A 56675-nucleotide genomic window follows, 5' to 3' on the forward strand; every position below is an offset into this window, starting at 1 on the left:
GCCCTTTCACATGTCCGGGATCAGACGGCCGGCTCCGGCTCCTCGGCCGCCGGCTCCTCCTCCGGCTCGACCGGGGTCTTCACCGAGTCCAGGAGCAGCTGCGCCACGTCCACGACGGTGACGGACTCCTTGGCCTTGCCCTCGTTCTTCTTGCCGTTCACGGAGTCCGTGAGCATGACGAGGCAGAACGGGCAGGCGGTGGAGACGATGTCCGGGTTGAGGGACAGGGCCTCGTCGACGCGCTCGTTGTTGATGCGCTTGCCGATCCGCTCCTCCATCCACATCCGGGCACCACCGGCGCCGCAGCAGAAGCCGCGCTCCTTGTGGCGGTGCATCTCCTGCTGGCGCAGGCCGGGGACGGCGGACATGATCTCGCGCGGCGGCGTGTAGACCTTGTTGTGCCGGCCCAGGTAGCAGGGGTCGTGGTAGGTGATGAGGCCCTCGACCGGGGTCACCGGGATCAGCTTGCCCTCGTCGATGAGGTGCTGGAGCAGCTGGGTGTGGTGGATGACCTCGTACTCGCCGCCGAGCTGCGGGTACTCGTTGGCGATGGTGTTGAAGCAGTGCGGGCAGGTCGAGACGATCTTCTTGGCCGACTTCGGCTTCTTCGTCGACTCGTCCTCGTCGTCCTCGCCGAAGGCCATGTTCAGCATGGCGACGTTCTCGGCGCCCAGCTGCTGGAACAGCGGCTCGTTGCCCAGGCGGCGCGGGGAGTCACCGGTGCACTTCTCCTCGCCGCCCATGATCGCGAACTTGACGCCCGCGATGTGGAGCAGCTCGGCGAAGGCCTTGGTGGTCTTCTTGGCGCGGTCCTCCAGGGCGCCGGCGCAGCCGACCCAGTAGAGGTAGTCGACCTCGGTGAGGTCCTCGACGTCCTTGCCGACGATCGGGACCTCGAAGTCGACCTCCTTGGTCCACTCGACGCGCTGCTTCTTGGCGAGACCCCAGGGGTTGCCCTTCTTCTCCAGGTTCTTGAGCATCGTGCCCGCCTCGGACGGGAACGCGGACTCGATCATCACCTGGTAGCGGCGCATGTCGACGATGTGGTCGATGTGCTCGATGTCGACCGGGCACTGCTCGACGCAGGCGCCGCAGGTGGTGCAGGACCACAGGACGTCGGGGTCGATGACGCCGTTCTCCTCGGCGGTGCCGATGAGGGGGCGCTCGGCCTCGGCGAGGGCGGCGGCGGGGACGTCCTTGAGCTGCTCCTCGGTGGCCTTCTCGTCGCCCTCCATGGTCTTGCCGCCGCCCGCGAGCAGGTACGGCGCCTTGGCGTGGGCGTGGTCCCGGAGGGACATGATGAGGAGCTTGGGGGAGAGCGGCTTGCCGGTGTTCCAGGCGGGGCACTGCGACTGGCAGCGGCCGCACTCGGTGCAGGTGGAGAAGTCGAGGATGCCCTTCCAGGAGAACTGCTCGACCTGGGAGACACCGAAGACGGCGTCCTCGGCCGGGTCCTCCCAGTCGATCTCCTTGCCGCCGGTGGTCATCGGCTGGAGCGCGCCCAGGGCGGTGGAGCCGTCGGCGTTGCGCTTGAACCAGATGTTCGGGAAGCCGAGGAAGCGGTGCCAGGCGACGCCCATGTTGGTGTTGAGCGAGACCGTGATCATCCAGGTGAAGGACGTGACGATCTTGAGCGCCGCGAAGCCGTAGGTGAGGTACTGGATCGTGCTCAGGTCCAGGCCGTCCAGGAGCGCGATCAGCGGGTACGAGGCGAAGAAGCCCGGCTCCCAGCTGGTCACGTGGTGCTGGACGCCTTCGAGGGCGCGGAGCGTCATGATGCAGACGCCGACGATCAGGATGACGGCCTCGACGAAGTACGCCTGGCCGGTCTTGGAGCCGGCGAAGCGGGACTTGCGGCCGGCCTTGGTCGGCTTGCTCAGCTGGCGGATGACGATGAGGGTCACGATGCCGAGGACCGTCATCAGGCCGAGGAACTCGGTGAAGATCTCGTACGGCAGCCAGTCGCCGATGATCGGGATGAGCCAGTCGGCCTGGAAGAGCTGGCCGAAGGCGTTGACGATCGTGAGGAGCAGCGAGAAGAAGCCCACCGCGACGAACCAGTGCGCGAAGCCGACGATGCCCCAGCGGTTCATCCTGGTGTGGCCGAGGAACTCCTTGACCAGGGTGATCGTGCGCTGCTTGGGGTCACCGGTACGTGTACCGGCGGGCACCGGCTGACCGAGCCGCACGAAGCGGTAGATCTGCACGGTGGCGCGGCCGAACAGCGCGACGGCCACCACCGTGATGGCGATCGACACGATGATCGCGGCGAGTTGCATGACGGGCTCCTCGGGCGGGCCTACTAAGCGGTAACTTATTGAGTTCCTGCTGAGATTACCCGGTCACGGCGCCGCGCTGTAGCGGCGCTCGCGGTGATATGTGTCGCTCAGGCAAACCTTGCCCTCTCAGGCGAACCTTGCCGCGCGACGCCTGCGTACAGCTGGAAGCGTACGCGCAAGGATCAGCAGATCCATCCCCAGCCAGTGGTGGTCCACATAGTGGAGATCGAGCAGCTCGCGCTCCTCCCACGGCAGGTCCGAGCGGCCGCTGATCTGCCACGGTCCGGTCACCCCCGGGCGTACGGAGAGCCGGCGGCGGCCCTCGCCCGCGCACTCGCGGTGGGCCGGGGTCAGCGGGCAGGGTCCGACGAGCGACATCCGGCCCGCGACCACGTGCAGGAGCAGCGGAAGCGCGGCCAGCGGGCTCTTCGTGCGGAAGGTCAGCATCGTGAAGGGCCGCCCCCCGAGACCGGCCACCGTCCGGCGGCGCAGCACCGCCCCGCTGCCGCCGAGGGAGACGGAGAGGGCGGTCCCGGCGATCAGGGGCGCGAGGGCGAGGAGCAGGACGAGCCCGCCCGCCACGTCGAACGCGCGCTTCGCCGTCATGCGCTCACACCCTTCGGCGGGGATCCTGGGATCGGGAATCCCGGACATGTCCTGAGTATGTCCGGACCCTCTCATGCGAACCTGGTCAAACGGGGGAACGGCACGCCCTTTGAGCGGCCTGGCCGACGAAGAGTTGAGTCGCCCCCACTCAGGTCTGTTGACGCGGTCGACCTCCTCGTGCATCCTTGAGTCAGTTCCACTCAAGTCAGTCAGCTGGAGGAATCGAAATGGCACGTGCGGTCGGCATCGACCTGGGCACGACTAACTCCGTCGTCAGCGTTCTGGAAGGCGGCGAGCCCACCGTCATCACCAACGCCGAGGGCGCCAGGACCACGCCGTCCGTCGTCGCCTTCGCGAAGAACGGCGAGGTGCTCGTCGGCGAGGTGGCCAAGCGTCAGGCCGTCACCAACGTCGACAGGACCATCCGGTCGGTCAAGCGCCACATGGGCACCGACTGGCACATCGAGATCGACGGCAAGAACTTCAACCCGCAGCAGATGAGCGCCTTCATCCTGCAGAAGCTCAAGCGTGACGCCGAGGCGTACCTGGGCGAGAAGGTCGTCGACGCGGTCATCACCGTCCCGGCGTACTTCAACGACTCCGAGCGTCAGGCCACCAAGGAGGCCGGTGAGATCGCGGGCCTCAACGTCCTGCGCATCGTCAACGAGCCGACCGCGGCCGCCCTGGCCTACGGCCTCGACAAGGACGACCAGACGATCCTCGTCTTCGACCTCGGTGGCGGCACCTTCGACGTGTCCCTTCTGGAGATCGGCGACGGCGTCGTCGAGGTGAAGGCCACCAACGGTGACAACCACCTCGGTGGTGACGACTGGGACCAGCGCGTCGTCGACTACCTGGTGACGCAGTTCCAGAACGGTCACGGCGTGGACCTGGCCAAGGACAAGATGGCTCTCCAGCGTCTCCGCGAGGCCGCGGAGAAGGCGAAGATCGAGCTGTCGTCCTCGACCGAGACCTCGATCAACCTGCCCTACATCACGGCCTCCGCCGAGGGCCCGCTGCACCTGGACGAGAAGCTCACGCGCGCCCAGTTCCAGCAGCTCACCTCCGACCTGCTCGACCGCTGCAAGGTGCCGTTCCACAACGTCATCAAGGACGCGGGCATCAACCTCTCCGAGATCGACCACGTCGTTCTCGTCGGTGGCTCGACCCGTATGCCGGCCGTCGCCGAGCTCGTCAAGGAGCTGACCGGTGGCCAGGAGGCCAACAAGGGCGTCAACCCGGACGAGGTCGTCGCCATCGGCGCCGCGCTCCAGGCCGGTGTCCTCAAGGGTGAGGTCAAGGACGTCCTGCTCCTCGACGTGACCCCGCTGTCCCTCGGCATCGAGACCAAGGGCGGCATCATGACCAAGCTCATCGAGCGCAACACCACGATCCCGACCAAGCGGTCCGAGATCTTCACGACGGCCGAGGACAACCAGCCGTCCGTGCAGATCCAGGTCTACCAGGGCGAGCGCGAGATCGCGGCGTACAACAAGAAGCTCGGCATGTTCGAGCTGACCGGTCTGCCGCCGGCCCCGCGTGGCGTCCCGCAGATCGAGGTCGCCTTCGACATCGACGCCAACGGCATCATGCACGTGACCGCGAAGGACCTGGGCACGGGCAAGGAGCAGAAGATGACCGTCACCGGCGGCTCCTCGCTGCCGAAGGACGAGGTCGACCGGATGCGCCAGGAGGCCGAGCAGTACGCGGACGAGGACCACCGCCGCCGCGAGGCCGCCGAGGCCCGCAACCAGGGTGAGCAGCTCGTCTACCAGACGGAGAAGTTCATCAAGGACAACGAGGACAAGGTCCCCGGTGACGTCAAGGCCGAGGTCGAGGCCGCGCTCGTCGAGCTGAAGGAGAAGCTCAAGGGCGAGGACACCGCCGAGATCCGCACCGCCACCGAGAAGGTCGCGGCCGTCTCGCAGAAGCTCGGCCAGGCGCTGTACGCCGACGCCCAGGCCGCCCAGGCCGCCGGCGGCGACGCGGGCCAGGCCCAGGCGCAGGACGACGACGTCGTCGACGCCGAGATCGTCGACGAGGACAAGCCGAAGGGCGGCCAGGCGTGACCGAGGAGACCCCGGGCTTCGAGGAGAAGCCCGACGTCCCCTCCGGCGCCACCGCTGACGACGCCGCCGAGGCCGTCGAGAACTCCACCGAGGAGGACCCGACGGCCCCGGCCGGGGACGCTACGGACGTAGCCCTGCTGGCGCAGCTGGACCAGGCCCGCACCGCGCTCACCGAGCGCACGGCCGACCTCCAGCGGCTCCAGGCCGAGTACCAGAACTACCGCCGCCGCGTGGAGCGGGACCGGGTCACGGTCAAGGAGATCGCCGTCGCGAGCCTCCTGTCCGAGCTCCTGCCCGTGCTCGACGACGTCGGCCGGGCCCGGGACCACGGCGAGCTCGTGGGCGGGTTCAAGTCGGTGGCCGAATCGCTGGAGACCGTCGTCGCCAAGATGGGTCTGCAGCAGTTCGGCAAGGAGGGCGAGCCCTTCGACCCGACGATCCACGAGGCCCTGATGCACTCGTACGCGCCGGACGTCACCGAGACGACCTGCGTGGCGATCCTGCAGCCCGGGTATCGGATCGGCGAGCGGACCATCCGGCCCGCCCGCGTGGCCGTCGCCGAGCCCCAGCCGGGGGCGCAGGGCAAGGCCGAGGAGTCGGAGGACTCCGGCACGTCCGAGAAGGACAGCGAGTAACAGCCGTACCCGTACGCGGGAGGAGGGACGTCGATGAACACGAAGGACTTCGTCGAGAAGGACTACTACAAGGTTCTCGGCGTCCCCAAGGACGCCACCGAGGCCGAGATCAAGAAGGCGTACCGGAAGCTCGCACGCGAGAACCATCCGGACGCCAACAAGGGTGACGCGAGCGCCGAGGCGCGCTTCAAGGAGATCTCCGAGGCGAACGACGTCATCGGCGACCCCAAGAAGCGCAAGGAGTACGACGACGCCCGCGCCCTCTTCGGGAACGGCGCCGTCTTTAATCGGGGGGGCCGGGCCGGCGGTCCCGGCGGCGGCTCGTTCAACTTCGACCTGGGCGACCTCTTCGGCGGCGCCCAGGGCGGGGCGGGTGGCGGCTTCGGGGGCGGCGGCATCGGGGACGTCTTCGGCGGCCTCTTCAACCGCGGCGGGGGTGCGGGCACCCGCACCCAGCCGCGGCGCGGCCAGGACATCGAGTCCGAGGTGACGCTCAGCTTCACCGAGGCCATCGAGGGCGCGACCGTACCGCTGCGGATGTCCAGCCAGCAGCCCTGCACCGCGTGCTCGGGCACCGGCGACAAGAACGGCACCCCCCGGGTGTGCCCGACCTGTGTCGGCACCGGGCAGGTCTCGCGCGGCGGCAGCGGCTCCTTCTCGCTCACCGACCCCTGCGTGGACTGCAAGGGCCGCGGCCTGATCGCCGAGAACCCCTGCGAGGTCTGCAAGGGCAGCGGGCGCGCCAAGTCCTCCCGCACCATGCAGGTCCGCATCCCCGCGGGCGTCAGCGACAACCAGAAGATCCGTCTCCGCGGCAAGGGAGCGCCGGGCGAGCGCGGCGGGCAGAACGGCGACCTGTACGTCGTCGTGCACGTCGACGACCACCCGGTCTTCGGCCGCAAGGACGACAACCTCACCGTCACGGTGCCGGTCTCCTTCTCGGAGGCGGCGCTCGGCGGCGAGATCAAGGTGCCGACCCTCGGCGGCCCCGCGGTCACGCTCAAGCTGCCCGCGGGCACCCCGAACGGCCGGACCATGCGCGCCCGGGGCAAGGGCGCGGTCCGCAAGGACGGCACGCGCGGCGACCTCCTCGTGACGGTCGAGGTGGCGGTGCCGAAGGAGCTGGACGACAAGGCACGCGAGGCCCTGGAGACCTTCCGCGAGGCGACCGCCTCCGAGGACCCGCGGGCCGAGCTGTTCCAGGCCGCGAAGGGAGCGTGACCCGGTGAGACGCAATCCGTACGAGCTGACCGACGAGAGCCCCGTGTACGTCATCTCGGTGGCGGCCCAGCTCTCCGGTCTGCACCCGCAGACCCTCCGGCAGTACGACCGGCTCGGTCTGGTCTCCCCGGACCGCACGGCGGGCCGCGGACGGCGCTACTCGGCCCGTGACATCGAGCTGCTCCGCCAGGTGCAGCAGCTGTCGCAGGACGAGGGCATCAACCTGGCCGGAATCAAGCGGATCATCGAACTGGAGAACCAGGTCGCGGCGCTCCAGGCACGGGTGTCCGAGCTGTCGGCGGCGGTCGAGGGCGCGGCGGCGACGCTGCGCCAGCGCGAGGCCCAGGTGCACGCCTCGTACCGCCGGGACCTGGTGCCGTACACCGACGTGCAGCAGGCGAGCGCCCTCGTGGTGTGGCGCCCGAAGCGCGGCGAGTAGCTCCCCGTACGAAGCGCGGAGGCCCCCTTCACCGAGCGTGGAGGGGGCCTTCGCCGTGTCCCGGACCGGTCAGCTGTCCCGTTCGAGGATCCCGGACTGGGCGATCAGATAGCCGAGCTGGGCCCGGCTCCCGCTGCCGAGGGCGGCGGCGAGCTTGGCGATGTGCGCCCGGCAGGTCCGCACGTTCATGCCGAGCCGGCGGGCGATGGCCTCGTCGACGTGCCCCTCGACGAGGAGCTTGGCGATGGAGCGCTGGACGCCGCCGATGCCGTCGGTCTTGATGTCGTACGGGATCTCCTCCCGTATCGGCACGGCCAGCTGCCAGAACTGGTCGAAGACGCCGCCGAGGTAGGCGACCAGGCCGGGGTGGCGCAGCTCCAGGGCGACCTGGCGGTCGCTGCGGGCCGGGATGAAGGCGACCTCGCGGTCGACGATGATCAGCCGGTCGATGATCTCTTCGAGGGTGCGGACCTGGACCTCGGGGCCGACGTGCTCCAGATAGGTGAGCGTGAGCTCGGTGTGGCGTGCGGTGTGCTGGTAGAGCGTGCGCATGCTGATGCCGCGCCCGAGGAGCGGGGAGACGCGGTCCAGGGCCTCGCTGAGGGCCTGGGCGGGGCGGCCGCCGCCCGGCTGGACGGTGAGGAGTTCGCTGCGGCAGTCGGCCACGACGCGGTCGAGGGTCGAGTTGATGCGGTCGATGCCCTCGAGCACGGTGATGGCGTGTGTGGTGGGCGAGTCGTGGGCGCTGATGGCCATGAACGGCTCGAACGCGTCCGACAGGGCGACGGTGCGCCGCCGGCGGTCGAGTATCTCCCGTTCGATCGGCTGGAGCAGCTGGGCGAGCGCCGCGGAGGGGGGAACCGGGCGGAGCCACTGGGCGTCGTCGGGATCGGGGTGGAGCAGCGAGAGGTCGAGCAGGCACGGTGCCTCGACCGCCTCTGACCGGGGTATTCGCCCGGTCCGCAGCGCGGCCGCGTACAGCTCGGAGCCCGCTTCGCACAGTTCGGCGTGCGAATGAGGGTGACCTGTTTCGTCCGCTTGTTTCCGCATATGTACACCCCCAGGCTCCTGCATCTCAGGAACATGATGCCTGGGTTTGGTGGTGCAGGCGCAGAGAGTAAGCCATCGTCTTACTCGCGGGGGTTGGAAGTAGACGTTGCCTTCAAGTGAGGTTGCTCGGTGATGATGAAGAAGCTCATACGCGCGGCGGCCGGAGTCGCCTTCATCGCGGCCGCCACAGTGGGCGCGGTGGGAGTGGTTCCGGATCCGGGCTGGCACTCGGAGCCCGCCCATGTGCAGGCCGCTCCGCTCGACCCGGGCTGGCACTTCGCGGCCCCCACGCTCGTCGATGACCCGGGCTGGAGCGTGGCCCCCGCGCAGGACCCCGGCTGGAGCTAGTCGGGCGCATGAATGTTCCCGATGACCCCAGGTTCCGCCGGGAGATGGCCTCGGCCTATCGCTCCGGCTGGCACTTCGTCGATCTCGCCACGGCCATCCCCCACCGTGGTGACTCGCTGAAGGTCACGCTCTTCGGAGAGCCGATCGTCGTCGCCCGCGAACAGGACGAAGACGTCCGTGCGTACCGCTGTCTGCGCCGTCCCCGCGGCGCTCCGCAGCCCATCCGCTGTGCCATCCGGTACGGCATGATCTTCGTCAACCTCGATCAGCGGGACCACCAGCTGATCGAACCAGAGGCCATCACCGCCACCCCCCGCAGTGCCTGAGCGATTCCCCCGTCGTTGTAGATCGCTCCGGCACTTCCCCCACACAGCGGCGCCATCGCGGACCTGAAACGCGATGGCGCCGCTGTGCGTCCGCGTGTCCGCCGTCAGGCGCGGCCCATCGCCCGGGTGAGGGCGATCTCGATGACGACCCGGTCCGGGTTCGGGGCCGGCGTGCGCCCGTACCGCTCGGCGTAGCGCTCGACGGCGTCCGCGACGGTCTCCGCCTCCGTACGGATGCGGGCGACGCCCTCCAGGGTGGCCCAGCGCCCCTTGTCGACCTGGCAGACCGCGACCCGCGCGCCGTCCGCGCCCGCCGCCAGGACGTTGGCGACCTTCCGGCTGTTCTTGTTGGTGATCACGCGCGCGTACCCGCCCTCGGGGTCGTACGTGACGCCGACCGCGACGACGTGCGGCGTGCCGTCCGGACGCGGGGTGGTCAGGGTGCACATGTGGTACTCGCGCCAGAAGCTCAGGTACGAGTCGGAGGGGTTCCTGGGGTCTGTGGCCATGCCCGGAAACTACCTGTGACGGGACTCCCTCCGATACCTTGAGCGGAATGGACTCAACTTTGTGTACGTTGGAAGGGTCATAGAGAGAGACGGACCCACGACGTTCGAGGAGGAGCACCGCACGTGGACGCCGAACTGACCAACAGGAGCCGGGACGCGATCAACGCGGCGAGCAGCCGCGCCGTGTCCCAGGGACACGCCGACCTGACCCCCGCCCACCTACTCCTTGCCCTCCTGGCCGGTCAGGACAACGAGAACATCACCGACCTGCTGGCCGCCGTCGGCGCCGACCAGGCCGTCGTCCGCGGCGGCGCGGAGCGGCTGCTCGCCGCCCTGCCCAGCGTCACCGGGTCCACGGTCGCGCCCCCGCAGCCCAACCGCGAGTTCCTCGCCGTCATCGCCGACGCCGACAAGCGCGCCAAGGAGCTCGGCGACGACTACCTGTCCACCGAGCACCTTCTCGCCGCGATCGCCGCCAAGGGCGGCCAGGCCGGTGAGATCCTCGACGCGCAGGGCGCGAGCGCATCGAAGCTGCTCGACGCGTTCGAGAAGAGCAGGGGAGGACGCCGGGTGACCACACCCGACCCGGAGGGGCAGTACAAGGCGCTGGAGAAGTTCGGCACGGACTTCACCGCCGCCGCGCGCGAGGGCAAGCTGGACCCGGTCATCGGCCGCGACCACGAGATCCGCCGCGTGGTCCAGGTGCTGTCCCGCCGCACCAAGAACAACCCGGTCCTCATCGGTGAGCCCGGCGTCGGCAAGACCGCCGTCGTCGAGGGCCTCGCCCAGCGGATCGTGAAGGGCGACGTCCCGGAGTCCCTGAAGAACAAGCGGCTCGTCTCGCTCGACCTCGGCGCGATGGTCGCCGGCGCGAAGTACCGCGGCGAGTTCGAGGAGCGCCTGAAGACCGTCCTCTCCGAGATCAAGGCGAGCGACGGCCAGATCATCACCTTCATCGACGAGCTGCACACCGTCGTCGGCGCGGGCGCAGGCGGCGACTCCGCCATGGACGCCGGCAACATGCTCAAGCCGATGCTGGCCCGCGGCGAGCTCCGCATGGTCGGCGCGACCACCCTCGACGAGTACCGCGAGCGGATCGAGAAGGACCCCGCCCTGGAGCGCCGCTTCCAGCAGGTCCTGGTCGCCGAGCCGACCGTCGAGGACACCATCGCGATCCTCCGCGGCCTCAAGGGCCGGTACGAGGCCCACCACAAGGTGCAGATCAACGACTCCGCGCTGGTGGCCGCCGCGACCCTCTCCGACCGGTACATCACCTCCCGCTTCCTCCCCGACAAGGCCATCGACCTCGTCGACGAGGCCGCGTCCCGGCTCCGCATGGAGATCGACTCCTCGCCCGTCGAGATCGACGAGCTCCAGCGCTCCGTGGACCGGCTCCGCATGGAGGAGCTGGCCCTCAAGAACGAGACGGACGCGGCGAGCAAGCAGCGCCTGGAGAAGCTCCGCCGCGACCTCGCCGACCGCGAGGAGGAGCTGCGCGGCCTGACCGCCCGCTGGGAGAAGGAGAAGCAGTCCCTCAACCGGGTCGGCGAGCTGAAGGAGCGCCTCGACGAGACCCGCGGCCGCGCCGAGCGCGCCCAGCGGGACGGCGACTTCGACACCGCCTCCAAGCTGCTGTACGGGGAGATCCCGGGCCTGGAGCGGGAGCTGGCGGAGGCCTCCGAGGCCGAGGCCCAGCAGGAGTCCGCCAAGGACACCATGGTCAAGGAGGAGGTCGGCCCCGACGACATCGCGGACGTGGTCGGCTCCTGGACCGGCATCCCCGCCGGCCGCCTCCTGGAGGGCGAGACGCAGAAGCTGCTCCGCATGGAGGGCGAGCTCGGCAAGCGGCTGATCGGCCAGTCGGAGGCCGTGCAGGCCGTCTCCGACGCGGTGCGCCGCACCCGCGCCGGGATCGCCGACCCCGACCGGCCCACCGGCTCCTTCCTCTTCCTCGGCCCGACGGGCGTCGGCAAGACCGAGCTGGCGAAGGCGCTCGCGGACTTCCTCTTCGACGACGAGCGGGCCATGATCCGCATCGACATGTCGGAGTACGGCGAGAAGCACTCCGTCGCCCGTCTGGTCGGCGCGCCTCCCGGTTACGTCGGCTACGAGGAGGGCGGCCAGCTCACGGAGGCGGTCCGCCGCCGCCCGTACAGCGTGGTCCTGCTCGACGAGGTGGAGAAGGCGCACCCGGAGGTCTTCGACGTCCTGCTCCAGGTCCTGGACGACGGACGCCTGACCGACGGGCAGGGCCGGACGGTGGACTTCCGCAACACCATCCTGATCCTCACCTCGAACCTCGGCAGCCAGTTCCTCGTCGAGCCTCTGACCTCGGAGGACGTGAAGAAGCAGCAGGTCCTGGAGGTCGTGCGGGCGAGCTTCAAGCCCGAGTTCCTCAACCGTCTCGACGACCTGGTCGTCTTCTCGGCGCTCGACCGGGCCGAGCTGGGCCGGATCGCGCAGCTCCAGATCGACCGGCTCGCGAAGCGGCTCGCCGAGCGGCGCCTCACCCTGGACGTCACCCCGGCGGCCCTGGAGTGGCTCGCCGAGGAGGGCAACGACCCGGCGTACGGCGCGCGGCCGCTGCGCCGCCTGATCCAGACGGCGATCGGCGACCGGCTCGCGAAGGAGATCCTCGCGGGCGAGGTCGTGGACGGCGACACGGTCCGGGTGGACCGCTTCGAGGACGGCCTGATCGTGGGGGCCGCTACACGTTGAAGGCGGTGAGGTGTACGAGGGCGGTGGTGCCCTCGTACACCACCTTCACGCTCACGTAGATCGACGAGCCGTAGTCCGTGTCCCGGCAGAGGTCCCCCTCGCAGGTGGCGGGGGCCTCGCCCTCCGGATAGCCGGCCTCCAGCCAGCCGGCGGCCCCGGCGCGCGGCATGCGGAAGTCCACGGTGACGAGGGATTCCTGCCAGTGCGCCTCGGTGCACCGGGCGTCCTCGGCGTCCACCGGAAGCCGGCCGTGCGCGAACTCCATCGCCGCGGCGCAGTCCACCGGATGCGGTTTCCCGGCCTCGCTGAACGAGTAGGCACCCCAGACCACCAGCGAGACCGGCAGACCGCAGAACACCGTCAGCGCCACGACGAGCCAGATCCACCACCGGGATTTCTTCTTCGTTTCCCCCATGGGCACGAGATCATGTCAGCTGGCAGCGGATCTTGCCGCTTCCGGACCGGCGGGGCTTGCCACGTACCGCCCGGCATGGGGGAGGATGGCGAGCATCCGTACGAAGGGAAATAACGGTGAGCATCGACCCGTCCTCGATTCCGAATTTCGGGGGCCAGCCCCAGCCTCAGGCCGCAGGACCGGCGGGCCCCGTCGTCCCCGACCAGGACCTCGTCAAGCAGCTCCTCGAGCAGATGGAACTCAAGTACGTCGTCGACGACGAGGGTGACCTCGCGGCGCCGTGGGAGGAGTTCCGCACGTACTTCATGTTCCGCGGCGAGGGCGAGCAGCAGGTCTTCTCGGTGCGGACGTTCTACGACCGCCCGCACGCCGCCGACGACCGCGCGAAGATCCTCGACGCGATCGACGACTGGAACCGCCGCACCCTGTGGCCCAAGGTCTACACGCACCTGCACGAGGAGGAGGACGGCTCCGCCACCCTCCGCCTCATCGGCGAGGCGCAGATGCTGATCGGCACCGGCGTCGCCCTGGAGCACTTCGTGTCCTCCACGGTCAGCTGGGTCCGCGCCTCCATCGAGTTCGACAAGTGGATCGTCGAGCAGTTCGGCCTGGAGTCCCCCGAGGAGAAGGCCACGGGCGACGACGAGGCCTGAGTCCTCCCCGTACCCCTGCCGCTCAGATCGCCATGCGGGCGAGCGTCAGGGCGTACGCCCCGTAGCAGCACGAGAGCCCGGCCAGGGCCGCGACCACCAGGATCGCGGCTCTCGGCCGGGCTTTCGTCAGTGCCGCCGCGAGCGGGAGCAGCAGCGGGAAGGCCGGCAGCAGGAAGCGCGGTTTGGACTCGAAGAAGCCCGAGCCGCCGACGGCGATGACGACGAGCACCGCCGTGTAGGCGAGGACGGGCAGCGGCAGCCGCTCCCCGCACACGAGGAGCGCGAAGAGCAGCACCCCGGCGCCGGTGATGAGCAGCGCCATCGCGAACCCGAACTGGGTCGGGCCGCCCAGCATGTCCCGTACGAAGACGAGCGCGCCCTTCCCGAAGTCGAAGCGGGACGTCCAGCCCTTCTGCACGGCGAAGTAGCCGCCGAGCGGATCGCCGCGGCGGACGCCGACCCACAGGACGTACGAGAGCCAGCCCGCCGGCGCGAGCAGGCCGGCCGCCGCCACGCGCGGCCCGGGCCGGCCCCGGGTCCGCCACAGCTCGCAGCCGACGGCGGCCAGGACGGCGGCGGCGACCGCGACCCCGTTCGGCCGGGTGAGCCCGGCGAGGCTCGCGAGGGCGGCCGCCCACAGCCAGCGCCGGGTGAGCAGCGCGTACAGCGCCCAGGCGGCGAACGCGGTCATCACCGGCTCCGTGTACGCCATGGTCAGCACGACCGAGTGCGGCAGCAGGCCCCACAGCAGGACGAGCACGGTGGCGGTCCCGCGCCCGCGCAGCCGCTCCCCGACCAGGTAGACGCCCCAGGCGGCGGCCCCGGCGGCGAGCCAGGACAGCAGCAGCCCGGCGGTGCCCCCGGTGACCGGCAGCACGGTGGTGACGGCCCGGACGAGCGCCGGGTAGAGCGGGAAGAAGGCCAGGTCGTTCAGGACCATCCCGTGGGCGCCGTGGAGGACGCGCCCGTAGCCGTGGGCGGCGATCCCGGCGTACCACTCGGAGTCCCAGGAGGTCGCGAGGAGCGCCCGGGGCGAGCGGCCGGAGTGCCGGGCCCACAGGGTGAGGACGAGCAGACCGGTGAGCCGGGCGGCGGCGAAGAGCCCGAGCGCGGGGGCCGCCCGGCGCAGTGCGCTCCGGGGGGGCCTGCGGTCGCGGGGGCCGCCGCGGACCGCGGCCGGGGCCGCCGGGCGGTCGAGGGTCTCGGCGGACAGGGTGTACCTCCGTGCGCGCGAATCCGGTCAGGGCACGGTTCATCGGTCTACCCGACCATCGGCCCGGCGCTGCGGAGACGCGCGCGGCGGAGGCCCGCCCGGGTGGAAAGTGGCGGCCGGGCGCGGGGGGCGGGCGTGTCGCCGTGACAGGAGTGACGGGATTGATTTCGCGCCACATTTTCAATTTAGATTGACCGTGGGACTCCCGGGCAGCAGGCTGATCACGTCCAAACGGCTTAAGGGGGCGGCGCATCGCCGCCCAACGCATCCAGGGGGATTCACTTTATGCGTAAGTCCATCGCTACCGCTCTCGCCACCGCCACCCTCGCGATCGGCGGCTCTCTGGCCGGCGCGGCGCCCGCCGGCGCGGCGACGACGCAGGGACCGGACGTCGCGGCGGCCGCGGAGAACAGCACCGCGGCACGCGCCATCTGCTACTCCGCCCACGTCCAGGGCGTGGGCTGGCAGGGGGCCGTCTGCGACGGCTCCGTGGCCGGCACGACCGGTCAGGCCCGCAACCTCGAAGCGCTCACGATCGCCACGGGTGGCACGGGTGGCCTGTGTGCCCGCGCCCACGTGCGCAACGTCGGCTGGCAGTCCTGGTCCTGCGCCGCGGACGGCACCGCCGTCGCCATCGGCACCACGGGCCGGAACCTCCCGATCGAGGCCGTGGAGATCCAGATCGGCACCGGCGAGGTCTGGGGCAACGCCCACGTGGCCGGTGTGGGCTGGCAGGGCGGCGTGTCGAGCTGGTACATCCAGGTCGGCACCACCGGCCAGGCCCGCGCGATGGAGGCCATCGCACTCGCCGTCTGATCCGTCTGATCGGTCCGACTTTCGACCGGGGGCGGGGCGGGGCGGGGTTGGTGCCCGGCTCCGCCCCTGCCCCGGGCCGCACCGTCGCCTCGCGCTCCGCACTGCGCCATACTTCCCCGACAACACGGGGCCATGCGCGGGAGGACGGACGACAGTGGACGGCACGGAAGGCCAGGAGGCCCGGCTTCTCGCCGCGCGTCTGGAGTACCTCTTCGAGAACGTCCAGCCGCTGGGCCGGCGTCACACGCTGCAGGAGGTCGTGGACGGCATCAAGAACGCCGACGACTCCGACGGGATCTCCCTGAGCGTGGGCCGGCTCTCGATGCTCATGAACGGCAAGGCGAGCAACCCGACCATCGGGACCCTGCGGGCCATCGCCCAGTTCTTCGGCGTTCCCGTCGCCTACTTCATCGACGACGACGTGGCCGAGCAGACGGTCGCGCAACTGGCTCTGCTGGGCGCGATGCGCCGTAACGACGTCCGCGCCGTGGCGATGCGGGCGGCGGCCGTGGCCACCTCCTCCGCACAGGGACTCGACCTCGTACGGAGCCTGGTCGAGCAGGCCGCCCGCGCGGCGCGCACGGCCAAGGCGGAAGCCGACGAACCGGATCCGCACACCGGCTGACCTCCTGTCAGCCGGACCTCCCCGCTGACTGATCTTCCTCCGGCCGGACACCCCCCACACCTATACTGCGCACGGGTGCGGGGGGCGCCCCCGCGGCCGCACCTCGCCGTGGTCAGGGGGAGGTTGCGCGATGCGTCATGACGCATGGTCGGAATTCAGCAGGCGATGTCGTCGGATCCTGAACGGCCTTCGGACAGACCGGCCGCAGACCGTCGAAGAACTGTGCCGGACCATCTCCGAGCAGCGCGGCCGAGGCCTGACGCTCTCTCCGCTGCCCCCGGGCGCGGGTGGATCCGGCGGTGTGTGCGGCCTGTTGGTGAGCCTCGGGGACGCGGACCACATCTTCTACGAGTCGTCCACGAACGCGCTCCACCAGAAGCACATCATCCTCCACGAGCTCGCCCACCTGCTCCTCGGGCACGGGAGCACGGCCGACGACACGGCGTCCCTGGGCGTCGAGCGGCTCTTCCCCGGCCTCGACCCCGCCATGGTCCGCCGGCTGCTCGCCCGGGGCCGGACCGACTACTCCCAGGTGCAGGAGCGCGAGGCGGAGCTCCTCGCCACGATGATCCACAACCGCACCACAGGACCGGCCGCCGACGCGTACGGCACCGCGCTGTCCGAGATGGCGCGCATCCTCGGGTCCGGGACGCGCGCATGACCGTGATCCGTCCCTTCGACGCGGTCCTGCTCGGCCCCCTGTGGATCGTGACCGTGTACTTCGCGCGGCGGGCGCTCACCGGGGATCGCCGGGCCTGGCCGCTCAGCGGCATGATCGCGCTGATCACGCTCTCCGTCACGCTCGGCGTGCCCGGCATCCGCAGAGCCCTGGAGACGGCGACCGGCGCGGTGGGCGTCACCACCCTCCTGACCCATCTGCTGTCCCTCGCCGCCCTCACCTGTCTGATCGCGTTCACCCGGCGCCTCACCCAGGGGACGGCAGCGGGGACGGCCGCGAAGCCCCGCGGCGGCCTGCTGCGGGCGCTCCCCCTTCCCGTGGCGGCGGTGGCCCTGTCCGTCGCGTTCTTCCTGAGCCCGCACCCGGACGCCGAGGCCCATCTGCTGACACAGACGCCCACCGCGTCGGTCTACGCCTACTGGAGCGTCTATCTGCTCTACGTGTGCTGGGGGATGGCCGAGTCGGGACGGCTGTGCCACCGGTACCGGAACGAGGCACCGCGCGGCCCGCTGCGGACCTCGCTCCACCTCCTGGGCGTGGCCACCGTCTCGGGCCTCGTCTACGTGGCGCACCGGGCGGTCTTCCTGGTCCTCGGCGTACGGGACTTCTGGCCGCTGCGCGAGGACGTCGTGGTCGCGACCACGCAGGCCCTGCTTGCCCTCACACTGCTCCTGACCGTGACCGGGATCGCCTGGCCGGGGCTGGCCGACCTCGACCGTGCCTGGCGGATCCGCCGCCTGCTGCGCCGGATCCGCCCGCTGTGGGAGGCGATCGGGGAAGCGGTCCCGGAGGTCGTCCTCCGGCTGCCGGACGAGCTGTCGAGCATGCCCGACGTGCTCCTCTACCGGCGGGTCATCGAGATCAGCGACGGGATGCTGGTCCTCGCCCCCGACTGCGGTGAGGCCGCCAGGGCCGAGGCACGCCGTCGGCTGTCCGCCGCCGGGCTGACGGGCGACCGGCTCGAGGCGGCGGTGGACGCCGCCTGCCTGCGGCGCGCCGTCGCCCGCCGGCGCGCCGGCCCCGACGCCCCGCCCGTGCCGGCGGTGCCCGCGCCGGGCGGGGGCGGACACCACCCGGGGGACCCGCAGGACCTTGAGGGCCCGAACGAGGGGGAGGCGCAGTGTGCCCGGTTCGAGCTGGTGGCCCGGTACTACACGAGCCCCCTGGTGATCGGCGTCGCCGGGGCGCTCCGGCACGATCCGCTCAGAGCCGCTTGAGCCGCGAGACGGCCTCCTCCAGGACCTCGGTCCGCTTGCAGAAGGCGAAGCGGACGAAGGGGGCGCCGGCCTCGCGGTGGTCGTAGAAGACGGCGTTGGGGATGGCGACGACGCCGGCGCGCTCCGGGAGGGAGCGGCAGAAGGCGAAGCCGTCGGTGGCGCCGAGGGGGCGGATGTCGGTGGTGACGAAGTAGGTGCCGGCCGGGCGGTAGACCTCGAAGCCGGCCTGGGCGAGGCCTTCGCTCAGCAGGTCCCGCTTGGCGCGCAGCTCGGCCCGGAGGGTGTCGAAGTAGGCGGCCGGGAGGCGCAGGGCCTCGGCGATCGCGTACTGGAAGGGGCCCGAGGAGACGTACGTGAGGAACTGCTTGGCCGAGCGGACGGCGGAGGTCAGGCCGGGGCTCGCGGTGAGCCAGCCGACCTTCCAGCCGGTGAAGGAGAACGTCTTGCCGGCCGAGCCGATGGTGACCGTGCGCTCCCGCATGCCCGGGAGGCTGGCGATCGGCAGGTGCTCGGCGTCGTCGAAGACCAGGTGCTCGTACACCTCGTCGGTGACGACGAGCAGGTCCCGCTCGATCGCGAGTTCGGCGACGGCGGTCAGTTCGGCGCGGGTGAGGACCGTGCCGGTGGGGTTGTGCGGGGTGTTGAGGAGGATCAGCCGGGTCCGGTCGGTGACGGCGGCCTTCAGCTCGTCGAGGTCGAGGACGTAGGTGCCCTCGTGGGGGCGGAGGGTGACGGGGACGCGGGTGCCGCCGGCCATCGCGATGCAGGCGGCGTACGAGTCGTAGTACGGCTCCAGGGCGATGACCTCGTCGCCGGGCTCGACCAGGGCGAGCAGGGCCGCCGCGATCGCCTCGGTGGCGCCCGCCGTGACGAGGACCTCGGTGTCGGGGTCGTACGCCAGGCCGTACCGCTCCCGCTGGTGGTCGGCGATCGCCGTCCGCAGCTCGGGGATGCCGGGGCCGGGCGGGTACTGGTTGCCGAGGCCGTCCCGCAGCGCGCGGACCGCCGCCTCCCGGATCTCCTCGGGGCCGTCGGTGTCGGGGAAGCCCTGACCGAGGTTGATCGACCCGGTCCTGGCGGCGAGCGCGGACATCTCGGCGAAGATCGTCGTCCCGAACTCGGCGAGGCGGCGATTGAGCAGCGGTCGTGTCATGACGGCCATCCTGGGGCCAAGCCGCCCCCGGGCCAAGCCCGCCTCGGGTGCAAGCTCTGGACTTGCTCAAGTGCGCTTTGACGGGTGACCGGAGCGGGGATCGCCCTGGCATGGACATCGCATTCTTCTTCCTCGGGGTCGCGGCCGTGATCGCGTTCGGGGTGTGGCTCGTCGCGAGCGGGATGAAGGGGACGAGCGGGACGAAGCGCGGGGGGCGCGGCGGCGACAGCTGGTGGGCCGGTTCCTCGTCCTCGTCGACCTCTTCCTCTTCCTCCTCGTCCGCCTCCTCCTGCTCCTCGTCCTCGTCGTTCTCCTGCTCCAGCTCCTCGTGTTCGAGCTCGTCCTGCTCGTCGTCCTCGTGCTCCAGCTCCTCGTGCAGCTGAAGCTCTGGACTCGCTCAAGTCCGCTTTGACGGGGTGCCGGGGCGGGCATCCCCCTCGCACAGAAGAACGGGGGTAGTACAGATGGAAATCGTGATCTTCATCGTCTTCGCGCTGGTGGTCATCGGACTGTTCTCCGGCGGCAAGAAGTCGGGGGGCCGCAAGCGGCGCGGTGGGCGCAAGGGCGGCGGCTGGGCCGACGGCGGTGGTGGCGGCTGCGGCGGCAGCAGCTCCTGCGGGTCCGGCTGTGGCGGTGGTGGCTGCGGCGGCGGCAGCTGAGTGAACAAGTGAACTGTTGGGTCCCCGAAGGGGTTGGAAAACACGGCAAGTTGGGTAAAAACGCTGCGAGTCGCCCGACGCACGTGGTTCTCTCGCTCCTGACAGAGACAGCCCTCGGACCGTGTGTGGACCCGAGCCGGCGATTCCCCACTCCCGTAGAACCCTTCTCCGGGGCGCCCCCGGCCCACCCGTCAAACCGTGTTTGCGGAGCCGACCCATGCTCACCACCTTGAAGACCTCCTACACCGATACGCGCGCGGCCGATCTGGCCTGGGCCCTCGGGCGCGAGCCGCTGCCCGCGCTCGCCGTGCTCGATCTCGAACTCTCCGGAGCCAAGCTCCAGTTGAGGCTGCTCGGCGCCTCCCACCAGGTTCTCCTGGAGGAGGAGGGGCGCCACTGCTCGGAGACCGTGGCCTGCATGCCCGGCAGCAGCACCCCGCTCCCGCTCGGCGTCTCCAAGCGCGTCGGCGAATGGGAGTACGAATTCGCGGCGCGCGTCGAGACGCTCTCGCACGGCTGCTTCGCGGGCCGTGCGCAGGAGCTGCTCGCGCTCGTCGCCGACCATCCCAACGGGCTCGCGGGGACCTTCCCCGGCTCCCCGCACGCCTTCACCGCGATGCTGGCGCAGCGTCACGAGGGCCAGGTGCGGTGGCGCACCTGGCACGCCTACCCGCAGGAGGGGCAGTTGGTGGTGACCAGGACCCGCATCGCCGCACGTATGCCCGCAACGCTCTGATGCGCCCTCCCGACACCCCATGTGCACTCGTGTGGGTGACAAGGGGTGTGACAGTCGTGACGTAGCGTTACGGACATGATCGAGCCGACCGTGACCATGCCGCCCAAGCGGGTGCGCCGGCCGCCCGCGCGGCGGTCCGTGCGGCCGCCGCGCGAGGCGGTGCGGTTCCCGGTCCTCGCGGTCGTCTTCGTCTGCGCCGCCTGCGGCCTGGTCTACGAGCTGGAACTGGTCGCCCTCGCCTCCTACTTGATCGGCGACTCCGTCACCCAGGCGTCCGTCGTGCTCTCCGTGATGGTCTTCGCGATGGGGGTGGGCTCGCTCCTCGCCAAGCGGCTGCGCTGCCGGGCCGCCGCCGGCTTCGGCCTGGTCGAGGCCGGGCTCGCGCTGATCGGCGGCTGCTCGGCGATGGTGCTGTACGCGTCCTTCGCCTGGCTCGGCGAATCGCGGTACGTGCTCGTGGCGTTCTCGCTGGCGATCGGCGTGCTCATCGGCGCCGAGATCCCGCTCCTGATGTCGCTGATACAGCGGGGACGGGCGGCGGGGGCCGATCGGGCGGCGCACGCCGCCGGCTCCGGGCGGGCCGGCCGGCAGGCCCCGCCCGGGGAGCGGGACGACGCCGCGGGGACGGTCGCCGACCTCTTCGCCGCCGACTATGTCGGCGCGCTCGTCGGCGGCCTCGCCTTCCCCTTCCTGCTGCTGCCCTGGCTCGGCCAGCTCACCGGCGCGCTCGTCACCGGCGCGGTCAACGCCGTCGCGGGCGGCGGCCTCGTGCTGTGGGTGTTCCGCCGCGACCTGACCCGTCGGTCCCGTGCGCTGCTCGTGGCCGTGAACGTGGGCGTCCTCGCCGTCCTCGCCACCGCGACCGTCCTCGTCGACGACTTCGAACAGGCCGCGCGCCGGGCCGTCTACGGGGACCGGGTGCGGGTCGCCGTCCACACCGACCTCCAGGAGGTCGTGGTGACCGGGGGCCGCGCGGAGCTGCCCGACCTGTTCCTCGACGGACGCCTCCGGGTGGCCGGCCGGGACGAGTACCGCTACCACGAGGCGCTCGTCCACCCCGCGATGAACGGCAGCCACAGGCGCGTACTGATCGTCGGCGGCGGCGACGGCATGGCCGCCCGCGAGGTCCTGCGCTACGCCGGGGTCCGCTCCGTCACCGTCGTCGAGCTCGATCCGGGAGTCGTCCGCCTCGCCCGTACGGACCCGGCGCTCGCCGCCCTCAACGCCCAGGCCTTCCGCGACCCCCGCGTCCGCGTGGTCTACGCGGACGCGTTCCGCTGGCTGCGGGGCGCCGCCGATCGTCTGCAGGAACGGTACGACGTGGTGATCTCCGATCTGCCCGACCCCGGGATCACCCCCAGCACCAAGCTCTACTCGGAGGAGTTCTACGGCCTGGTGGCCCCGGTGCTCACCGCCTCCGGACGGTTCGCCGTGCACGCAGGATCGGTCACCGACCGGCCCCGCACCTACTGGACCGTCGACGCCACCCTGCGCGCCGCCGGCTTCGCGACCCGGCCGTACAGCGCGAGCGGCCGCACCCCCGGCTTCGCCGCGGGACCCGACCGCGCCGACCGCACCAGCGGTACGGAGCGGGGGCCGGGGGACTGGGGCTTCCTCCTGGCCGTACGGGGCGGGCGGCCGCCCGCGCTCCGCCTCGCCGCCGACGCGCCCCGGCTGCGCTCGCTCGGCGCCGGGACCCTGGAGAGCGCGGCGCGCCGCGCCGAACGGACCCGGGGCGCCGAACCGCCGCCCTCGACCCTGGTGCACCCCCGGTACGGAGCCTGACCCGGCTGCCGGGACGGCTGCCGGGACGTCCGCCGGGACCCGTCTGCCGGGCGCAAACAGGCGACGCCGCGCCCCGCCCTGAGTAGGCTCGGCTTCCATGGAGCATGAGGTGTTCGTTCCCGTCCCGGCCGAGGCCCTGCGCGCGACGCTCACGGACCCGGCCCGCGTGGTGCGCTGCGTGCCCGGTCTCCAGCGGGACGCCGACGCGGAGGCGGGCCCCCTCACGGGCCGGCTGAAGGTGCGGGTCGGCGGCAACACCATCACCTACCGGGGCGCCCTGCGGGTCGTCGAGCGGGACGGTGCCATCACCTACGAGGGCGAGGGCACCGAGGCCCGGGGCAAGGGCTCGGCCGAGCTGTCCCTCACCGTCGTCCTCACCCCGGTGGCCGAGGGGACCAGCCTGAGCTTCACCGGCGCCCTCACCGCGGTCGGCCGGCTCGCCGACGCCACGGACGAGGCACGCGCCACGGCCGGCGTCAGGCTCCTCGACAGGTTCGTGGAGGCGGTCGCCGCGCTCGCCGAGGAGCCCGAGGCCCTCGAAGAGGCCACCGACGACGACGGGGTCGACGACGGGGTGGAGGAGCCCGCCCGGGGCGTCGCCTTCGACGCGGTCGTGCCGCCGTCCCCCCTCGACCCGCTGCTCGACGAGGACTTCGCCGACACCCCGATCGAGTTCCCCGCCCCGCAGCCCGCCGCCGAGGCCGCCCACGCCCGCCGGACCATGATCGGGCGGAGCGCCGAGGAGGTCGACCACGCCCCGCCGCGCGGCCGCTACGCCCCCGTCCCCGCCCCCGAGGCGACGAGCGCCGGCGCCACCCTCCGCTGGATCGCCCCGGCCGCCGCCCTCGCCCTCGCCTCGGCCGTCGTCGTCGGCCGGGCCCTGCGCCGCCGCCGCTGAAACGCTCCGATCAGAGCTAGGGTCACGGCGTGAGCATGCAGACGCGACTGACGGCGGGCGACGCCGAGTTGACCATCAACCCCGACCACGGCTGCCGGATCGAGAGCCTGCGCATCGCCGGCACCGAGGTCCTGCGCCAGGGCGAGCGCTACGGAAGCTTCCCGATGGTGCCCTGGTGCGGGCGGACCGAGAACGGCCGCTTCCGCAACGGCGCCACCACGCACCAGCTCCCGGTCAACGCCGCCCCGCACGCCATCCACGGCACCGTCCGCGACCTCGCCTGGAAGACCGCCCGGAGCTCCGCGACCGAGGCCGTCTTCACCTGTGAGCTCGGCGACCCCTGGCCGTACCAGGGCCGGGTCACCCAGGTCTTCGAGCTGTCCGAGGACTCCCTCACCCTCCGCTTCGGCGTCGAGACCTACGACGACTCCTTCCCGGCGCAGGCCGGCTGGCACCCCTGGTTCCTGCGCAACCTCGGGCAGGGCGGTCAGGACGTACGGATCGACTTCACGCCCGCCTGGCAGGAGCAGCGCGGGGAGAACCACCTCCCCACCGGCCACCGCATCGACCCCCTCCCCGGCCCCTGGGACGACTGCTTCGGCATGCCCGACGGCGTCGACGTCACCCTCGTCTGGCCGGAGGAGCTGGAGATCCGGGTCGCGAGCCGCGCCGAGTGGGTCGTGATCTACGACGAGCCCGCCGAGGCGGTCTGCGTCGAGCCGCAGTCCGGCCCGCCGAACGGCCTCAACACGCATCCGCGCCTGGTCACCCCGATCGACCCCCTGGAGGTCGAGAGCACCTGGAGCTGGCGGCGGCTTTAAGCTCAGGGGCATGACTGACGTACGCGCTGAGCTGCTCCAGCAGATCAAGGACAAGGCCGTGGTGCACGGCAAGGTGACCCTCTCCTCGGGTCTGGAAGCCGACTACTACGTGGACCTGCGCCGGATCACGCTGGACGGTGCGGCTTCGCCGCTGGTCGGCCAGGTCATGCTCGAACTGACCAAGGACCTCGACTTCGACGCGGTCGGCGGCCTGACGCTGGGCGCCGACCCGGTCGCGACGTCGATGCTGCACGCCGCCGCCGCGCGGGGCGAGCGGCTCGACGCCTTCGTCGTCCGCAAGGCCGCCAAGGCCCACGGGATGCAGCGCCAGGTCGAGGGCCCGGACATCAAGGGCCGTCGCGTCCTGATCGTCGAGGACACCTCCACCACCGGCGGCTCGCCGCTGACCGCCGTCGAGGCGGCGCGAGCGGCCGGCGCCGAGGTCGTCGCCGTCGCCACGATCGTGGACCGGGCCACCGGAGCCGGCGAGAAGATCAGCGGCACGGCGGGCGTTCCGTACCTCTACGCGTACGCGCTGGACGAGCTCGGCCTGGCGTAACCGCCGCGAAGTCGTGACTTAGGTCCCGGACCCCCGCCAGAACGGTCCTGACCTGCACTTTTATCGAAGGGCGGGGTGTTTCACGTGAAACACCCCGCCCTTCGTCATGCCGCGCCCGTGGGAGCCCGCACAAGAGTCTGGAAAGATGGGCCGCGACGATGACGTCGCCCCTAGGTCAGGGACAGCAACGCACACACCCCGCACATCACAAGGAGCGGACGAATGCCCATCGCAACCCCCGAGGTCTACGCCGAGATGCTCGACCGGGCGAAGGCTGGCAAGTTCGCCTACCCGGCCATCAACGTGACCTCGTCCCAGACCCTGCACGCTGCGCTGCGCGGCTTCGCGGAGGCCGAGAGCGACGGCATCATCCAGATCTCGACCGGCGGTGCCGAGTTCCTGGGCGGTCAGCACAACAAGGACATGGTCACGGGCGCCGTTGCCCTGGCCGAGTTCGCGCACATCGTCGCCGCGAAGTACGACATCACGGTCGCCCTCCACACCGACCACTGCCCGAAGGACAAGCTGGACGGCTACGTCCGTCCGCTGCTCGACGTCTCCGCCGAGCGCGTCGCCAAGGGCCTGAACCCGCTGTTCCAGTCGCACATGTGGGACGGCTCCGCCGAGACCCTCGCCGACAACCTGGCCATCGGCCAGGAGCTGCTCGCGAAGGCCGCCGCCGCCAAGATCATCCTTGAGGTCGAGATCACCCCGACCGGCGGCGAGGAGGACGGTGTCAGCCACGAGATCAACGACGAGCTGTACACCACCGTCGAGGACGCCATCCGCACCGCCGAGGCCCTCGGCCTGGGCGAGAAGGGCCGCTACCTGCTCGCCGCGTCCTTCGGCAACGTGCACGGCGTCTACAAGCCGGGCAACGTCGTGCTCCGCCCGGAGCTCCTCAAGGACCTCCAGGCCGGTGTCGCCGCCAAGTTCGGCAAGGCCGACCCGTTCGACTTCGTCTTCCACGGCGGCTCGGGCTCGACGGCCGAGGAGATCGCCACGGCCCTGGAGAACGGCGTCGTGAAGATGAACCTCGACACCGACACCCAGTACGCCTTCACCCGCCCGGTCGTGGACCACATGTTCCGCAACTACGACGGTGTCCTGAAGGTCGACGGCGAGGTCGGCAAGAAGTCCACCTACGACCCGCGCACCTGGGGCAAGCTGGCCGAGGCCGGCATGGCCCAGCGCGTCGGCGAGGCCTGTGTCGCGCTGCGCTCGGCCGGCACGAAGCTGAAGTAAGTCCGTGCACGACGGGCCCGGTACCTCCCGAGGTGCCGGGCCCTCGTGCGTCCCTGGAGGGCTGATGTACGACTTCGACCGTGAGATAGACCGGCACGGGACCTGGTCCGTGCAGTGGGACGGCATCGCGGACCGCTTCGGCGTCGCCGACCTGCTGCCCTTCACCATCTCCGACATGGACTTCGCCTCCCCGCCGGAGGTCCTCGCGGCCCTGCGCGAGCGCGTCGACCACGGGGTCTTCGGCTACACGGACTGGCGGCTCGGCGAGTTCCGGGAGGCGATCCGCCACTGGTACGCGAGCCGGTACGGCACCGGGATCGACCCGGAGACGCTGGTGTACGCGCCCTCGGTGCTCTCCCAGCTCTCGCAGCTCCTCCAGATGTGGACGGAACCCGGCGACGGCGTGGTCGTCCACACCCCCACGTACGACGGCTTCCGCAAGGCCGTCACCGGGCTCGGACGCGAGCTGCGGGGCGTCCCGCTCGACGACCCGGAGGCCCTGGAGCGGGAGCTCGCCCGCCCGGACAGCCGGATGCTGCTGCTCTGCTCCCCGCACAACCCGACCGGCCGGGTGTGGACGGAGGAGGAGCTCAAGGGCTTCGCCGCGCTGGCCGAGCGGCACGGCGCGGCCGTCGTCAGCGACGAGATCCACGCCGACCTGACGACCGACGGCCACCGGCACATCCCCTGGACCCGGATCGCCGAACCGGGCCGGGGGAGCCGCTGGGCCCTGGTCACCTCCGGCACCAAGGCCTTCAACTTCCCGGCGCTCTCCGGTTCGTACGGCATGGTCGGCGACCCCGACGAGCGCGCGGCCTTCGTGCGGCGCATGGAGACCGGCGAGGGCCTCGCCTCACCCGCCGTGCTCTCCCTGACCGCGCACATCGCGGCGTACCGGCAGGGCGCTCCCTGGCTGGACGAGCTGCGCGGATACGTCGCGGGCACGATGGGCCTGGTCCGGGAGCGCCTCGCGGACGGGCTGCCCGAGGTCGACTGGGCGCCCCCGCAGGCCGGCTATCTGGCCTGGATCGACCTGCGGCCGCTCGGGATCGAGGAGACCCGGCTCCAGGAGGAGCTGGTGGAGGTGGAGAAGGTCGCGATCATGCCGGGCGGGGTGTACGGCACGCCCGGCTTCGTCCGGCTGAACGTCGGCTGCCCGCGGAGCAAGGCCGAGCGGGGCGTGGGCGCGTTGATCCGCGCGGCGAACCGGCTGCGTACGGCCTGAGGTCCCGCGTCCGGGCGGCGGCGAACCGGCTGCGTACGGACTGAGCGGGGGCGTGGTCGACCGGCTGCGTCCGGCCTGATCCCGGCGCGCGGGGGCCTCCGCTTCTTGGGACCATGCAGACATGGGTGCGGCTACGGGCGTGCGCGACGTGCGGATGGCCTCGGGGAGCGGCCGGTGGATCGTGTTCACCACCGTCCTCGGCTCCGGGATGGCACTGCTCGACTCGACCGTCGTCAATGTCGCCCTGCCGCACATCGGCGAGGACCTGGGCGCCGACCTCGCCGTCCTCCAGTGGACCGTCAACGCCTACATGCTCACCCTCGCCGGGCTGATCCTGCTCGGCGGCTCCCTCGGCGACCGGTTCGGGCGGCGGAAGGTCTTCGTCGTCGGCGTGGTCTGGTTCGCCCTCGCCTCCCTGCTGTGCGGGCTCGCCCCGAACGCCGGGGTGCTGATCGCGGCCCGTGCCCTCCAGGGCGTCGGCGGGGCGCTGCTGACGCCCGGCTCCCTCGCGCTGATCCAGGCGAGCTTCCACCCGGACGACCGGGCGCGGGCGGTCGGTCTCTGGTCGGGCTTCGGCGGTGTGGGCGCGGCGATCGGCCCGTTCGTGGGCGGCTGGCTGGTGGACGGTCCCGGCTGGCGGTGGGTGTTCCTGCTGAACGTGCCGCTCGCCGCGCTCTGCGTACCGGTCGCCCTGCGGCACGTCCCGGAGTCGCGGGACGAGACCGCGCACGGCCGCTTCGACGTGCTCGGCGCGGTCCTGGGCGCGGTGGCGCTCGCGCTCGTCACGTACGCGCTGATCGGCGCGGCCTGGTGGGCCGGGGCGGCCGGGATCGTGGCCGGCGCGGGGTTCGTGGGGGTGGAGCGGCGGCGCGGGGAGCGGGCGATGGTGCCGCCGTCGATCTTCCGCTCGCGCCTGTTCACCGCGGTCAACCTGGTGACCCTCTGCGTGTACGCGGCGTTCGGCGGTTTCTTCTTCCTGGCCGCCCTCCAGCTCCAGGTGGTCGCCGGCTACTCGGCGCTCGGCGCGGGTGTGGCGCTGCTGCCGACGACCGTGCTGATGCTGCTGCTCTCCGCGAAGTCCGGGGAGCTGGGGGAGAAGATCGGGCCGCGGATCCCGCTCACGGTGGGGCCGCTGCTGTGCGCCGCCGGGATGCTGCTGATGCTGCGGGTCGGGGAGGACGCCTCGTACGTGACCGACGTGCTGCCGGCGATGCTCGTCCTCGGGCTCGGCATGACGACCCTGGTCGCCCCGCTGACGGCGACCGTCCTCGCCTCGGTGGACGTGTCCCGGGCGGGCCTCGCGAGCGGCATCAACAACGCGGCCGCCCGCGCCGCCGGGCTGATCGCGGTGGCCGCGCTGCCGCTGCTCGCCGGGATGGGCCCGGAGGCGTACCGCTCGGCGGAGGAGTTCGGGGAGACGTTCCGGCGGGCGATGCCGATGTGCGCGGGGATCCTCGTGGTGGGCGCGGTCCTCGCCTGGACGACGATGCGGACGCCCGCCGCGGCGGCGGACTGCCACCCGGAGTGCAAGGTCCACTGCGGGGTGCAGTCCCCGCCGCTCGACCCGGGGCGGCGGGACGCGGCTCCCTGACCGGTTCGGCCGCTGTTACCGCGTGAGCTCGGCGTACGCCTCGGCGCTGCTGTCCTTCAGGAACTGCCCGCAGCGCTCCGCCTCGTCCTGCTCACCGATCGCCTCGGCGGCGCGGGCGAGCGCGGCCAGGCAGCGCAGGAAACCGCGGTTGGCCTCGTGCTCCCAGGGGATCGGGCCGTGGCCCTTCCAGCCCGCGCGGCGCAGCGCGTCGAGGCCCCGGTGGTAGCCGGTGCGGGCGTAGGCGTACGACTCGACCACGCGGCCCCCCTCCCAGGCCTCGTCGGCGAGCAGCGCCCAGGCCAGGGAGAAGGTGGGGTGGGCGGCGACGACCTCGACGGGCGCCTTCGACTCCTCGACGAGCAGGCGGTTCGCCTCCTCGTTCTCCGGCAGGTAGGTCGGGTTCGGCCCGCTCAGCAGGTTCTGGTGAATGTCCATGCCTGCAGTCTGCCATCAGGGAACCGGCGGCCGAGGGGCCGATTCAGCTGCGGCATTCGGATTCGGTGGGCGCCCCGCCGCGGCTCCTGGACTTGGTGGTGCGCTGGGCGGGGCCGGACGGGGAGAGCGTCCGCAGGGTCATCAGACAGGGGTCCTGGTCGAGCACGCGCCGCTGGAGCTCCTGCAGGGCACGGCCCGGCTCGGTGCCGAGTTCCGTGGTGGTGCGGTGGCGGTAGTCCCGGTGGAGCCGGAGCGCCTCCGCGCCCCGCTCGGCGCGGAACAGGGCGAGCATGAGCAGCCAGACGAGCCGCTCGCTGAGCGGGTGGCGGTGGAGCAGGAAGTAGAGGTACGGGATGGCGTTGCGGTGCCGGCCGAGGTCGAGCTCGATCTCGGTGCGCAGCTCCATGTCGGCGAGGAACCGCTCGTCCCGGTAGACCCGTTCCCGGGCCAGGGCCGGGGCCTCGATGCCCTCGGCCAGGGGGCCGGTGACCAGGATGCGGGCGTCGTCGAGGTAGCGGGCGGCCTCGTGGAGGTTGCCCGTGAGCGCGGAGGCCGTTCCGGCGGCGGCGAGCCGCTCGTACTCCTGGAGGTCGACGAAGGCGTCGCCGGTCAGCAGCCGGTAGCCGCCGGAGGTCCAGAGGATGCGGGGCATGTCGGCGGGGGCGCGCCCCGTCTCCCCCGTGTCGGCGGCGGGGAAGGCGGTGAACGCGGCGCGGAGACCGGAGACGTACTTCTGGAGCAGGTTCTTGGCGTAGGTGGGCGGGTCGTCCCCCCACAGCGCGCCGGTGAGCAGTTCGGGGCCGGAGGTGAGTCCGGGCCGGAGCAGGAGGACGGCAAGGAGGGCCTGTTGCTTCGGCGGCCCCAGTTCGAGCGGGGTGCCGTCGACGAGGCCCTGGAGGGGGCCGAAAAGAGTCAGGTGGAGGCGGGGCCCTCCGTCGTTCCGGTCCGGTCCGGTGTGGCGTAAGAGAACGCTGGACATGGTTCGACGCTAAGCGTTACCGGGCGGTTGCCCCGTGGAGTTTTTGTGAACGATTGCCTGCGCGCCCCTTGACGCGGGGAGGAACCTCTGATTCCGAGAGCGGGGCCGCGGGGCGGGCGGCGCCCCTGCCCCTTCCTTCTTCCTTCACGGGTTCTTCCAGCGGGTCTTCCAGTGCCCTCGTGCAGGGTTCCGCAGGTCCGGTACCCGTTCAGGGAGACACCATGACCAGAACAGCCGATACAGCAGCATCGACTCCCGCGCGACCCGCGCTGCGTTACGACGCCACGGTTCCGCGTGCCATGGTTCACCGCGCCGCCGTGGCCGAGGTCTTCCTCACCGACTCGCGACCCACACCCGGGAAGGAGGAGACCTTCGACATAGCGGCGCAGCTGCCCCGCGCCCACATCATCGGCGAGACCGCCGGCGCCCACGACTTCCTGCTCCTCCTGGAGGTCATCAGACAGTCCGGCGTCTACATAGCCCACCGCTACGAGGACGTGCCGCTGGAGGAGTCCTTCATCTTCCGCGGCCTGCGGACCCGGCTGACGGACCTCGCGGCGATCCGTACCGGCGACCGGCCCGCCGAGGCGGTCGTCACCCTCACCTGCATGCCGCAGCGCAAGCGCAACGGCCGGGTGCAGGCCCTCGACTTCACCGGTTCGCTCGCCATCGACGGACAGCGGGCCATCAGCATCGACGGCGGCCTCGCCTTCTTCTCCAAGCCGGTCTACCAGGCGCTCCGCACCCGGCAGCGGGCCGGCATCGAGGGCGTCAGCAGCCTCGTGCCGGAGTACGTCCGGGCGGAGCCCTCGACGGTCGGGCGCCGCAATCCGTACAACGTGGTGATCACGCAGCCGCTGTCCGCGGGGGACAGCGCGATGGCGTCGATGGTGGTGGCCGACCAGAGCCACCCTCACCTCTTCGACCACCGGCTCGACCACGTCCCGGGCAATCTGCTCCTGGAGGCGGCCCGCCAGCTGGCCACCGGCGCCGTCGCCCACCTGCACGGCATCGCGCCCGACGGGCTCGGGGTCGTCAGCGTGGACGTCGACTTCCGGGAGTTCGCCGAGCTCGACCTGCAGACCCGGGCCGTCGCCCGCGTCGAGCAGCTGCGGCACGACGAGACCCTCGGGACGCTCGTCGTCCCGGTCGTCGTCGACTTCGAGCAGCGCGACCGGACCATCGCCTCCCTCAAGCTGGAGGTGGCCCAGTGAGCGGCGGTGCCGGCCCCCGGATTCGGGCCGTCGTCCTCGACTACGGCGGCGTCCTCACCAATCCCCTCCACGAGACGTTCGCCGCGTTCGCCGACGTCGTCGGCATCCCCCTGGAGCAGCTCCAGGCCGCGTTCGCCGCGGCGACCGGGGCCGACGGGCGCTCGCCCATGGCCGACCTGGAGACCGGCCGGTGCACCGAGGAGGAGATGGTCCTCCGCGTGCTGCGCGAGGTGCCCGGCTCGCCCGGCCTCGAACTGCTCGGCGGGGTGCCCTTCGGAGAGCTGTGGTTCCGTGCCCGGCTCGTCAACGAGACGCTCGTCGGCCGCCTCGGGGAGCTCCACGAGGAGGGCTACCTCATCGCCCTCCTCACCAACAACGTGAAGGAGTGGGGCCCCCGCTGGCGCGCGGGCCTCCCCCTCGACGAGATCTTCCACACCGTCGTGGACTCCTCCGCCGAGGGCGTCCGCAAGCCCGATCCCGAGATCTACCGGCGGCTCCTCGACCGGCTCCCCGTACCCGCGGAGGAGTGCCTCTTCGTCGACGACCTGGCGGAGAACTGCACGGCGGCCGAGGACCTGGGAATGACCGCGATCCGCTTCACCACCACCGGCGCCACGCTGCGGGCGGTCGACGCCCTGCTCGACGAGCGCGGTGCCCACCGGACGAGGACGAGCGCGCCATGAGCAGAACAGCGAAGGCGGACGACATCCTCGTCGTCGGGGCCGGACCGACCGGCCTCGCCACCGCCTGCACCCTCCTCCGGCACGGTGTGGAGTGCCGCGTCGTGGACCGGCGCGGCGGGCCCGCGTCCGAACCCAAGGCCCTCATCCTGTGGAGCGGCGCCCTGGAGATCCTGCGCCGCATCGGGGTCGCCGGGCAGCTGCGGGACCGGAGCCTCGCGCTGGCCGGCGCGAGCTACTGGTCCCGCGGCCGACGGGTCGGCGCGGTCCGCTTCGGCGCCCTCGAAGGGACCGCGTTCCCCGCACCGCTGTGCGTCCCGCAGTCCGTCACGGAGAGCGTCCTCTACGAGCGGCTGCTCGAACTCGGCGGCCAGGTCGACTGGAACACCGAGGTCACCGGCGTCCGCACCGCCCCGGCGGGCGGCGCCGCCGCCGAGGTCGACCTGGCCGGACGCCGGGACGACCGCACGGAGGAGGCCGCCCCCCGCTGGCTGATCGCCGCCGACGGCGCGCACAGCCGGGTACGGGAGGCGGTCGGCATCCCCTTCGAAGGAGGCGCCTACGCCCGGGACTTCCTCCTCGGCGACGGCGAGTACGCCGGCCGGCTGCCCGAGGACGAGGTGCAGTACCACCTCACCCCGCACGGGGTGCTCGTGGTGGTGCCGCTGCCCGGCGGCGGACACCGGGTCTTCTTCGACCGGGAACCGGCCGGCGAGACCCGGCCGCCCACCGAGCGGGAACTCCAGCGCCACCTCGACGAACGCGGCCCCGACGGCTGGTCCCTGGAACGCACCTGGTGGAGATCCACCTTCCGCGTGCACACCAAGGTCGCCGCGAGCTTCCGCAGCGGCGGCGTGTTCCTCGCCGGCGACGCCGCGCACTGCCACAGCCCGGCCGGCGGGCAGGGCCTCAACACCGGGGTGCAGGACGGCTTCGACCTCGGCTGGAAGCTCGCCGCGGTCGCCCGGGGCGCCGACCCCGTACTCCTCGACAGTTACGAGACCGAGCGGCGGCCCGCCGCCCTGCGGGCGCTGAAGAACTCCGACCGGCAGACCAAGCTGTGGATGCTGCGGTCCGGTCTGCGCCGGACCGTGCGGGACCGGGTCCTGACCCTGGCGACCCGCAGCGGCGCCCTGGACCGCAAGCTCGTCCCCGAACTGGCCCAGATCGCCCCCGACCTGACGGGCAGTCCGGCGGTGCCGGGGCGCCTGGACGCCGCACCCGGCGCCCGGCCCGCCCCGGGGCCCCGGCCGCAGGCCGGCCGGCGGCTGCCCGACACCGTGTGGGAGCCCCTCGCGGGCACCCGCGACCGGACCGCCCACGGCTTCCTCGCCGCCGGCCGGCACGCCCTGCTCGTCGTCACCTCCGGCGCGCCCGGGGGAGCGGCCGCCGAGACCGCGGAACGCCTGCTCCGGTCCGTACGGCAGTCGCCGCTCGCCGCGCAGATCGACGTCCTGCTGCTCGCGGGGCGGGACGGGGACAGGGACGGGGCCGGTGCTGCGGGCGGTACGGAACCCGGCGTCCGGTACGCCGTGGCCGTGGAAAGCGAGCCGCTGTTCACCCGCTGGGCACCGGACGCGCCCCTGGTCCTTTACGTCCGCCCGGACGGCGTGACCGCGGCCTTCGCCACGGCCGACCGCTGGCGGGAGCTGCTCCGGCACGTACCGACGGTGCGGCCGGACGCGGACACGGGCGCGGACGCGCATACGGGCACGGACACGGGTACGCGCTCGGACGAGGGCGCCGGCACCGAGTCCGGGGGCGTGTCCGCGCCGTCCGGGCCCGTCGCCGGCGCGCGGCAGGGGAGTGACGGCGCATGACCGAGCCGTACCCCGCGTCCCCGGGCTCCCCCGGGGACGCGCCCCTCCGCACCGCCGTCGTGACCGGACCGACCGGGCTCCTCGGCACCGCCGTCGTCACGGCCCTCCTGGACCGGGGCACGGAGGTCCGTGCCGTCGTCCGCGACGAGGAGCGGGCCCGGCGCGTGCTGCCGGAGCACCCCGCCCTGCGGCTCGTCCGCGGCGACGTGACCGACGTGCCCGGCTTCGCCCACGCCCTCCCGGGCGCCGACGCCGTGTTCCACCTGGCCGCCTACTTCCGCGAGTACTACCAGCCGAACGCGGACCGGGACCTGCTCCTGCGGACCAACGTCACCGCCGTGGAGAACCTGCTCCGCGCGGCGACCGACTCCGGGATCCCCACCGTCGTCCACACCAGCTCCACCGGGGCGCTCGACCCGGACGCCCACCCGGGGCTCCCGGCCGACGAGTCCACGCCCAACGGCTCCCCCGACCAGCCCCACGCCTACCGGGCGAGCAAGGTCAGGGCCGAGGCCGTCGTACGGGCCTTCACCGAACGGCAGGGGCCGGACGGCGTACGGGTCCCCATGGTGCTCCCCGGCTGGATGTGGGGCCCCGGCGACCAGGCGCCCACCTCCGCCGGACGGCTGTTCCTCGCGGTGGCCTCCGGCACGATCCGGGCCCTGCCCCGCGTCGGCAACCACGTGGTCGACGCCCGGGACGTGGCCGGCGCCCTGGTCGCCGCCGCGCTGCGCGGCGAGAGCGGCCGACGGTACGTCGTGGCCGGATCCTGGCACTCCCTCGACGAGATCTGCCGCGGGATCGTGCGGGCCACCGGCACCGGCACGGTGCCCCGGCCGATCCCGGCCGCCGTCGCCCACGGCGTGGCCGGGATCGCCGAGGCGAAGGCCCGGCTGACCGGCGGCACCCCGGTCGCCACCCGCACCGGCATCCGGACCCTCACGGAGGGGGACCGGGCCCGGTTCTCCTCCGAGCGCGCCTGGCAGGAACTCGGCGTCGTCTTCCGGCCCCTGGAGCGGACCCTCGCCGACCAGGCCGCCTGGCACCGGGCCCACGGGCAGCTCCCGGCCGCCGCCGCCCCTTCCGGGAGGCGGTGACCCGTGCTGCGTTCGCTCGCCGCCGCCGTGTCCAGGAGCCCGCGGGCCGTGCTCCTCGCGGCCCTGCTGTTCGTCGTGCTCTCGGCGGTCCTCGGCTCCGGGGCCGCGGACCGCCTCCGGGCCGGACAGGGCACCGAGAACCCCTCGGCCCCGTCCGCCCTCGCCGCCGACGTCCTGGAGGCCCACTTCCCCGCGAGCAGCCCGAACTTCGTCCTGCTCGCGCACGCCCCCGACGGCGTCAACGACCGGAAGGCGGCCCTCTCCGGGCTGCGGCTCGCCGACCGGCTCGCCCACGAGCCCGCGGTCAGCGGCGTCGTGTCGTACTGGCAGAGCGGCTCGGACGCGCTGAAGTCGACCGACGGCCGGTACGCCCTCGTCGCCGCCCACATCGACGGCGACGAGGCGGCGGTGGGCCGGGCGACGCAGCGGCTCGCCGGCCTCTACCGGGGCCCGCACGACGGGCTCACGGTCCGGGCGGGCGGCACCGGCGAGATCCTCAACACGGTCGAGACGACCATCGCCGAGGACCTCGTCCGGTCGGAACTCCTCGCCCTGCCGATCACCCTGCTCGTCCTCGTGCTCGTCTTCCGCAGCGCGGTCTCCGCGCTGCTGCCGCTCGCCGTCGGCATCGTCGCCATCACCGGCACCACCATGGTCCTGTGGGTGATCGCCGGCTACACCGACGTGTCCGTCTTCGCCCAGAGCCTGACCACCGCGCTCGGCCTCGGCCTCGCCATCGACTACGCCCTGCTGATGCTGCGGCGCTTCCGCGACGAGCTGGCCGCCGGCCGGCCCGTGCCGGAGGCCGTCCGGATCATGCTGGGCACCGCCGGGCGCACCGTCATCTTCTCCGCGCTCACCATCTCCGTGGCGCTCGCGGCCCTGCTGCTCTTCCCGCTGTTCTTCCTGCGGTCCTTCGCCTACGCGGGCATGTCGGTGGTGCTGATCGCGGCGGCCGCCGCCCTGGTCGTGCTCCCCGCGCTGCTGTCGGTCCTCGGCCACCGCGTGGACGCCCTCGACCCGGTCCGCCCGCTGCGCAGGCTGTTCCGCCGCGACCGCGCCGGAACGGCACCGGAAGGCGGCCGGGCCTGGTCCCGGCTCACCCGGACGGTCACCGGCCGGGGCGCGCCGGTCTTCGCGGCCGGCTCGCTCGCCCTCCTCGTCCTGCTCGGACTGCCCTTCCTGCGGGCCGAGTTCGGCATGGCCGACGACCGGCAGCTGCCCGCGGGGGCCGAGCCGCGCACCGTGCAGGAGATCATCCGGGAACGGTTCGACGGCAGCGAGACGGCCGTCGTCGACGTCCTGGTCACCGGAGTTCCGGCCGGAGGGGCGGGAGGGGCCGTCGCCGCGTACGCGACGGAGGCCTCCGCGCTCACGGACGTCGCCGAAGTACGCACCCCGGCGGGCGTCTTCGCCGGGGGCCGCAGGACCGAGCCGCGCACCCCCGTCGACGCCCTGCGCGAGTCGGGCGACGTGGCCTGGGTCCAGGTCGTCCCGGTGCGCGGCGTGGAGACGGTCTCGCCCCGCAGCCAGCGATTGGTCCGGGAGCTGCGGGAGATCCGTACCGCCCCCGGGGTGGAGGCGCGGCCCGCGGGACAGGCGGCGGCCCTGGTGGACACCCAGGACAGCATCACGGGACGGCTCGGCTGGGCGCTCGCGCTCATCGTGGTGACGACGCTGCTGCTCGTCTTCCTGCTGACCGGCAGCGTGCTGATCCCGTTCCAGGCGGTCGTGCTCAACGCCCTCAGCCTCACGGCGATGTTCGGCGCCGTCGTCTGGGTCTTCCAGGACGGCCGGCTGTCCGGGCTCCTCGGCTTCACCCCGACGGGCTTCGTCGACACCACGGTCCCCGTCCTGATGTTCTGCCTCGCCTTCGGACTCTCCATGGACTACGGGGTGTTCCTGCTCGCCCGGATGAAGGAGGAGCACGACCGGGGCGCCGGCGACCGGGCCGCGGTGGAGCGGGGACTGCGGCGGACCGGCGGCATCGTCACCGCCGCCGCGCTGATCCTCTCCGTGGTGCTCGTCGCCATCGGCTGGTCCCGCATCACGAACACGATGGTGCTCGGGATGGGGGTGGCCCTCGCGGTCGTCATGGACGCGACCGTGGTGCGGTGCCTCCTGGTGCCCTCGGTGATGGCCCTCGGCGGCCGCGCCACCTGGTGGGCACCGGCCGGACTGCGGCGGCTGCACGAGCGGTTCGGGCTGCGCGAGGAGAGCGCCGGCGCGGACACGGGGACGGGTCCCGACCGGGCCTCCCGGGAACGAGAAGGGACGCGGACGTGGGCGAAGGTCTGAGGAGGGCGGCCGCGGGGCTCGCCGTCGCCGTGGTGCTCGGCGGACTGCCCGTCGCCGGGGCGCTCGGCCGGGACGGCGGCGGGACGCCGGAGACGGTCACCGGGCGTCCGTACGACGCCGGGGCGGCCCGCGCCCGTACGGCGGAACGGATGGAGGCCGCGGGGATCGTCGACCTGCCGGTCGAGTTCCGGGTGGTGAACCGGAACCGGTCCGTCCTGGCCTGCAACACCGACGGGCGCACGTACACGGTCCGGGGCCACCTCACCGGCCCGGCCCGGCTGCTCGACCGGCCGGCACCCGGGGGGCTCCCGGTCACCGTCTACCAGCACGGGTTCGAGGCGGCCGAGTGGTACTGGCGCGTCGACGTGCCCGGCTACCACCACAGCGAGGAGATGGCCCGGCGCGGCCAGATCTCGCTGACCTTCGACCGTGTCGGGTACGGGGCCAGTGACCGGCCCGACGGCCGGCAGCTCTGCCTGGGCGGGGCCGCCGACATGACGCACCAGATCGTGGGCCGGCTGCGGTCGGGCACGTACACGGTGAAGGGCGGGTCCAGCGTGAAGGGCGCGTCCACCGTGAAGGGCGCCCCCACCGTGAAGGGCGCCCCCACCGTGAAGGGCGCGTCCACCGCGGAGGGGCCGGCCGCCGCGCCCCGGTTCGGGAAGGTGGTGCTCGCCGGGCACGACCGGGGCGCCCAGATCGCGCAGATCGCCGCGTACTCCTTCCAGGACGTGGACGGACTCGTGCTGAGCGGCTGGAGCGACAGCGGTCTCACCGACGAGGACGACGCCCGGTTCTTCGCCGCCCTCACCTCCTGCATGCAGGGCGGGGTCCCGGCCGTCGAGCCCGGCGATCCGGTGGGCTACGTCCATCTCGACCCGGGACCGCGCGAGTTCGCGCAGGGCAACTTCGCCGACACCGACCCCCGGGTCCTCGACGTGGCGCTCGCCCGGCAGAGCAGGCACTCCTGCGGGGAGCAGGCCGCGCAGCTGGAGGGCGTCCTGGTCGACACCCGCCGGCTCGACCGCGTCCGCGTGCCCGTGGCCCTCGTCCTCGGTGCGGAGGACCGCAGGGTCCGGGGCGGCGCCGAGCACCGGGCCCGGTTCACGGGGACCCGCGACACCGCGCTCCTCACCGTCCGTGGCAGCGGCCACTTCCTCGCGCTGGAGCGCGGGGCGCGGCAGACGCACGACTTCCTCGCCGACTGGCTCGAACAGAAGGGACTCACGCCGTGAACACCGGCTCCACCGTTCCCGCGCACCCCGCGCGCCGGCGCCGCGGCTTACGGGCCGCGGCCCTCCGGGCAGCCGTGTTCGCCGGGGCGGTCGCCCTGGTGACCTGCGAGCTCCTGGCGAGCCTGGCCGCCGCCGAGCCGGGCGGCACGGGCACGGGTCCCGTGCCGGCGGCCGGGCAGCGGGTCACGGCGGCCCCGGGGGCGTCCGCGGCCGGCAGGGGTGCGGAGGCATCCGTGGCGGCCCCGGGCGCGTCCGCCGCCGACCTCGTCGACCTTCCGGTCTCCTTCGTCGTCCGCAACGTCAACCGGACGAAGAGCCAGTGCACCACCGACGGCCGCACGTACACCGTCCGGGGCCATCTCACCGCCCCCCGCGCGCTCCTCGAACGCACCGGCAGGCCGCCCGTCACCCTGTACGTCCACGGCACCAACACGGGCGAGTGGATCTGGCGCCTGGGCGTCCAGGGCCGCGATCACGTCCGGGAGCTGGCCCGCAGGGGCCATGCCTCCGTCACGATCGACCGCCTCGGCTACGGAAGCAGCGACATCCCCGACGGCTTCGCCTCGTGCAGCGGGGCGCACGCCGACATCGCCCACCAGATCGTCGGACAGCTCCGCGCCGGCACGTACACGACTGGGACCGGGCGGAGCGCGTACCGCTTCGGCAAGGTCTTCCTCGCCGGGCACTCCAGCGGCGCGCTGGTCGCCGAGACCGTCGCCGCGTCCTTCGGGGACGTCGACGGGCTCCTCCTGACCGGCTGGGCCGCCGTCGGCGTCACCGGCGAGACCAACCGCCGCTTCCTCGCCGCCTACGCGGTCTGCCAGGAGGGCGGCGAGCGGAAGGCGAAGGCGGGGGACCCCGAGGGGTACGTCCACTTCGACCCGGTCCGCGAGGACTTCCTCGCCGGCGGTCTCGGCCCCGACGCGGACCCCGCCGTCGTGCGGGCCGTCACCCCGCTCTGGCCGCGCAACCCCTGCGGGGTCATGGCCTCGGAGCCGTCCGGCATCCTCACCGACCTCTCCCTGATCGGCCGGATCGAACAGCCCGTGTTCCTGGCCTTCGGCGCCAAGGACGTCCTGCGCCAGGGCGTCGAGCGCTACCCGTCGCTGTTCACCGCGAGCAAGGACGTGGAGGAGCTGACGCTGCCGAGGTCCGGGCACTTCGTGACCGTCGACCGCGACGCGGACCTCCTCTACGACCGGGTGGACCGCTGGCTGCGCCGGCACCGCTGACGACCCCGCCCCCCAGACCGGGACCGGGTCCTCTTCCCCCAGGGGACCCGGTCCCTTCCCCCTTCCCCCTTTTCCCCCTTCCCCCGTCAACCTCCTGACAGAAAGCGATCTGACGTGGCCATCTCGTCCCGCACTCCCCGACCGGGCCCCGCCCCGGGGGCAGGGGCCTCCACCGGCTCCGGCCCCGAGGACTCCGCCCTGCACCGTCTCGGCTCCGGCATCGCCGGCCGGCCCCGCCTGGTGATCTGGATCGGCGTGGCCCTCGCCGTGATCGGTCTGGTGCTGGCCGCCGGCGCGATGGACCGGCTGGTCCTGAGCCGCTTCGAGTCCCCGGCCTCGGAGTCGGTGGACACCAGGACCGCGCTGGAGAAGCAGTTCGGGACCGGAACCCCCAGCGTGCTGCTGCTCGTCACCGCCAAGCAGGGGCGGGTCGACAGCGCGGCCGTCGAGCGCGCGGGGCGGGCCCTGGAGAAGGAGCTCGCCGCACAGGACGGCGTCGCCGAGACCGCCTCGTACTGGTCGCGCGGCGGTTCCCCCGTGATGCGCTCGGAGGACTTCGGGCAGGCGCTCGTCATCGCCCGCATGGCGGGCACGGTCACCGAGGCCCGTACCAAACTCGCCGAGTTCTCCCCGGAGTTCGCCAGGGACGACGCGACCGTACGGGTGGAGGTCGGCGGCGGCGACGAGGTGTTCCGGCAGGCGGCCGCGCAGGCCCGCACCGACTTCCTGCGCGCCGAGCTGATCGTCTTCCCGCTGGTGCTGCTGCTCCTCGCCGTGATCTACCGGCGCTTCAACGCGGCGCTGCTCACGCTCGGCATGGGGCTCTTCTCGGTCGTCACCACCCTGGCGCTGATGCGCGTCCTGACCTCCTTCACGGACGTGTCGACGTTCGCCGCCAACCTCACGCTCGTGATGGGCGTGGGCCTCGGCGTGGACTACTCGCTGTTCGTCATCAACCGCTTCCGGGAGGAGCTGACGGCCGGGCGTGAGGTCGCCGAGGCGACCCGGCAGGCGGTCGGCCGGGCGGGCCGCACGGTCGCGTTCAGCGGTCTCACGGTCATCGTGTCGCTCGCCTGCCTGATGTTCTTCCCGTTCCCGTTCCTGCGCTCCTTCGCGTACTCGGGCATCGCGGTGGTCCTGACCTCGGTCTTCGCCGCGCTCGTGATCCTTCCGGCCGCGCTGACCCGGCTCGGCCCCCGCGTCCTGCGCAAGAAGCCCGCCGCCGCAGGACGGACGGGCTGGTGGCACACCACCGCCCTGCGGATGATGCGCCGCCCCCTGGTGTACGGCATTCCCGCGCTGGCCGTGCTGCTCGCCCTCGCCTCCCCGACGCTCGGCATCACCTTCGGCACCCCGGACGACCGGGTGCTGCCCGCCGCGACGTCCAGCCGGGTCGTCCAGGACCAGATCCGGGCCGGTTTCGCGGCGGAGGAGATGGACGCCGTCCAGGTCCTCCGCAAGGGACTGCCGGGTACGTCAGCGAGCAACGGCGACATCGAGAGCACCGCGCTCGCGCTCTCCCGGGTGCGCGGTGTCCAGCAGGTCGACGCCCTGACCGGTTCGTACGCGGAAGGCCGTCGGATCCTCGGCCCGAACGACTCCTCGCAGCGGTTCGCGGACGCGGCCGACACCTGGTTCTCCGCCGTCCCGAACCAGCGGGCGCTGTCCGCGGACCCCGACCGGCTCCTGGCCGACGTCCGCGCGGCGGCCGGCCCGGCGGAGGACGTGCGCGTCGGCGGCTACCCGGCCGAACTCGGCGACTTCCGCGGTGTCCTGGTCGACCGGCTGCCCCTCGTCTTCGGCCTGATCCTGCTCGTCACCTTCGTGATCCTGTTCCTGATGACGGGCAGTCTGCTGATCCCGCTGAAGGCGATGGTCCTCAACGCCCTGTCCATGGCGGTGATGTTCGGCGCCCTCGTGTGGATCTTCCAGGACGGCAATCTCTCCTCGCTGTTCGGCTTCACCTCCACCGGGACCCTGGAGCCGTCGATCCCGATCCTGATGTTCTGCACGGCCTTCGGACTGTCCATGGACTACGAGGTGTTCATGCTGTCCCGGATCAAGGAGGAGTACGACCGGACCGGCGACACCCCGGCCGCCGTCGCCTGGGGTCTCGAACGCAGCGGACCGCTGATCACGGCGGCGGCGGTGATCCTCGCGGCCTCGTTCGCGACCTACGCCTCGTCGGGGATCGTCTACCTCAAGATGCTCGGCCTCGGCATGGTCGTGGTGATCCTCGTCGACGCCACCCTCATCCGCGCCGTCCTCGTCCCCGTCCTGATGCGTCTCGCCGGGCGGGCCAACTGGTGGGCCCCGGCGCCCCTGAAGCGCCTGCACGCCCGCTTCGGCCTCGCCGACTGACGCGGAACGTCGGCACGGAACTGACAGAGAGAAGCACCCCATGCTGGGAATCGGCCTCTACGCGGCCATGGTCGTGGGCTCCGCGGTCATCCACTCCTACCTGTGGGTCCGCCTGGTGCGCGACACCACCCGCCCCGGGACCCGGGGCCGCGCCCTGGGCACGGCGGCCGTGGCCGTCTCCGCGGTGCTCGCGCCGGCCACCCGTATCTCCATCCCCTATCTGGGACCGGTGGACGGGCGCTGGATCGCCTGGCCCGGATACCTCCTGATCGGGGTGCTGCTGTACCTGCTGACGGGGCTCGCGGTGGCGGAGATCCCGCGCGCGTTCCTCGCGCGGCGCATCCGCGCGGAGGAGCGGGCGACGGCCGCCGCCCCGGCCCCGGCATCGGCCCCGGCCCCCGAGCCGGTGTCGGCCGTCGTGGCCTCCGAGCCGGTGTCGGCCGTCGTGGCTCCCGAGCCGGTGCCGGCGGGCGCGGCGGCGCCGCCGGTGGACACCCGTACGGGAGAGCCCCCGGCACCTCCGGCCGGCGACGGCGGCGACGGCGGCAGCGAGGCCGGCGCGGCCGTGCCCCGGCTGGTCGACCGGCGGCTGTTCCTCGGCCGTACGGTCGGCGCGCTCGTCGGCGCGACCGCGCTCGGCACCACCGGGTACGGGGTGTCCGTCGCGCTCGGCGACCCGCGGATCAAGCGGGTGCCGATCGTGCTGCCGAAGCTCGATCCGCGGGCGTCCGGGCTGCGCGTCGCGGTCATCAGCGATCTGCACCTGGGGACCATGCTCGGCCGCTCGCACACCGAGCGCGTCGTCCGGATGATCAACGGCCTGGAGGCCGACGTGGTCGCGATCGTCGGAGACCTCGCCGACGGCACCAGCCGCCAGCTCGGCTCCGCGATCGCGCCGTTCCGCTCCCTGGAGTCGCGGTACGGCACCTACTTCGCCACCGGCAACCACGAGTACTTCTACGACGACGTGGAGGGCTGGGTCGGCGAGCTGCGCGAGCTCGGCGTCCGCCCGCTGCTCAACGAGCGCCTCACCCTCACCCACAACGGCGCCGCCGTGGACCTGGCCGGGGTGGAGGACGTCACCGGCGAGGAGCACGGCCGGGGGCCCGACTTCGCCCGGGCGCTGCGGGGCCGGGACGAGGCCAACCCGCTGGTCCTCCTGGCCCACCAGCCCGTCCTGGCGGAGGAGGCCTCGCGCAACGGCGTGGACCTCCAGCTCTCGGGCCACACCCACGGCGGCCAGATGTTCCCGCTGACCGCCGTCGCCGCCCTCTCCAACCCGGTCCTGTCCGGCCTCGGTCGGGTCGGTGACACCCAGCTGTACGTCACCAACGGGGCCGGCTTCTTCGGCCCGCCGGTCCGGGTCGGCGCGGCCCCGGACATCAGCGTGATCGAGCTGCGGTCCCCGGAGGCCTGAGCGATCCGCTCGTTTCGTTCGAAGGTGTTCGAAGCGGCGGGTACGATCCCCGGACCGGACCAGAGGGGGGAACTCTGTCGTGGGGAAACGTGCCTTACCCGCCGGAAGGCGGGGAAAGCGGAAGCAGCGCAGGTCCAGGTCCGGGCTCGTGCTGCCGGCCCTGGTCCTGATGACGGTCTCGCTCGGTGCCGGGGCCGCCCTCGCGCACTACCAGGGCAGGGCCGCCGACGAGGCGACGGCGGCGGCCCCGGGGGCGGTGGAACCGACGACCGTCACGCCGAGCCCCCGCCCCACGACGGCGAAACCGAAGCCGAAGCCGAGCCCCAAGAAGACGCAGAAGCCGAGCCCCAAGCCCACGGCGACCCGGAAGAAGAGCACCGTCCCGCAGTCCGGTACGGGGACCTTCACCACCGCGCGGGCCTCGGGGGCGCCCGTAGGGGACACCGGCACGCTGCGCCGCTACCGGGTCCAGGTCGAGGACGGCGTCGACCTGTCGGCGAGCGGGACGGCCGCCGAGATCCAGCGGATCCTGGCGCATCCGCGCAGCTGGGCCGCGCACGGCCGGGGCCGCTTCCAGCTGGTCTCGGAGAACGCCGACTTCGTCATCCGGATCGCCACCCCGGACACCGCCGACGCGCTCTGCCTGCGGCAGGGCTACAACACCCACGGCGAGCTGAACTGCGAGACCGCCGACGGCGTCGTCGTGAACCTCAAGCGGTGGATGCTCGGCTCGCCGACCTTCGCGGGGCCGGCCACGGAGTACCGGCACCTGATCATCAACCACGAGGTCGGGCACGAGATCGGCATCCGCACGCACATGGGCTGCCCGGGTCCGGGCAGGCTCGCGCCCGCGATGATGCAGCAGATCAAGGGCCTCGACGGCTGCCGATCGAACGCATTTCCGTATGACGAAGACGGGAGCTACATCACGGGCCCGATCGTGTCATGATGCGCTTGGGACGCGCGCGCAGAAGCGCGCCTCCCGAGGGGACCGGAGCTCCCGTAGGGCATCGCAGCGTGCACACGGTGGAGCGGACCGCTACCCGGTAGCACGTATCGAGGAGACAGAAATGTCCACCTTCCCCGATGCCTCCGGAGCCGGCTCGGTCGTCGACGACCCGAACCTCGACTTCGCGGGCACGACGCCGTACGAGGACTACGTCCAGGCGGACGTCCTCACCCACCTCCAGCACCTCCGCTCGGACGACCCCGGCGAGATGGTCTTCCTGGTCACCACCCAGGTCATGGAGCTGTGGTTCACGGTGATCGTCCACGAGTGGGAGACCGCGAGCCGGGCCCTGCGGGAGGACCGCGTCCCGGTCGCGATGGACGCGCTCAAGCGTTCCGTGCGCGAGCTGGAGGCGCTCAACCACTCCTGGCGCCCGCTCGCCCAGCTCACCCCCGGCCAGTTCAACGCCTACCGCGCGGCGCTCGGCGAGGGCTCCGGCTTCCAGTCGGCGATGTACCGGCGGATGGAGTTCCTGCTCGGCGAGAAGTCCGCGTCGATGCTCGTCCCGCACCGGGGCGCGCCCCGCGTCCACGCCGAACTGGAGAAGGCGCTCCAGGAGCCGAGCCTGTACGACGAGGTTCTCGGGCTCCTCGCCCGCCGCGGCCTGCCCGTGCCGGCCTCGGTCCTCGGCCGTGACCTCTCCCAGCGGTACGAGCCCTCGCCCGAGGTCGAGGCGGTCTGGGCCGGGATCTACGCGGACGCCGACCAGAACGCCGAGCTTGTCCGGCTCGGCGAGGCCCTGAGCGACGTCGCCGAGCTGGTCTGGCGCTGGCGCAACGACCACCTGGTGGCGACCCGGCGCGCGATGGGCGCGAAGACCGGCACCGGCGGCTCCGCAGGCGTGGCCTGGCTGGAGAAGCGGGCCCAGAAGAACGTGTTCCCCGAGCTCTGGACGGCCCGCAGCCATGTCTGAGTCGTACGAGGAGAGGGCCGCGCGACTCGACGCGGCGGACGCACTGGCCGGGCACCGCGCGAAGTTCGCCCTCGACGAGGGGACCGTCTACCTCGACGGCAACTCGCTGGGCGCCCTGCCCGCGCACGTCCCGGCCCGCATGGCCGACGTGATCACCCGTGAGTGGGGTGAGCTGCGCATCCGCTCCTGGGACGAGTCCGGCTGGTGGACCGCGCCCGAGCGGATCGGCGACCGGATCGCCCCGATCGTCGGCGCCGCCCCGGGACAGGTCGTGGTCGGCGACTCGACGAGCGTGAACGTCTTCAAGGCGGTCGTCGCCGCGGCCCGGCTGAACGGTGACGACCGGGACGAGATCCTCGTCGACGCGACGACCTTTCCCACGGACGGGTACATCGCGCGGTCCGCGGCGCGGATGACGGGTCACGCGATCGTGCCCTGCGACCCGGCCGACATGGCGGCCGCGGCGAGCGACCGGACGGCCCTCGCGCTCGTCAACCACGTCGACTACCGCACGGGTCGGCTCCAGGACCTGCCCGGCATCACCGCCGCCCTGCACGCGGCGGGCGCGCTCGCCGTCTGGGACCTGTGCCACAGCGCGGGCGCCCTGCCCGTCGGCCTGGACGCGCACGGGGTGGACCTGGCGGTCGGCTGCACGTACAAGTACCTGAACGGCGGCCCCGGTTCGCCCGCGTACCTGTACGTCGCCGAGCGCCACCAGGCCGCCTTCGACTCCCCGCTGCCCGGCTGGAACTCGCATGCCGACCCGTTCGGCATGACCCCCGGCTACGAGGCGGCGGACGGCGCGCTCCGGGGCCGGGTCGGCACGCCCGACATCCTCTCCATGCTGGCCCTCGAAGCGGCCCTCGACGTCTGGGACGGGGTCGCCGTCGAGGACGTGCGCGCCAAGTCCCTCGCGCTGACGGACTTCTTCCTGGAGTGCGTCGAGGCGTACGTCCCCGAGGGCCGCGTCACCTCCGTGACCCCCGGGGCGCACGGGGAGCGCGGCAGCCAGGTGGCGCTGCGCTGCGCGGACGCGCCGGCCGTGATGACCGAGCTGATCAAGCGCGGGATCGTCGGGGACCTGCGCCGTCCGGACATCCTGCGGTTCGGCTTCACGCCGCTGTACGTGGGCTTCGCGGACGCGGAGCGGGCGGCGAGGATCCTCGCGGAGGTTCTTGCGTAGGTCGGATGATCGCCTGATCTGCGGGGGTTCCGGTGCTGGTACCGTCCCCGCAGGTCAGGCCAATTCGGCCGCGTACCCGAGAGGTTGGAACAGCATGCCGGACCCCGCCGCGCGCGATGCCGCCGAAGAGGCGTCGGCCTTCTCGCACCCGGCCGTCGCCCCGGACGCCACCGCCGCGTACGGCGACCACCCGGACCAGGTGGTCGACTTCTACGCCCCGCGTGACGGGCGCACCCGGGCCCCGCTCGTCGTCGCCCTGCACGGCGGCGCCTGGCGGGCACCGTACGACCGGCAGCACCTGACCCCTTTCGTGGACTTCCTGGCCCGCCGGGGCTTCGCCGTGGCGAGCGTCGAGTACCGGCGCGGCCCCGGCCTGCCCCACCAGGGCGGTACGGCTCCGGTGGCGGGGCGCTGGCCGGAGACCTTCGACGACGTGGCCGCCGCCCTGGACGCCGTACCGGAGCTGGCCGCGACGCACCTTCCGCAGGCCGATCCGCGGCGGACGGTCCTCACCGGCCACTCGGCGGGCGGCCACCTCGCGCTGTGGGCCGCCGCCCGGCACGTGCTGCCCGCGGACGCGCCCTGGCGCCTGCCGGCCCCGCCGGAACTGCGCGGGGTCGTCGCCCTCGCCCCGATCGCCCACTTCGACCGGTCGGTGGAGCTGGGCGTGTGCGGCGGCGCGGTCACGGAACTCCTGGGCGGCGAGGCGGAGTACGCGGCGCGCGCGGCGGCCACGGACCCGTCGGTCCTCCTGCCGACCGGCATCGCGACGACCCTGGTCCAGGGCCGCGAGGACATCGTCGTCCCGTACGCGGTGGCCGAGGCGTACGCGGAGGCGGCGGCGAAGGCGGGCGAGGAGGTCGGCCTGACGCTCCTGGAGGGGATCGGCCACTTCCCGCTGATCGACCCGGCGGCGGACGCGTGCGCGGTGGTGGCGGAGGAGATCGCCCAGCTCGCCTGGTGAACCGGAATTCCGTCTGTCACCCGTACAACCCTTCGAAGGAATCACGAGTCTCATCGGGCACGGCACTCCCGTGTCCGATCTTCTTCGTGGGGGTTCACCTTGCAGTTCCGCACCACCGGCATCCGCCTCGCCTCGGCCGTCACGGCCGTCCTCGCCGTCACGGCGCTGGGCGCGGGCACCCTGGCCACCGCCCCGACCGCCTTCGCGGCGACGCCGGCGGCCGTCTCGGCCACCCAGGACTCCGCCCTTCCCGTCTTCCCGAAGGGCTCCGACCTCGGCGGCACCGCCACCTCCGGCTTCCTCAGCTACTCCTTCGCCCAGGACGGCACCAGGAACCTCCTGTGGACGCCGTACGACGGCAGCGCCGCGATCCCGCTCCAGGACCCCACGGGCTGGGCCCTGGGGGCCGGTGACGTGCTGGTCCTCGGCGACGACAACTGGACCGCCGAGTTCAAGGCCATCACCCTGCGGAACATGGCCGACCCCGCCGCGCCCGCGGTGTCCATCGACCTCGGTGCGCTGAACGGCAACTACGTGGCCGTGCTGAGCCCGACCAGCGTCCTCGCGCAGATCAAGAACGCCGACGGTACGGCGGAACTGCACGTCGTGACCAAGGACGGCGCCGCGACCACCACCCGCAAGATCGAGGGGCTGCCCGCGGACGCCACCGACTTCTTCGGCTCGCTGGCCCAGGGCGGCCAGGTCTTCGTCGGGTACGAGACGGGTCCGGCGGACAAGCGGGTCGGCGGCCGCGCCATGGTCGACGTGGCGGGCGGGACGGTCACCGCGACGTACGCCGCGCCCGAGTCCGGGTACGGCTTCGGCGGTCTGGACTTCTCCGCCTCGCACGTGGCCTGGTTCGGCTACGAGTCCGGCACCGGCGACTACATCACGTCCGTCGACCGCAAGACGGGTCTGCAGAAGAAGACCGTCCTGGGCGCTCACGACGAGGAGTGGTACAGCACGCTCGTCGGCGAGTGGCTGGTCTACGGCAATGCCTATCACCCCGCCAAGGCCCGCAACCTGACCACCGACCAGACCGTCGACCTCGGCGTCTCGGCCTCGCGCGCGGTGTCCGCGAGCGACGGCACCTCGGTGCTGCTCGGCACCCGCGCCGCGGACGGCGAAGGACTGTTCCGCCTCGTGGCCGGCGCGGAAGGCGCCCCGACCGTCACCAAGGTCGCGGAGGTCGGCGACCCGGTGACCGAGCTGCCGCTGCGGTTCGAGCAGACCCACATCCCCGATGCGGTGAACCTCGACCAGACCGGCGGCAAGGTGACCCTCGGCTGGACGCTGTCGCGTGCCGACGCCGTCGTGGACGTCACCCTCACGCACACCGCCACCGGCAAGGAGTTCACGAAGCGCGTGACCGCTCCCGCGAGCGGCACGCTGTTCTCCTTCGACTGGGACGGTGTCATCGGCGGGGTGGACGCGCCGAACGGCACCTACGCCGTGGAGGCCGAGGCGTCGCTGCTCGACGGCACCGGTGTGCCCGAGTACGACGGCTGGCTTCTGAACGTCACCCGGAACGCCAACTCGCACGACTACACCAACAACGGCTCCACCGACGTCCTCGCCCGGGACGCCTCGGGTGTGCTGTGGCGTGACGACCTGCGGGACCGGCCGGTGAACGGCCAGGTGTCCTCGGCGCAGCGGACGAAGGTCGGCACCGGCTGGGGCATCTACAAGCAGATCGAGTCCGTCGGCAACGTCGGCGGTGCCGCCACCGGCGACCTGATCGCGCTGGACGGCTCGGGCGTGCTGTGGCTCTACCTGGGCAAGGGCGACGGCACGTTCGCCACCCGGGTGAAGGTCGGCACGGGCTGGCAGGTCTACAACAAGCTGGCCGGGGGCTCGGACCTCGACGGCGACGGCCGCGCGGACCTGGTGGCCACGGACGGCGCCGGTGACCTGTGGTTCTACAAGGGCACGGGCGACTACACGAAGCCGTTCGGGGCCCGGGTCAAGGTCGGTGGCGGCTGGCAGGCCTACAACCACCTCGCCGCCGTCGGCAACATCGCCGGCACGGCCACGGGTGACCTGGTCGCCCGCGACACCACCGGTGTCCTGTGGCTGTACCAGGGCAACGGCCGCGGCGGCTTCGCCCCCCGCGTGAAGGTCGGTGCGGGCTGGGGCGCGTTCTCCCAGCTCGTCGGTGCCGGCGACCTCGACAACGACGGTCGCCCGGACCTGATCGCGTACGGCACGACCGCGACGTACGTGTACCGCTCGACGGGCTCCGTCACGGCCCCGTTCAGCCGTCAGTCGACGTCGCTGTACGCCGGCGAGGGTTCGAAGTTCAACAGCGTCCTGTAAGGACCCTAGTCCTCAAGGGGGACCCGGAAGGATCCGCATCCAGCGGGACGACCGGGTCCCCCGCCGCCCGTACGGTGGTTCGCGTGACCGAGACGCAGACCACCGACACGAGCCGCAGCCCCGAGCTCCGCCTGGCGCAGGACGCGCTCGGTGGGCTGCGCGCCGACCTCTTCCACGACGCCTTCGCCTACCGCCCGCTGTCGCGCTTCGCCCCCGAAAGCCCCGCCTTCCGCTTCCTGCCGAGACGGATACGGCCGCACGTGGGCCTGCTGCCGCACGCGATGGTGGGCTTCCTCGCGGTGATCGTCTTCTTCCTGGGCGCTGACTTCGTCAGCGGCGAGGCCCGCCCGATCGCCCTCGTCTACTGCCTGGTGCCGGCCGGCGCGGTGCTGCTCACCCTGGCCCGGCCGGTGCTCGCCTTCTGGGTCTCGCTGGGCTCCACCCCGTTCGTCGCCTACATCGGGGGGTACGACGGCTGGCCCTGGTCGCCGAACTCCTTCGCCGCGCACTGGGCTGTCCTGCTGATCGTCGCCATGCGGACCCGGCCCCGCACCGCCCTGTGGATGTGGCTGGTCACCGCGGCGTACGCGACCTTCACCGGCTTCTTCCTGGGCGTGGGCGGCTACTACGGCTTCAACGGTGCCGAGCTGCTGTTCTTCTCGGCCATGGCCATGCTCGGCGTGGCCATCCACCAGGTCCGCACCCAGGCGCGCCGGGACGTCACCGCCCAGCAGACCGTCACCGCCGTCGAGCGGTCCAAGCGGACTCTCCTCGAAGAGCGGACGACCATCGCCCGCGAGCTGCACGACGTCGTCGCCCACCACATGTCGGTGGTCGCCATCCAGGCGGAGGCCGCGCCCTACCGGGTGGAGAACCCGCCGCCCGAGCTGGAGCAGGCCTTCCTCACCATCCGGGAGAACGCCGTCGCCGCGCTGACCGAGCTGCGCCGCATCCTCGGGGTCGTCCGGGCCGAGGACTACGAGGCCCCCGACGCCCCGCAGCCGACCCTCGCCGACCTCGACGCGCTCGTCGCCAACGTCCGAGAGGCCGGGCTCGACGTCGAGAAGACGGTGAGCGGCGCCGTGCGCGAGCTGCCGCAGGGCGTCGAGCTCTCCGCGTACCGGATCGTCCAGGAGGCCCTGTCGAACGTCCTGCGGCACGCCCCGGGCGCGGCCGCGAAGGTCGAGGTCAGCTATGTCCTCGGCGGCCTCGGCCTCCGCGTCGCCAACGGCCCCGCGCGTGGTCTCGTGAAGCCCTCCCCGGGAGCGGGGCACGGCATCACCGGTATGCGGGAGCGTGTGACGATGCTGGGCGGGGAGATGACGGCGGAGGCGACCGAGGACGGTGGCTACGAGGTGACCGCCTTCGTCCCCGTGAGCCGTGAGGAGCTGCAGGCGTGATCCGGGTACTGATCGTCGACGACCAGATGATGGTCCGTGAGGGCTTCTCGGTGCTGCTCGGCGCGATGCCGGACATCGAGGTCGTCGGCGAGGCGGTCAACGGCCGGGAGGCGATCGCCCAGGTCGCCGCCCTCCGCCCCGACGTGGTCCTGATGGACATCCGGATGCCCGAGCTGAACGGCATCGAGGCCACCCGGGAGATCGTCGCCGCCGACGCGGACGCGAAGGTGCTGGTCCTGACGACCTTCGACCTCGACGAGTACGTGTACCAGGCCCTGCGCGCCGGGGCCTCGGGCTTCCTCCTGAAGGACGCCTCGGCGCGGCAGCTCGCGGACGGGGTGCGGGTGGTCGCGGCGGGCGAGGCGCTGCTCGCGCCGACGGTCACGAAGCGGCTGATCACCGAGTTCGCGAAGGCCCCGGGGAGCTCTCCGCGCCCGCCGGCGCTGGCCCGGATCGGGGAGCTGACCGAGCGGGAGACGGAGGTCCTGGTCCTCATCGCGCAGGGCCTGTCGAACGCGGAGATCGCCGACCACCTCGTCGTCGCCGAGTCGACGATCAAGACCCACGTCAGCCGGATCCTGGTGAAGCTGGGCCTCCGCGACCGCACCCAGGCGGCGGTCTTCGCGTACGAGGCGGGCCTGGTCCGCGTCGGCGGCTGAGCCGGTCCGTGACGTCGCCCTCGCGCTCCGGCGGCCGGCAGTGGTCCGTGACGGCGCCGGTGCCGCATCCGCTGAGCCGGTCCGTGGCGGGTCGGCAGGGGTAGCGTCCGGTCATGGACGCTGTTGACGCTGTGTACGACCCCTGGTCGGCCGAGTTCGTCGCCGACCCCTATCCCGCCTACGCCCGGCTCCGCGCCGCCGGCCGCGCCCACTGGCACGCCCCCACCCGCCAGTGGCTCATCCCGCACTACGAGGACGTGTCCGCGCTCCTCCGCGACCGGCGGCTCGGCCGGACGTACACCCATCGCTTCACGCACGAGGAGTTCGGGCGGACGGCGCCGGACGCCGCGTACGAGCCGTTCCACACGCTCAACGACCACGGGCTGCTCGATCTGGAGGCCGCCGACCACACCCGGATCCGGCGGCTGGTCTCCAAGGCGTTCACGCCGAGGACCGTGGAGAACCTGGCCCCGACGGTACGGCGCCTCGCCGCCGGGCTGGTCGGTGATCTGGTCGCGGCGGGCGGCGGCGACCTGCTGTCCGCCGTCGCCGAGCCGCTGCCGGTCGCGGTGATCGCCGAGATGCTCGGCATCCCGGCCGAGGACGAGGAGCGGGCGCGGCTGCGGCCCTGGTCGGCGGCGATCTGCGGGATGTTCGAACTGAACCCCTCGGAGGAGACGGCCCGGCGGGCGGTCCAGGCCTCCGTCGAATTCTCGGACTACCTGCGGGAACTGATCGCGCGTCGGCGGAAGACCCCGGGGGAGGACCTGATCTCGTCCCTGATCGCGGTGGAGGAGCTGACGGAACAGGAGATGATCTCCACCTGTGTCCTGCTCCTCAACGCCGGCCACGAGGCCACCGTGAACACCACGGTCAACGGCTGGTGGACGCTGCTCAAGGAGGGTGTGCGTCCGGATCCCGAAAAGTTGTCCACAGCTGTGGAAGAACTTCTGCGCTACGACACCCCGCTCCAGATGTTCGAGCGCTGGGTCCTCGACGACATCGAGCTCGGCGGCGTCACCCTCCCGCGCGGCTCGGAGGTCGCCCTCCTCTTCGGCTCCGCCAACCGCGACCCCGCCCGCTTCGGCCCCACCGCCGACGTCCTCGACCTCGAACGGGCCGACAACCCGCACATCACCTTCGGTGCCGGCATCCACTACTGCCTGGGCGCCCCGCTGGCCCGCCTGGAACTGACCGCCGTCTTCGGCGAGTTGCTGCGCCAGGCGCCGGGCCTGAAGCTCTCGGCGGAGCCGGTGTGGAAGCCCGGTTACGTCATCCGGGGCTTCGAGGAGCTGCTCGTGGAGGTCTGACCCGGCCCTGCGGCTCAGCATGTCTCCGCCAGGACCTGGCGGAGACGGGCCGCGTACGCCTCCGGGTGGCTGGTGTTGCCGTTGTGGCCGCCGGGGAACTCGACGAGTTCCCGGCCGACGAGCCCGGCCAGGGAGGTCGCGCACTGGTGGTCGAAGACGGTGCGCGGGGTGGTGCGTCCGGCGGCGGGCACGATGCGGGTGCCGGTGCCCGCCAGTGCGCCGGTGTCGAGCGTGTCGTGGACGATCGCGCCGAAGTCGTGGCGGATGAAGTGGTCGAAGTTCGCGATCCGCCGGGCGTCCATCGGCTGGGGCGTCAGGCCCGGCTCGGCGTCGGCGCCGGTGGTGTCGATGCCCAGGGTCCGGGCGATCTCCGGCAGCACGGCGCCGAGACCTCCCTGGTCGTACAAGCCCTGGAGGGCGGTGAGCTCCTGCTCGTGGTGGGCGCGCTCCTCGTCCGGCAGCAGGCGCGGCGCGACGGGCTCGTGCGCGACGAGCGTGCGGATGAGGCCGGGGTGGCGCACGGCCGCGTGCAGCCCGATGACCGCTCCCAGGCTGCAGCCGAGCATCAGGGCGGGTCCGTCGGCGAGGGCGGCGAGGAGGCGCTGGACGTCGTCGGCGTGCTCCGTCAGCGTCGCCCCCCGCTCCGGGGCGTCGAGCCGGCTGCGGGAGAGGCCGCGGCGGTCGTAGGTGATCACGCGGTAGGAGTCGGCGAGCCGGGCGACGAGGTCGGTGCTGCGGTCGGCGTCGCCCTCCCCGCTCTGCGAGATCAGCAGCGTCGGGCCGGTGCCGCGGACCTGGTAGTGCAGGACCGCGCCGGGAACGTCCAGCGTGCCGACGGTGGTGGTCGCGGCGGTGGTCGTGGTCATGGTGCTCCCCCTTCGTGTGCGGCGGGCTTCGCGCCCCCCGTCCTCCTCAACAACGTTATTCCATCCAACTCGATACATCAATACCGATGCATCGAATCAGATGCATCCGCTGGGATGAATCCAGTTCGATGTATGTTGACGAGGTGAATGGAGCCGAACTGTTCCTGCTGGGCCGCCTCCTGATGAAGATCGGCGAGGACGCGCTGCCCGAGCCTCCCGGTGGCGAGGGCCGGTACGCTGGCAGCGCCCGGCTGGTCCTCATCGTCGCCGGTGACATCGCCGCCCATCCCGACAGCGCCGTGGGCGAGATCGCCGCCCGGACCGGTCTGCCGCAGAGCCAGGTGTCCACCGCCGTCGCCCGGCTGAAGGAGGCCGGTTCGGTGCAGGCCGTGCCGGACCCCGCCGACCGGCGCCGGGTGCTCGTGCGCCCGGCCGCGGAGGCGTCCGAGCGCGTGGCCGAGGTGCGGGCCACCCGGATCGAGGGCGCGCTCGCCGCGGCGCTGGGGTCCGACGACCCGCAGCGCCTGGGTGAGGTCACCCAGGCGCTGGAGGTACTGGCCCGCACACTCATGCCGGCCTCCCCGGCCCGCTCCTGACGGATCGGCCGCGGCGACCCGGCCCCAGGGAGCCTCAGCCCGCCGCCACATCCCGCCGCCGCAGCCCCGCGAGCCCCGCCGCCGTCAGGGCCGCCGCCAGGGCCGTCAGGACCAGGACCGGGCCCCAGGCCGGCTCCGTGCCCGGCAGCTTGGGCAGGTGGCCGAAGGGGGAGAGGTCCAGGACGCCCTGCGGCAGCCCGAGCGCCGGTCCGATCCAGCCGAGGGCCAGGCAGAGCCCGGCCACGCCCCACCCCGCGGCCGCCGCCTTCGGCGTCACGCCCCAGAGCAGGACCGCGAGCCCGGCGAGCGTCCACACGGCCGGGAGCTGGACGAGCGCGGCGCCCAGGATGGGCCCGAGGTCGTGCCCGTACGAGAGGGCGAGGCCGAGTCCGGCGAGGGCCAGGATCAGGACGGAGCCGCCGAAGGCGATGACCAGGTGCCCGGCGGCCCAGCGGACCCGGCCGAGGGCGTTCGCGAGGAGCGGTTCGGCCCGCCCCGAGGTCTCCTCGCCGTGCGGCCGCAGCACGGACCCGACCGCGTACAGCGCGGCGAGCATCCCGAAGAGGGAGACCATGGTGGCGAGGAACGCGTCGGTCAGCGCGTTCTGGCCGCCCATCCGCTCGAAGATCTCCCGGGCCCGTTCGTTGTCGCCGACGATGTCGGCCGCGCCCTCGACCATCCCGCCGAAGACGAGCCCGCCGAGCAGGAAGCCGAGCGACCAGCCGAGGAGCGTGCCGCGCTGGAGCCGCCAGGCGAGCGCCCCGGCGGACGCGAGCCGCCCCTCCGCCGGGCCGGGCCGGGTCGCGAGGAAGCTCGCGCCGACGTCCCGGCGGGCGGTCAGTACGTACGCCGCCGCCGTCTGGACCAGGACGGCCGCGGCGATCAGGAGCAGCACCCACCAGCGCTCGCCGGCGAAGGCGCGGACGTGTTCGGCCCAGCCGATCGGCGAGAGCCAGGTGAGGACGGAGTTTCCGTCGGCGCTTCCGGAGTCCCCCGCCGCCCGCAGGGCGAACGCCAGCCCCAGGACGCCGGCCGACAGGCCCTTCGCGAGCCGGGCGCTCTCGGTGAGCTGGGCGGCGAGCGCGGCCGTGGTCGCGAAGACCATGCCGGTGCCGCCGATCGCCAGGCCGAGCGCGAGCGCCCCGGCCGCGCCCTGTCCGGCGAGGCCGGCGGTGACGACGAGGGCGACGGCCGTGTTGAGGGTGAGCGCGGCGAGGAGGGCCGCCGTCAGCGGGGCCCTGCGGCCCACCGCCCCGGCGGACAGCATCTCCTGACGGCCCGTCTCCTCTTCCTCGCGGGTGTGCCGGACGACCACGATCAGGCTCGCGACGGCGGCGAGGACCGCGCCGAAGGTGCCGAAGCGCCAGGCGACGAGCCCGCCGAGGGAGTCGCCGAAGACCGGCCCGTACATCGCGCGCATCGAGCTGTTGGCGGTCATCGAGGCCGCGAGCTCGGCGCGTGCGGCGGCCGTCCCGTACAGCCCCTCCAGGGAGCCGGCGCCGCTCGCGACCATGCCGCCGGTGACGACCGCCCAGACGGGCAGCATCAGCCGGTCGCGGTGCAGGGCGAGCCGGGTGAGCGGTCCGGTGCCGGCGAGGCTCATGACGTCGCCTCGTCGGTGTAGTGGCGGAGGAAGAGCTCCTCCAGGGTGGGCGGGGTGGAGGTCAGGCTCCGTACGCCCGAGGCGGTCAGGGAGCGGAGGACGGCGTCGAGCTTGTCGGTGTCGACCTGGAAGGACACGCGGTCGCCCCGCAGGTCGAAGCCGTGGACGCCGGGGAGGTGGGCGAGGCCGTTGGGCGGTCCGGCGAGTTCGGCGGTGACGCTGGTACGGGTCAGGTGGCGCAGCTCAGCGAGCGAACCCGACTCGACGGTCCGGCCCTTGCGGACGATGCTGACGCGGTCGCAGAGCGCCTCGACCTCGCTGAGGATGTGCGAGGAGAGCAGCACCGTCCGCCCCTGCCGGCGGGCCTCCTCCACGCAGTCCTGGAACACCTCCTCCATCAGGGGGTCGAGGCCGCTGGTCGGTTCGTCGAGGACGAGCAGGTCGACGTCGGCGGCGAAGGCGGCGACCAGGGCGACCTTCTGCCGGTTGCCCTTGGAGTAGGTGCGGCCCTTCTTGGTGGGGTCGAGCTCGAAGCGCTCGATGAGCTCGGCACGCCGGGCCTTGTCGAGGCCTCCGCCGCCGCGCAGCCGCCCGTACA

At 72.6% G+C, this 56675-nt stretch carries 52 protein-coding genes (1 of these 52 running past the window's edge); 40 read left to right on the forward strand and 12 right to left on the reverse strand.

All coding sequences use genetic code 11. The features are described 5' to 3' along the window. Positions 1-20 precede the first annotated feature (20 nt). Both ACWGN5_RS13175 and ACWGN5_RS13180 read right to left on the reverse strand, forming a co-directional pair. Positions 21-2279: a (Fe-S)-binding protein gene (locus ACWGN5_RS13175; RefSeq protein WP_453514203.1), complete on the reverse strand. Its 2259-nt coding sequence runs from the start codon at positions 2277-2279 to the stop codon at positions 21-23. A 126-nt stretch (positions 2280-2405) separates the two neighbouring features. Continuing rightward, positions 2406-2885: a sugar transferase gene (locus ACWGN5_RS13180; protein ID WP_453514205.1), complete on the reverse strand. Its 480-nt coding sequence runs from the start codon at positions 2883-2885 to the stop codon at positions 2406-2408. Positions 2886-3112: 227 nt separating this feature from the next. On the opposite strand from ACWGN5_RS13180, the gene dnaK reads away from it, so the two are divergent. Genes dnaK through ACWGN5_RS13200 form a run of 4 tightly spaced genes read left to right on the forward strand, consistent with a single transcriptional unit; the run spans position 3113 to position 7249 of the window. Beyond that, positions 3113-4954 (forward strand): molecular chaperone DnaK, encoded by a 1842-nt coding sequence (gene dnaK / locus ACWGN5_RS13185; RefSeq protein WP_453514208.1) that lies wholly within the window; start codon positions 3113-3115, stop codon positions 4952-4954. Beyond that, positions 4951-5589 carry a nucleotide exchange factor GrpE gene (gene grpE / locus ACWGN5_RS13190; protein WP_453514210.1) on the forward strand — a complete coding sequence of 213 codons (639 nt, stop codon included), beginning with the start codon at positions 4951-4953 and terminating at the stop codon, positions 5587-5589. Before dnaK ends, grpE begins: the two co-directional genes overlap by 4 nt. Before the next feature lie 33 nt (positions 5590-5622). Next, entirely contained in the window at positions 5623-6810 is a 1188-nt protein-coding gene (gene dnaJ, locus ACWGN5_RS13195; RefSeq protein ID WP_453514213.1) for a molecular chaperone DnaJ, read from the forward strand. Between the two features lie 4 nt (positions 6811-6814). Then, entirely contained in the window at positions 6815-7249 is a 435-nt protein-coding gene (locus ACWGN5_RS13200; RefSeq protein WP_086825514.1) for a heat shock protein transcriptional repressor HspR, read from the forward strand. 69 nt (positions 7250-7318) lie between these two features. Here the strand turns inward: ACWGN5_RS13200 and ACWGN5_RS13205 are convergent, their stop codons facing one another. Next, entirely contained in the window at positions 7319-8299 is a 981-nt protein-coding gene (locus ACWGN5_RS13205) for a helix-turn-helix transcriptional regulator (protein ID WP_351176943.1), read from the reverse strand. A gap of 132 nt (positions 8300-8431) precedes the next feature. Here ACWGN5_RS13205 and ACWGN5_RS13210 point away from each other — a divergent pair, with 132 nt between their 5' ends. Both ACWGN5_RS13210 and ACWGN5_RS13215 read left to right on the forward strand, forming a co-directional pair. Beyond that, positions 8432-8647, forward strand: a complete 216-nt coding sequence (locus tag ACWGN5_RS13210; protein WP_453514218.1) for a hypothetical protein — start codon at positions 8432-8434, stop codon at positions 8645-8647. 8 nt (positions 8648-8655) lie between these two features. Continuing rightward, a complete protein-coding gene (locus ACWGN5_RS13215) occupies positions 8656-8973 on the forward strand; it encodes a Rieske (2Fe-2S) protein (protein ID WP_041129982.1) in 318 nt (105 codons plus the stop codon). A 104-nt stretch (positions 8974-9077) separates the two neighbouring features. Here ACWGN5_RS13215 and ACWGN5_RS13220 read toward each other — a convergent pair whose 3' ends face one another. Continuing rightward, entirely contained in the window at positions 9078-9482 is a 405-nt protein-coding gene (locus tag ACWGN5_RS13220) for a pyridoxamine 5'-phosphate oxidase family protein (protein ID WP_453514221.1), read from the reverse strand. A gap of 123 nt (positions 9483-9605) precedes the next feature. Between ACWGN5_RS13220 and clpB the strand changes: the two genes are divergently transcribed. After that, on the forward strand, positions 9606-12200 hold the full coding sequence (gene clpB / locus ACWGN5_RS13225) for an ATP-dependent chaperone ClpB (protein WP_453514223.1): 2595 nt from the start codon (positions 9606-9608) through the stop codon (positions 12198-12200). On the opposite strand, the gene ACWGN5_RS13230 is transcribed toward clpB, so the two are convergent. Continuing rightward, complete coding sequence (locus tag ACWGN5_RS13230; protein ID WP_453514226.1) at positions 12190-12615, reverse strand: hypothetical protein; 426 nt, start codon at positions 12613-12615, stop codon at positions 12190-12192. The two genes, clpB and ACWGN5_RS13230, sit on opposite strands and share 11 nt — an antisense overlap. A 116-nt stretch (positions 12616-12731) precedes the next feature. Here ACWGN5_RS13230 and ACWGN5_RS13235 point away from each other — a divergent pair, with 116 nt between their 5' ends. Then, on the forward strand, positions 12732-13268 hold the full coding sequence (locus tag ACWGN5_RS13235) for a YbjN domain-containing protein (protein ID WP_369145101.1): 537 nt from the start codon (positions 12732-12734) through the stop codon (positions 13266-13268). Positions 13269-13290: 22 nt separating this feature from the next. Here the strand turns inward: ACWGN5_RS13235 and ACWGN5_RS13240 are convergent, their stop codons facing one another. After that, a complete protein-coding gene (locus ACWGN5_RS13240; RefSeq protein WP_453514411.1) occupies positions 13291-14481 on the reverse strand; it encodes a hypothetical protein in 1191 nt (396 codons plus the stop codon). Positions 14482-14766: 285 nt separating this feature from the next. Between ACWGN5_RS13240 and ACWGN5_RS13245 the strand changes: the two genes are divergently transcribed. The 4 genes from ACWGN5_RS13245 (at position 14767) to ACWGN5_RS13260 (ending at position 17818) form a co-directional block, all read left to right on the forward strand. Next, positions 14767-15297 carry a hypothetical protein gene (locus ACWGN5_RS13245; RefSeq protein ID WP_453514228.1) on the forward strand — a complete coding sequence of 177 codons (531 nt, stop codon included), beginning with the start codon at positions 14767-14769 and terminating at the stop codon, positions 15295-15297. 154 nt (positions 15298-15451) lie between these two features. Then, the gene (locus ACWGN5_RS13250; RefSeq protein WP_453514230.1) at positions 15452-15922 is read left to right on the forward strand and encodes a helix-turn-helix domain-containing protein; all 471 of its coding nucleotides are present in this window, start codon (positions 15452-15454) and stop codon (positions 15920-15922) included. A gap of 301 nt (positions 15923-16223) precedes the next feature. After that, entirely contained in the window at positions 16224-16583 is a 360-nt protein-coding gene (locus tag ACWGN5_RS13255; protein ID WP_453514232.1) for a hypothetical protein, read from the forward strand. Continuing rightward, entirely contained in the window at positions 16580-17818 is a 1239-nt protein-coding gene (locus tag ACWGN5_RS13260; protein WP_453514234.1) for an MAB_1171c family putative transporter, read from the forward strand. The genes ACWGN5_RS13255 and ACWGN5_RS13260 overlap by 4 nt, the downstream gene beginning before the upstream one ends. Here the strand turns inward: ACWGN5_RS13260 and ACWGN5_RS13265 are convergent. Next, positions 17805-18971 (reverse strand): pyridoxal phosphate-dependent aminotransferase, encoded by a 1167-nt coding sequence (locus tag ACWGN5_RS13265; protein ID WP_453514236.1) that lies wholly within the window; start codon positions 18969-18971, stop codon positions 17805-17807. The genes ACWGN5_RS13260 and ACWGN5_RS13265 overlap by 14 nt on opposite strands. 163 nt (positions 18972-19134) lie before the next feature. Here ACWGN5_RS13265 and ACWGN5_RS13270 point away from each other — a divergent pair, with 163 nt between their 5' ends. The 10 genes from ACWGN5_RS13270 (at position 19135) to ACWGN5_RS13315 (ending at position 28490) form a co-directional block, all read left to right on the forward strand. Beyond that, positions 19135-19383, forward strand: coding sequence for a hypothetical protein (locus ACWGN5_RS13270; protein WP_453514238.1), 249 nt, complete (start codon positions 19135-19137; stop codon positions 19381-19383). A 52-nt stretch (positions 19384-19435) separates the two neighbouring features. Continuing rightward, on the forward strand, positions 19436-19630 hold the full coding sequence (locus ACWGN5_RS13275) for a hypothetical protein (protein ID WP_453514240.1): 195 nt from the start codon (positions 19436-19438) through the stop codon (positions 19628-19630). A gap of 217 nt (positions 19631-19847) precedes the next feature. Beyond that, complete coding sequence (locus ACWGN5_RS13280) at positions 19848-20366, forward strand: DUF2617 family protein (protein WP_453514242.1); 519 nt, start codon at positions 19848-19850, stop codon at positions 20364-20366. Positions 20367-20441: 75 nt separating this feature from the next. After that, positions 20442-22151, forward strand: coding sequence for a polyamine aminopropyltransferase (locus tag ACWGN5_RS13285; protein WP_453514244.1), 1710 nt, complete (start codon positions 20442-20444; stop codon positions 22149-22151). Between the two features lie 97 nt (positions 22152-22248). Then, positions 22249-23049, forward strand: a complete 801-nt coding sequence (locus ACWGN5_RS13290; RefSeq protein WP_453514247.1) for an SRPBCC family protein — start codon at positions 22249-22251, stop codon at positions 23047-23049. A 35-nt stretch (positions 23050-23084) separates the two neighbouring features. Next, positions 23085-23870, forward strand: a complete 786-nt coding sequence (locus ACWGN5_RS13295; protein ID WP_453514413.1) for an aldose epimerase family protein — start codon at positions 23085-23087, stop codon at positions 23868-23870. Between the two features lie 10 nt (positions 23871-23880). Then, positions 23881-24429, forward strand: a complete 549-nt coding sequence (pyrE, locus tag ACWGN5_RS13300; protein ID WP_041129971.1) for an orotate phosphoribosyltransferase — start codon at positions 23881-23883, stop codon at positions 24427-24429. 222 nt (positions 24430-24651) lie between these two features. Further along, the gene (gene fbaA, locus ACWGN5_RS13305) at positions 24652-25674 is read left to right on the forward strand and encodes a class II fructose-bisphosphate aldolase (protein ID WP_453514250.1); all 1023 of its coding nucleotides are present in this window, start codon (positions 24652-24654) and stop codon (positions 25672-25674) included. A gap of 64 nt (positions 25675-25738) precedes the next feature. Beyond that, positions 25739-26899 (forward strand): MalY/PatB family protein, encoded by a 1161-nt coding sequence (locus ACWGN5_RS13310; RefSeq protein ID WP_453514253.1) that lies wholly within the window; start codon positions 25739-25741, stop codon positions 26897-26899. A 121-nt stretch (positions 26900-27020) separates the two neighbouring features. Further along, positions 27021-28490 (forward strand): MFS transporter, encoded by a 1470-nt coding sequence (locus ACWGN5_RS13315; RefSeq protein WP_453514256.1) that lies wholly within the window; start codon positions 27021-27023, stop codon positions 28488-28490. 15 nt (positions 28491-28505) lie between these two features. On the opposite strand, the gene ACWGN5_RS13320 is transcribed toward ACWGN5_RS13315, so the two are convergent. Together ACWGN5_RS13320 and ACWGN5_RS13325 are read right to left on the reverse strand one after the other, a co-directional pair. Next, a complete protein-coding gene (locus tag ACWGN5_RS13320; RefSeq protein WP_453514259.1) occupies positions 28506-28925 on the reverse strand; it encodes a DUF3151 domain-containing protein in 420 nt (139 codons plus the stop codon). 43 nt (positions 28926-28968) lie between these two features. Further along, on the reverse strand, positions 28969-29904 hold the full coding sequence (locus tag ACWGN5_RS13325) for an AfsR/SARP family transcriptional regulator (RefSeq protein WP_453514260.1): 936 nt from the start codon (positions 29902-29904) through the stop codon (positions 28969-28971). 221 nt (positions 29905-30125) lie between these two features. Here ACWGN5_RS13325 and ACWGN5_RS13330 point away from each other — a divergent pair, with 221 nt between their 5' ends. From ACWGN5_RS13330 to ACWGN5_RS13410, 17 genes are all read left to right on the forward strand, one after another. After that, complete coding sequence (locus tag ACWGN5_RS13330; RefSeq protein WP_453514263.1) at positions 30126-31118, forward strand: ScbA/BarX family gamma-butyrolactone biosynthesis protein; 993 nt, start codon at positions 30126-30128, stop codon at positions 31116-31118. After that, the gene (locus ACWGN5_RS13335) at positions 31115-31801 is read left to right on the forward strand and encodes an HAD family hydrolase (protein WP_453514266.1); all 687 of its coding nucleotides are present in this window, start codon (positions 31115-31117) and stop codon (positions 31799-31801) included. The genes ACWGN5_RS13330 and ACWGN5_RS13335 overlap by 4 nt, the downstream gene beginning before the upstream one ends. Then, entirely contained in the window at positions 31798-33618 is a 1821-nt protein-coding gene (locus tag ACWGN5_RS13340; protein ID WP_453514269.1) for an FAD-dependent monooxygenase, read from the forward strand. Before ACWGN5_RS13335 ends, ACWGN5_RS13340 begins: the two co-directional genes overlap by 4 nt. After that, a complete protein-coding gene (locus ACWGN5_RS13345; protein ID WP_453514272.1) occupies positions 33615-34715 on the forward strand; it encodes an NAD-dependent epimerase/dehydratase family protein in 1101 nt (366 codons plus the stop codon). The genes ACWGN5_RS13340 and ACWGN5_RS13345 overlap by 4 nt, the downstream gene beginning before the upstream one ends. Before the next feature lie 3 nt (positions 34716-34718). Next, positions 34719-37013, forward strand: coding sequence for an MMPL family transporter (locus ACWGN5_RS13350; RefSeq protein ID WP_453514274.1), 2295 nt, complete (start codon positions 34719-34721; stop codon positions 37011-37013). Next, complete coding sequence (locus tag ACWGN5_RS13355) at positions 36998-38248, forward strand: hypothetical protein (protein WP_453514277.1); 1251 nt, start codon at positions 36998-37000, stop codon at positions 38246-38248. Before ACWGN5_RS13350 ends, ACWGN5_RS13355 begins: the two co-directional genes overlap by 16 nt. After that, the gene (locus ACWGN5_RS13360) at positions 38245-39480 is read left to right on the forward strand and encodes an alpha/beta hydrolase (RefSeq protein ID WP_453514280.1); all 1236 of its coding nucleotides are present in this window, start codon (positions 38245-38247) and stop codon (positions 39478-39480) included. Before ACWGN5_RS13355 ends, ACWGN5_RS13360 begins: the two co-directional genes overlap by 4 nt. A gap of 114 nt (positions 39481-39594) precedes the next feature. Next, the gene (locus ACWGN5_RS13365) at positions 39595-41841 is read left to right on the forward strand and encodes an MMPL family transporter (RefSeq protein ID WP_453514283.1); all 2247 of its coding nucleotides are present in this window, start codon (positions 39595-39597) and stop codon (positions 41839-41841) included. A gap of 40 nt (positions 41842-41881) precedes the next feature. Further along, on the forward strand, positions 41882-43258 hold the full coding sequence (locus tag ACWGN5_RS13370; RefSeq protein WP_453514285.1) for a metallophosphoesterase: 1377 nt from the start codon (positions 41882-41884) through the stop codon (positions 43256-43258). A gap of 148 nt (positions 43259-43406) precedes the next feature. Next, positions 43407-44207: a DUF3152 domain-containing protein gene (locus ACWGN5_RS13375; RefSeq protein WP_453514288.1), complete on the forward strand. Its 801-nt coding sequence runs from the start codon at positions 43407-43409 to the stop codon at positions 44205-44207. Positions 44208-44328: 121 nt separating this feature from the next. Continuing rightward, on the forward strand, positions 44329-45180 hold the full coding sequence (locus ACWGN5_RS13380) for a tryptophan 2,3-dioxygenase family protein (protein WP_453514290.1): 852 nt from the start codon (positions 44329-44331) through the stop codon (positions 45178-45180). Then, complete coding sequence (gene kynU / locus ACWGN5_RS13385; protein ID WP_453514293.1) at positions 45173-46363, forward strand: kynureninase; 1191 nt, start codon at positions 45173-45175, stop codon at positions 46361-46363. Before ACWGN5_RS13380 ends, kynU begins: the two co-directional genes overlap by 8 nt. A 94-nt stretch (positions 46364-46457) precedes the next feature. Next, a complete protein-coding gene (locus ACWGN5_RS13390; protein ID WP_453514296.1) occupies positions 46458-47327 on the forward strand; it encodes an alpha/beta hydrolase in 870 nt (289 codons plus the stop codon). A gap of 99 nt (positions 47328-47426) precedes the next feature. Continuing rightward, on the forward strand, positions 47427-49643 hold the full coding sequence (locus ACWGN5_RS13395; RefSeq protein ID WP_453514299.1) for an FG-GAP repeat domain-containing protein: 2217 nt from the start codon (positions 47427-47429) through the stop codon (positions 49641-49643). A 74-nt stretch (positions 49644-49717) separates the two neighbouring features. Beyond that, positions 49718-51043, forward strand: coding sequence for a sensor histidine kinase (locus tag ACWGN5_RS13400; RefSeq protein ID WP_453514301.1), 1326 nt, complete (start codon positions 49718-49720; stop codon positions 51041-51043). After that, entirely contained in the window at positions 51040-51702 is a 663-nt protein-coding gene (locus ACWGN5_RS13405; RefSeq protein WP_453514303.1) for a response regulator, read from the forward strand. The genes ACWGN5_RS13400 and ACWGN5_RS13405 overlap by 4 nt, the downstream gene beginning before the upstream one ends. A 113-nt stretch (positions 51703-51815) precedes the next feature. After that, positions 51816-53012, forward strand: coding sequence for a cytochrome P450 (locus tag ACWGN5_RS13410; RefSeq protein WP_453514306.1), 1197 nt, complete (start codon positions 51816-51818; stop codon positions 53010-53012). 14 nt (positions 53013-53026) lie between these two features. On the opposite strand, the gene ACWGN5_RS13415 is transcribed toward ACWGN5_RS13410, so the two are convergent. Beyond that, a complete protein-coding gene (locus tag ACWGN5_RS13415; protein ID WP_453514309.1) occupies positions 53027-53878 on the reverse strand; it encodes an alpha/beta fold hydrolase in 852 nt (283 codons plus the stop codon). Positions 53879-54021: 143 nt separating this feature from the next. Between ACWGN5_RS13415 and ACWGN5_RS13420 the strand changes: the two genes are divergently transcribed. Continuing rightward, positions 54022-54474, forward strand: coding sequence for a MarR family winged helix-turn-helix transcriptional regulator (locus tag ACWGN5_RS13420; protein WP_453514311.1), 453 nt, complete (start codon positions 54022-54024; stop codon positions 54472-54474). Positions 54475-54508: 34 nt separating this feature from the next. Here the strand turns inward: ACWGN5_RS13420 and ACWGN5_RS13425 are convergent, their stop codons facing one another. Continuing rightward, on the reverse strand, positions 54509-56077 hold the full coding sequence (locus ACWGN5_RS13425; RefSeq protein WP_453514313.1) for an ABC transporter permease: 1569 nt from the start codon (positions 56075-56077) through the stop codon (positions 54509-54511). Further along, positions 56074-56675: the 3' portion of an ABC transporter ATP-binding protein gene (locus ACWGN5_RS13430; RefSeq protein WP_453514316.1), read on the reverse strand. It continues 298 nt past the right edge of the window; only the last 602 of its 900 coding nucleotides appear in the window; its start codon lies beyond the right edge, outside the window; it ends in the stop codon at positions 56074-56076. The genes ACWGN5_RS13425 and ACWGN5_RS13430 overlap by 4 nt, the downstream gene beginning before the upstream one ends.

The organism is Streptomyces sp. NPDC055815, from assembly GCF_053616475.1.

Coding starts and splice junctions, on each gene's coding strand:
- dnaJ (WP_453514213.1), top strand. CDS start 5,623: ATGAACACGAAGGACTTCGTCGAGAAGGACTACTACAAGGTTCTCGGC.
- ACWGN5_RS13410 (WP_453514306.1), top strand. CDS start 51,816: ATGGACGCTGTTGACGCTGTGTACGACCCCTGGTCGGCCGAGTTCGTC.
- ACWGN5_RS13265 (WP_453514236.1), bottom strand. CDS start 18,971: ATGACACGACCGCTGCTCAATCGCCGCCTCGCCGAGTTCGGGACGACG.
- ACWGN5_RS13340 (WP_453514269.1), top strand. CDS start 31,798: ATGAGCAGAACAGCGAAGGCGGACGACATCCTCGTCGTCGGGGCCGGA.
- pyrE (WP_041129971.1), top strand. CDS start 23,881: ATGACTGACGTACGCGCTGAGCTGCTCCAGCAGATCAAGGACAAGGCC.
- ACWGN5_RS13370 (WP_453514285.1), top strand. CDS start 41,882: ATGCTGGGAATCGGCCTCTACGCGGCCATGGTCGTGGGCTCCGCGGTC.
- ACWGN5_RS13425 (WP_453514313.1), bottom strand. CDS start 56,077: ATGAGCCTCGCCGGCACCGGACCGCTCACCCGGCTCGCCCTGCACCGC.
- ACWGN5_RS13315 (WP_453514256.1), top strand. CDS start 27,021: ATGGGTGCGGCTACGGGCGTGCGCGACGTGCGGATGGCCTCGGGGAGC.
- ACWGN5_RS13380 (WP_453514290.1), top strand. CDS start 44,329: ATGTCCACCTTCCCCGATGCCTCCGGAGCCGGCTCGGTCGTCGACGAC.
- ACWGN5_RS13290 (WP_453514247.1), top strand. CDS start 22,249: ATGGAGCATGAGGTGTTCGTTCCCGTCCCGGCCGAGGCCCTGCGCGCG.
- ACWGN5_RS13230 (WP_453514226.1), bottom strand. CDS start 12,615: ATGGGGGAAACGAAGAAGAAATCCCGGTGGTGGATCTGGCTCGTCGTG.
- ACWGN5_RS13345 (WP_453514272.1), top strand. CDS start 33,615: ATGACCGAGCCGTACCCCGCGTCCCCGGGCTCCCCCGGGGACGCGCCC.
- ACWGN5_RS13330 (WP_453514263.1), top strand. CDS start 30,126: ATGACCAGAACAGCCGATACAGCAGCATCGACTCCCGCGCGACCCGCG.
- ACWGN5_RS13295 (WP_453514413.1), top strand. CDS start 23,085: ATGCAGACGCGACTGACGGCGGGCGACGCCGAGTTGACCATCAACCCC.
- ACWGN5_RS13220 (WP_453514221.1), bottom strand. CDS start 9,482: ATGGCCACAGACCCCAGGAACCCCTCCGACTCGTACCTGAGCTTCTGG.
- ACWGN5_RS13215 (WP_041129982.1), top strand. CDS start 8,656: ATGAATGTTCCCGATGACCCCAGGTTCCGCCGGGAGATGGCCTCGGCC.
- kynU (WP_453514293.1), top strand. CDS start 45,173: ATGTCTGAGTCGTACGAGGAGAGGGCCGCGCGACTCGACGCGGCGGAC.
- ACWGN5_RS13180 (WP_453514205.1), bottom strand. CDS start 2,885: ATGACGGCGAAGCGCGCGTTCGACGTGGCGGGCGGGCTCGTCCTGCTC.
- ACWGN5_RS13275 (WP_453514240.1), top strand. CDS start 19,436: ATGGAAATCGTGATCTTCATCGTCTTCGCGCTGGTGGTCATCGGACTG.
- ACWGN5_RS13205 (WP_351176943.1), bottom strand. CDS start 8,299: ATGCGGAAACAAGCGGACGAAACAGGTCACCCTCATTCGCACGCCGAA.
- fbaA (WP_453514250.1), top strand. CDS start 24,652: ATGCCCATCGCAACCCCCGAGGTCTACGCCGAGATGCTCGACCGGGCG.
- ACWGN5_RS13390 (WP_453514296.1), top strand. CDS start 46,458: ATGCCGGACCCCGCCGCGCGCGATGCCGCCGAAGAGGCGTCGGCCTTC.
- ACWGN5_RS13285 (WP_453514244.1), top strand. CDS start 20,442: ATGATCGAGCCGACCGTGACCATGCCGCCCAAGCGGGTGCGCCGGCCG.
- ACWGN5_RS13280 (WP_453514242.1), top strand. CDS start 19,848: ATGCTCACCACCTTGAAGACCTCCTACACCGATACGCGCGCGGCCGAT.
- ACWGN5_RS13310 (WP_453514253.1), top strand. CDS start 25,739: ATGTACGACTTCGACCGTGAGATAGACCGGCACGGGACCTGGTCCGTG.
- ACWGN5_RS13415 (WP_453514309.1), bottom strand. CDS start 53,878: ATGACCACGACCACCGCCGCGACCACCACCGTCGGCACGCTGGACGTT.
- ACWGN5_RS13325 (WP_453514260.1), bottom strand. CDS start 29,904: ATGTCCAGCGTTCTCTTACGCCACACCGGACCGGACCGGAACGACGGA.
- ACWGN5_RS13245 (WP_453514228.1), top strand. CDS start 14,767: ATGCGTAAGTCCATCGCTACCGCTCTCGCCACCGCCACCCTCGCGATC.
- ACWGN5_RS13260 (WP_453514234.1), top strand. CDS start 16,580: ATGACCGTGATCCGTCCCTTCGACGCGGTCCTGCTCGGCCCCCTGTGG.
- ACWGN5_RS13320 (WP_453514259.1), bottom strand. CDS start 28,925: ATGGACATTCACCAGAACCTGCTGAGCGGGCCGAACCCGACCTACCTG.
- ACWGN5_RS13175 (WP_453514203.1), bottom strand. CDS start 2,279: ATGCAACTCGCCGCGATCATCGTGTCGATCGCCATCACGGTGGTGGCC.
- dnaK (WP_453514208.1), top strand. CDS start 3,113: ATGGCACGTGCGGTCGGCATCGACCTGGGCACGACTAACTCCGTCGTC.
- ACWGN5_RS13210 (WP_453514218.1), top strand. CDS start 8,432: ATGATGAAGAAGCTCATACGCGCGGCGGCCGGAGTCGCCTTCATCGCG.